Below are 57,671 nucleotides of genomic sequence, written 5' to 3'. Positions count from 1 at the left end.
TCAGGTTCGACGGCGAGCAGCGTGTTTTGCGCCGGTGTGCGCCAGCGCGACACGAACGCATCGAATGCGGCGTGATCACTGTGCTTGCGCAGATAAACCTTATGTACCGCATGGCCGTGCGTATCGAAGAATTGCAGGCTTTTCATCGTCCCGTGCGCGGCCGGCTCGTGAACGGCAAAGCCCGATGCCCAGTGTCGATAGAAAATCCGCAGATCGATCGCGCCGAGTGCGAGGCCCACCGGGCCGTCGTGGCTCATCTGCTCGAATGCGCCGTCTTTCTCGTGGATGGCGGCCGTATTGCGCGTCAGCGCCATGATGCCGCGCAGCCGCGGCATTTCCTCGAACAGCTCGATGAAACTCGGCTCGAGCCGCACGACGCGTTCGCCCGCGAACGCCGCGAGCGCTTCGCCCTCGCTGACGCCGAGCAATTGCGCGGCGTCGCGGTTGCGCAGCTTGCGGGTTTCCTTCAGGCGCAGGAACGCGTCGCGCAGTTCGTCGGGCGCGAGCGTGCGGCCGGCCGCGGGCGCGGCAGCGGATGCGGCAATGTTCATCATGTCGGTATTCCTCGAAGGCCGGATGGCGGAAGGGTGGGCGAAGCGCATCAAAAATCCACTTTCATGCTGACCGCTACGCTGCGGCCCGGCGCGGTATAGGCGTCGAGCACTTTCGAATCGGCGGCGATGCCGCGCACGTCCGACCAGTTCCAGTATTTGCGGTCGAACAGGTTATGAATGCCCAGATAGGCGCTGACATGCTTGTTGAAGCGATAGCCGCCGCGCAGATCGACAACGAACGACGACGGCGGCGTGAAGCAGGTTTTTTGCGCGCAGGTATCCGGCGGCACGTCGCGATGGCGTTTGCCTGCCTGCAGTAGCAGATCGGCCTGCGCGAACCAACGCTCGCTGGGCTCGTAGCGCACGCCGAACACCGCGGAGAACGGATTGATCGTGTCGAGCGGCTGGCCTGCCGCGCCATTGTCCTGCGTCGAGCCTTTCGTGAAGGCCATCGCCGTTTTCAGCGTGAAGCCGTTCGGCATCACCCATTGCGCGCGTCCTTCGAAGCCGTGAATCCGCGCATTCGCGAAATTCACATACTGGAACACGAGCGGATCGCTTGGGCGGCCGGTGCCGCCAATCGTGCGCTGCGCGATGAAGTTGCGATAACGGCCCGCGAATGCCGCGACGCTATAGTGCAGCGGTCCATGACCCGTGCCGAGTGTGCCGCGCAGGCCCGCCTCGATCGTGTCGCTGGTTTCCGGCTTCAGATTAGGATTGCCGATCGACGTGTAGCCGTAGATCGGATTCGAGAAGCTGTTGTTGACCTGATCGGGCGTCGGGGTGCGGAAGCCGTGCGCGTATTGCGCGTATGGAGTCAGCGCGGGCGATACCTGATACAGCACCGCCAAGCGTGGCGACAGCGCGTGATCGCTCGTGTTGACCGCCTGCCCGGGATAGAGCGGATCGCGCGCGGCCGGGCTTAGGCGATAGGCATCCAAGCGCAGCCCCGGCGTGACGAGCAGCCGGGCGTGGCTGATTTGGTCCTGAACGAACGCGCCGACGAGCGTGTAGTCGGTGTCGGGAAACGCTTTGTTCGGGAACGACTCGCCGGGGCTCGCGACGGTGCCGTCGCGCAGGCTCTTGATCCGATCGACGCTGCCGTCCACGCCGTACAGCAGCTTATGCGCGAGCGGCCCGGTCGTGAATGCGCTCTCGGCGAATGCCGAGCCGCCGAGCGCGCGCTCGCTATAGCGGTTCGCGCGCGAGCGCGAGCGGAAGTTTGCGCCGCGCGTTTCGAACGAGTACTGATCCTGCGTGGCTTCCTGATAATAGAGCTGTACGTGCGCGGTCTGGAACCAGCGGGCGGCATCGTCGTGGAAGTCGTAATCGATGCTGAAGCGGTTGCGTTCGAGCTTGTCGTTCGCGGTGAGGCCGAGCGTTGCAGGCGGATTGATCGCCGATAGCACGTTCGTGTCGATGCGGCGCCGCACTGTTTCGGCGGTGAGCTTGAACGTATCGCGAGAGGTGGGCATCAACGTCAGCTTGCCGAGCAGCGATTCTGTGTAGACATCCTGAGGATTCGCACTCGTGCGCGCGGCGCTTGCCGAATTGTCGTGGCCGTGCGTGTCGAGTTCGTGTCCGCGGCGGCCGGATGCGATCAACATCGCCTGTATGCGGTCGTTGCCCGCGGCGGCCGAAACCGTCGCGCCGAAACTGCGATCGACCGAGTCATAGCCGGGGCGCAGCGAGAAGTAAGTTTTCTTTCGGTAGACCGATAGCAGGTCGGACGGGTCTTTCGTGATGAAGTTGACGGCTCCTGTCAGGCCGTCGCTGCCGTACAGCGCCGACGCGGGGCCGCGTAGAATCTCGATGCGCTTGAGCGTGTCGAGATCCGCGTAGTCGCCGCGGCCCGCTTCGAGCGGGCCGAACGAAAACGCGCTCGGCAGGCGAATGCCGTCCTCCATCAGCAGCACGCGATTGCCCTCGAGGCCGCGGATGTTGATGCTCGAATCACCGCCGCGGCCGCCCGCCGATGCCGCGCCCGCCGGGCGATACGGCGGGCGGCGCACGGTGACGCCGGGTTCGTAGCGCAGCGCGTCCTTGATGGACGCCGCCTGTTGCTCTTCGAGATCGGTGTCGGTCAGCGTCGATACGCTCGCCGCGATGCGGCTCGCGGCGGATGCGGTGCGCGTGGCGGTGACGGTAATCGGATCGAGCGTGCGCCCATCGCCGTGCGCGGCGAGTGCGCCGGGTTCGGATGCGCCGGAAATGGGTTTGGCGCGCGCCGGATGCGTTGTCGCGGCCGCGCGGGGTGCGGCGGCATCGCGTGCGGCAGGTTGCGGCGTGGCGTTCGCGGCAAGCGGCGCGGAAGCGGTGCGCGGCACGAAGGTGGATGCGGCGTCGGCGGCGGACGCGGCTGCCGCGCAGAGGCCGAAAGCGCCGGTCAGTGCGGCGCGAAGCGGCCGGCACGCCAACAAAGGTTGATGCACGGTTTGGTCTCCCAGTGTCGAATGAGCCCGAAGGCTGGCTGGGTGACGCATGCACCTGGCTGGCCGCCTGCGCGATCAGGCCGCAGGCGGGGTGAAAGGAAAAATCCGTCAGTTAGAATGCAAAGTGTAATTGAGAATTATTATCATTTCAACCGAAAAGGCGAAATCATGGAGCCCGCAAGGCTGTCTGCCGGACAGGCGGCAGATCGCTCTGGGCCTTCGGCCGGCGCGCATCCCCAATGCTGACCGGGCCACGGACGCGCATCGCGGTGGCTGGCCGGACGGCCGCGCCCCTCACGATGCATAGGACAACGGACGATAGTCATGTTGCCTTTTTCGTCGCCCGCGCCAACACGCACCGACGGATGGAAAACGAAGGAGATTTCTATGCTATGCCGGCGGATGCGACGCGATTGCAAGCACTAACGAAATGCCAGCGCATATCTCGGCGATTGAGCGCTAATTCAGCAATGCATGATTATTAGGAAATTGTCGGCCCGCATCGCACATTATTTTTTCGAAATGACGTGCAATCAGTATTCGTCCAATGAATTTGGGGGTGGCCGTGCCCGGTTGAAGCGTTTTCGGCGCGTTGATTTGACTTTTGAATACCCCATACTGTGCGGCGCTGCTTTGACGCAACGCATTCCAGATACATGAGGCCGAGCCAGCGTAAACCAGCGCTTTCATCGTGCCGGTGCGCTGCCGGCGCGACGTCACTGCCACGATATCGAGCCCGGTATGCGGCCCGTCGAATCGGTTGACGGATGTTGAATCGTCTGCAATGCCGTGTTGCACGTGTTGCAGACCAAAATGACGAGAGTTGCCGCTATATTGTGTTTCAATTTGGCGGCGCAACAATTTCAATAATTCGATATACGAGGAAATCATGGTTCCCCAAGCCGGAACGATCGACGATCCACTATCGACCGCTTACCGGAAGATCAATCTGCGCGTGCTCGCGTTTCTGGCGACGTGCTATTGCATTGCGTATATCGATCGCGTCAACATCGGTTTCGCGAAGCTGCAGATGCAGCACGACATCGGCTTCAGCGAAGCGGCATATGGCCTTGGCGCGGGCATCTTCTTTCTCGGCTACATGTTGTTCGAAGTGCCGAGCAATATGTTGCTCGTCAGGGTCGGCGCTCGCCGGACATTGAGCCGGATCATGGTGCTGTGGGCAGCGGCGTCGATCGCGACCGGCTTCGTCGCCGACATCACGACGTTCTACCTGCTGCGCTTCCTGCTCGGCGTATTCGAAGCGGGCTTCGCGCCGGGCATGATCTACTTTCTGACCCGCTGGTATCCGCCGCAAAGAATGGGGCGTGCGATGGCGCTGCTGCTGTGCGCCGGGCCGATCGGCTCGATCGTCGGCGGGCCCATGTCCGGCTGGATCATCGCGAATCTTTCCGGTGTGGCCGGGCTTGCGGGCTGGCAATGGATGTTTATTCTCGAAGGCATGCCCGCACTGTTGCTCGGCGTCGTCACGTTCGTGGTTCTTTGCGAATCGCCGGCGCAGGCGCGGTGGTTGACGTACGCGGAGCAAACCGCCGTGTCGGAAGACATCGAACGGCATCGGCCGCGGCGCGATAGCGCCGGGTGGCGTCACGTGCTGCCGCGCGTGCTTGGCAATCGCCAGATCTATCGGTTGGCCGCGGTCTACTTTGGCTTGATCAGCGGTTTGTATGCGGTGAGTTTCTGGCTGCCGACCCTTCTCAAAGCAGCGGGCCTGCGCGGCTACGTCGAGATTGGCCTTTATTGTGCGATTCCGTATCTCGTCACCGTCGCGGTGATGTTTGTCGTCGGCCGGCACTCGGACCGCCTTGGCGAGCGACGCACGCACGCGGCGCTGATGGCGGCCGTTGGCGCGCTCGCACTGGCCGTGGCCGCGCACTGCTTCGACCGCTTCGCGATCGCGTTGACGGCGATCACGATCGCGACCGCGGCGATGTATGCGTCGTATACGGTTTTCTGGGCCATCCCGACCGATTATCTCGATGCGTCGCACGCGGCCGTCGGTATCGCATTCATCAACACGCTGGGCTTGTTCGGCGGCTTCGTCAGCCCGACGCTGATCGGCTGGATCAAGTCGGCGAGCGGCAGCGGCGAAGCGGGTTTTCTCGCGATTGCAGCGTTGTTGCTACTCAGTGCGATTCTGTTGATCGCGCGTCCTTTGCCTCGTATCGATGCGGTGAGTCCATGAAAATCTTTGTTGCCGGGTTTGGCCATGAAACCAACACATTCGTCTCATCGCGCGCGCGATATGACGATTTCGACGGCGGCGCGTATGGGCCGATTTTCGTCGGCGACGCGATTTTTTCGCTGCGCACGCAAAACCTGCCGATCGCGGGGTTCATCGACGTGATCGGCAGGACATCGAATCAAGTGATGCCGGGCATCTGGGCGCACGCGACGCCGTCCGGATTCGTGACCGACGACGCATATGAACGCATCGCGAACGAGATCGTCGAGCGTGCGCGGCACGCTCGAGCCGATGCGATCTATCTCGACTTGCACGGCGCGATGGTCACCGAACGGTTCGACGACGGCGAAGGTGAATTGCTCAAACGTTTGCGCGCGGTCGTGGGCCCCCGGGTGATCATCGTCGCATCGCTCGATCTGCATGCGAACGTGACCGAGCAGATGTTCCATCATGCTGACGCGCTCGTGCCGTTCCGGACTTATCCGCATGTCGACATGGCCGAAACCGGCGCGCGCGCGGCGCGCGTGCTGCTGCGGATCGGCTCCGGCGGGCGGCGCGAGCATCGCGTGTTCCGCCGGATGCCGTTCCTGATTCCGATCGAGGCGATGGCGACGTCGCAGGCGCCCGCGTCGCATCTGTATGCGCTCGTTGCGCGCTTGGAGCGCGAATACGAAGTCGATCTATCGGTTACGCTCGGCTTTCCGTCCGCCGATATTTGCGAGTGCGGCCCGGCGATCTGGGGCGACGGGGTGAACCGCGCGGAGCTGGATGACGCGATTGCGCGGCTCGAGCAGGTGTTTTGCGCCGATGAGGAGAATTGGCAAGCGGCTTATCTGTCGGCTGACGAAGCGGTGCTGCGCGCCAAGGAGATTGCACGCTCGGCGGCCGGCCCGGTCGTCATCGCCGATACGCACGACAACCCCGGCGCGGGCGCGGGCTCGGATACCACGGAAATACTCGAGGCGCTGCTGCGCCATCGCGTGCCGCGCGCCGCATTTGGCCTGCTTTACGATCCCGCGGCTGCGGCCGCGGCGCATGCGGCGGGCGTGGGCGCGAGCGTCGATCTGACGCTCGCCGCGCACACGGCCCGGCCGCTGCCCGTGCGGTGTTTCGTCGAAGCGCTGGCGGACGGCCGCTGCAAGCTCGAAGGTCCGATGATGCGCGGCACGGAGTTGCGCCTTGGGCTATGCGCGTGCCTTCGCGTCGAAGACGTGCGCGTGGTCGTGACTAGCATGAAGACGCAGTTGCTGGATCGCAACTTGTATCGGATGGTCGGAATCGAGCCTGAGCGGATGGCGGTTCTCGTCAACAAGAGTTCAGTGCATTTTCGTGCGGCATTCGAGCCAATTGCGGAGGAAATTCTGATCGCGCGCACGCAGGCCGGGATCGTGACCGATCCGGCCCGCCTGTCGTGGAAGAAGCTGGACCCGGCGATGCGGTTATCGCCCGGGGGCAACGCGGGACGCGCGCCTGGAGTTTGAATGGGCGGCAGACGTTGCATGGCGGCGTTCGTTTGGCCTCTTTAACGCAACTAACGGTCTACCCCTGCCGCTCACTGCCAGGCGCGGCGAAGCCGCGCGGTCATTTACTGCGAGCGTTCATTCGGACAGCGGCAGAGAGGCGCATTATTCACACCATTCGTGCTATCTGCGCTATGACAACGATTCGAGCCGGATGAGCAGCCTGCGAACGTGGGCGAGATACGCATGATGCGCGTCATGTTCGGCGGGCACGTCGAGATGCGACGTTTCGGCAAGCTCGATTTGACGAATAAACTCGTCGCCGAGCGCGCGTTTGGTTTCCGGCGCAAGGGTGCGAATCAGCGACACGAGCAGCAATTCCTGTGCGTGAAGCATGCCGGACAGGGTATGGGTGTTCATGCTGGCCTCCGTTGAGGAAACGAGTGGCGTGGTGGGACGGTATGCCTGTTGTTGATCGTAATGCATTGCGGCGGACGCCTGGAGCAGCACATGGGCCGGCGCGTCAGGGCAGCGCTGCTGCTCGGCAACAGTTGGCACAACCTATCGGTCTTCAGGCCCCTGCTACGTCCCAGATCGATTTCATCACGATGCCACGCCCTTCGAGCGCCCATTCGCGCGCAACTGCGCCGCCGTCGGTCGCGTGTGCGCGATGTGCTGGCACGCGAACATTCCCCGTTTTACCGTCCCGCGAGAAGCGCCGTCCGCTTGATGGCTTAGTCGAAATCAACAGGAAGATGAAGTCTAGGTCGGCAAGCGCGTCTGTCTGCGTCGGCTTATCGTGTGCGGCGATGTATGACGGCGAGGCGCACGTCACGCGGTAATTGTCCGTCATCTGCTTTGTAACCGTTGAACTGTCCGGCGGCACGCCAAAGTGGATTGCGAGATCGATGCGGTCATTCAGAAGATGGGAGAGATTGTCGACGACGAGGGACGGATGCGCGCGCCGGCCGATCGCACGAAACGGAGGCCGCGGCAAATCTGAGCAAGTGGCTGAAGTCATGATGCCACCAAGAATTCGATGCGAACCGATTATAGAAGCGGCTATCCGCGTATCGTTTGGGTACGGTATGGCATTTGGGACGCGATCCACGGACAATATTTCACATTTTGAGCCGTTACCCGTTACGTTTGGTATCGCGAAATCGATTGACCCCGGCTGGTGATTCGCGTACCGTGTATAGCTGAAGTATTCAGGAAGTTCGATTGGTGCTCATCTCTTGTCCGCCATTTGCGCGGAGTCCGTTGTCCTCTTGTTCCCTCTTGATGCTTCCCCGTCGCTTGCGCAACGGGAACAGTCAACTTATTTTTTTGAGGGATTCAACATGGATACCGGTATCGTAAAGTGGTTCAACGAAAGCAAAGGCTTTGGCTTCATCACCCCGGACGCAGGTGGCGCAGATCTGTTTGCGCATTTTTCGGAAATCTCGGGTGACGGGTTCAAAACCTTGGCTGAAAATCAAAAAGTCAGCTTCGAGACGAAGCGCGGCCCTAAGGGGCTTCAGGCATCGAATATCAAGCCGTTGTAAATTTTTGGGCGTCCACTGTGTTGGATAGTGGACGCTTCCCACTGCATTGGCGTAGTCTCGGCCCTTCGGGCCTTGTCCATTGATCCAGACAGATCAAATTCTCTGTGGGAGACACCGTTCTACACTGGACCTTATTTCACCAATAACAACAATGAAAATTTCTACTCCTATCCAATATCGCGGATACACGGTATCCCCGTCAGCTCACTGCCTGCCGGATGGTTGTTTCTCGTCAAATGTGACACTCGCCCGCTCCGATGTTCGGTCCGGGCTCATGTGCTACGAGTTTTATTCGCTCGGGTATTTCGTCAATGAGGACGACGCGCGCGGTTATTCCGATCAATGGGCGCGAGACTGGATCGATACGCGAGGTTGACGGTACGTCGCCGGTCTGAAAGCACGACCGCACCTCTTCAGTTTCCGGTTTGCCCGGTTTTTCAGCCGAAGCGTGCATCGAGCCACGCCTGCGCCAAATCCTTGCGTGAGCATCGGCCACGTATTCGCCGTTTGCGCGGCGCGGCGTCAGGTCGATGGCGAAGCGGGCTGAATTGAAGCGAATTCTCTCTTATTGCATGATTGCCGCGCGGCCATGACCGCTGCGGAACGTAGCGTGACGGGTAAATTGCCGTTACGTGTTCAGAAGGGCCATGATTTGGCTCGCCTCATGGTCCGACTCGCAACTCGCCATGCCGTCGTTACGCAAGAGTGCGCGAATGGACACGAACATTAGCCATGCACTCGCATCGATCTCGTGATGACCGTCGCGGAGGACACCGTCTAACTCGGCGCGAGCTCCAAACGGCAAAAATTGGTCGACAATGCCGGAGCCGTCACGTCGGATCCGCTTCAATAGGTCGGTTCTGTCCATATAAAACCTCTATTTTTTGCCTGCGTATCCCGACGCAGGGGCGCGCTGGCGAGCGCTTGGCGTGGGACGCGACGAATCACAATTCAAGGTCGAGGACGCTCGTGTCTTGCGAGCAGGTGTCGATGAGGTGCTCCGCATAGGCAGTTGATGCTCGCCGCGCATCACCTGCATTCAGGAAGGGCTTGGCCACCGGGAGCTGGAATACTCGGCTGCGCGATGGCCCGTCGGGGTTTTCCGGCTCCTGGATGCGCACGGCGGCGTTGAAGCCCTCGTCGTAGTTATGCCCGTATCCGGGCTCGGTGGTATGACGTGGATAAACAAGCGGGTAAATTTCCAACCCGCGGTAGAGACGGAAGCTAGTTGCCATCGGGGTACCTCTGAGGCCGCATCACCATGCGGCGCAAGACAGTAGCAGTGCGAGCGACTGAATTCAGTCTTCACACGATCGGCCGCGTTGTTCGGCTTGCGATGAAAGCGGGCAGCCCTGTTTCATCGAAAAGAAGTCTGCGGATATGCGGGAACGGGCCCGGGCAATCATTCGCTTCATGCTACGCCCATTGCCGGACTTGTACAGCGGAAATTTACTTGCCCGTGCTTCGTTGACAAAGCGTCGGAGGGCCGGGTTTCAGGGCGGCATCATGGTTCCGCCATGATGCCGCCCCAAGGCTTTCGTACTCGTGTCAACGGCGGCGAAAGGCTGTTCTGCGCGTTGAGCCGCCGCTGCGTTCGTCCTTGTGTCGAAAATTGATCCTTCCTTTTGTCAGATCGTACACGGAGAGTTCCAGCGTGACACGATCCCCTGCAAGGATGCGGATGTGATTCTTTCGGATACGGCCAGACGCATACGCACCCACCACGACGCCATTGTCGAGCGTGACGCGGTAGTGACTGTCCGGCAGTACTTCGTCTACGATGCCGTCGAGTTCCAGCAGTTCTTCTTTGGCCATTCAAGGTTCCTGGTTAATTGGTGCGGCACCGATGATGCGGTGCCTGGTCAGGCAAGAGGTTGCGAGCGCCGAATGACATACGCTCGGGCGATGACGAGAAGTGCGGGGATGGGCTGCCCCTCCTGTTGTAGACGTCATAGTTCGCGTTGCCGGGGCGATGCGCGTCGTACAGGCGAGGGGGTGAATCAGGCGCGAGGGGCCGCAATACCGGTCCGATCGGGATTGGAGGCGCCAGAGGATACCGTGTTTGCCAGCTTCGCAGGCGATCGGTCAAACAAGGGCTCGCAACGAGCCAATGCACGTCTTATCGTGCAGTGTACAGTTAGTTTTCCAAAGAAGTTGGTGCTGCATTATAACTGAACGCCGCTGCCGGCAGCGTCACGTTCTACGTTACAAAGAGTCCGGGCGGCTGTCACGCCTGTGCGGCGTCGATGCGGGATGCATCGATGTCGGGCACGCGTGAGGTGATTTGTCGTCGGCGTGTGCGGCGGCAGTCGTTATGCGCTGCTATTCGCAGAAGGAAAAGCCGGACAGCAGCGAAATCAGCACCGATGGCGTTAGATACCCCGCGAAAGACCATGAAACGAGCGCCGCAAGGCCGATCGTCACGAGAATGGCAAGGACTACGAACGCTATGCGACCGGCGAGCTTGGTGGGTGCCATTGCCGTCAGCATTGCGTGCACTGGAGGTCGCACATTGGCATGGCATAGCGGATGCACTTGCCGCATCCGCTATGCGGCCGAGCCGTTTTTCGACAAGAGCGCATCGCTCACCTCACGTCAGCCTGACGCCCGGCGCGGCAAGCCGCGTGACTTGCTGATCGTCGATCGGCAGATGCAGCACTGCGGCGATCACGCCGAGCGCGGCCGAGCCATACCACAGCAGATCGTATGAATGGGTTGCGTCGAACACGACGCCGCCGAGCCATACGCCGAAAAAGCTGCCGAGCTGGTGGCCGAAGAATACGAAGCCGAACAGCGTCGTGATGTAGCGCACGCCGAACACCTGCGACACCAATCCGTTTGTCAGCGGTGCCGTGCCGAGCCAGACGAGTCCCATCACGAACGAAAACGCATAGAGGCTCGCAGGCGTGAGCGGCAGCGTCACGAACAGCAGCATCGCGGCCGCGCGCACGAAGTAGATGCCCGACAGCAGATACTTGCGACGCAGAAAGCCGCCCGCATAACCGCACAGGAACGTGCCGATCGTATTGGCAAGTGCGATGCTCGCAAGCGCGATGCCCGCCTGGCGCGCGCTCATGCCTTTGTCGAGCAGATACGCGGGCAGGTGCGCGGTGATGAATGCAAGCTGGAATCCACAGGCAAGAAAACCGAGATTCAGCAGCCAGAAGCCACGGTGGGATAGCGCTTCGCGAATCGCCGCCCGCATCGTTTGTCCGTCATCGCCGGGCACGCCGGGTTCGGCACGGCGCTCGCGCAGCCAAGCGGCGAGCGGCGCGGTAGCAAACATCACGGCGGCGAGCACGACGATCGCCGACACCCAGCCGAGCCCGGCGATCATCTGTTGCGTAAGCGGCACCATGCAGAACTGGCCGAGGCCGCCGATCGTTCCGGCGACGCCGAGCGCCCAAGCACGCTGCTCGGCCGGAAACAACCGCGACAGCGCGCCATACACCGCGCCGAACGCGGTGCCGGATAGCGCGATTCCAACCAGCACACCGGTTCCCAGCGTATAGACGCCGGCCGACGCCGTGTGCGCCATCACGACGAGGCCGAGTGCGTAGAGCACCGCGCCTGCGGCGATTACGCGGGCAGAACCGAAGCGGTCCGCGATCATGCCGGTGAACGGTTGCGCGACACCCCACAGCAGGTTTTGCAGCGCCAGCGCGAAGCCGAATGTCTCGCGCGGCCAGCCGTGCTCGATGGTGACGGGCAGCAGAAACAGCCCCTGCACATTGCGCACGCCGAGCGCCGCGCCCATCAGAAGTCCGCCTGCCACTACGAGTCGCCAGCGGTGTTGCCACGCGTCTGCGGGTCCGATCACCATATGTCTCCGTCATGTGTTCGATTCGACCAAGTGTCGTCGCGCGGCCGGCAACGCTGCGCGCGCCGTGCGGATTCGACTTCGACGGGCGCGCGTTCGGCGACCGTCGTTTGGCCATTAAAGCGCTGACGGGTGCGGCTGCTCAAGTGACTCTTAGGTTGAATTCGCATGCGTGGCACGCATGCGAGCGGGGCGACGGCGGGGGAGAGCGCCGCTGGCATGGGGTTTCGTGGCGGGTTGGCCGGTGCGCACCGGCGTCGCGGGTCATATGCCGTTTGATTTCAACGTGCATTGCGCGCCTCGGCGGCGCGGCGAAACATGTTGCGTCTTCCGGAGGCGTCAGCGCGATCGTCAAGCCGGATCGGCATCGGCATCCACGTCCGCATCCGCCATCGCGGAGGCTTCGTCCATGATCCATGCGACCACCGCGCGCACATCGTCGCGCGCCACCGCTTCGGTCTGATGAAGCCAATACGCGTGCCCGGATGCACGGCCGGCGCCGGGCTCGCCAATCGCGACAAGCCGGCCTTCCGCGAGCAGCGGCTCGACGAGCGCACGCCGTCCGAGTGCGATTCCGCTGCCCGCCAGCGCTGCCTGGATCACCTGGTCGTACTGGTTGAAGCGCAGAATGCCGCGTGTGGGCGCATCGTCAAGGCCGAGCGCGCTCAAATGATCGGACCACCGCAGCAGCGGCCGGCGCGGACCGTCGAATTCGAGCAGCACGTGGCGGGCGAGCGCGGCGGCGTCGAGTGTGTGGACCCCGAGCGACGGATGGGCGACGGGCATGATCGATTCGTCGAACAGGCGGATCGACGCAGGCGGCGCGCTGCTCGCCGGCGAATAGCGGATGGCCAGATCGATGCCCTCGGCGCGCGCGTCGAGTATCTTGTCGTTTGCGGCGACGCGCAGATCGATGTCGGGATGACGGCGCTGCAAGTTGCCGAGCCTCGGCAGCAGCCACAACGCGGCGACGCCGATGCTCGCGGTGATCGTCACCGGCTGGCGCGTCGTCGGATGCGTAAGCGCGTCGACGGCTTCCTGCAATTGCTGGATCGCGCCGTCTGCCGCGCGAAACAGCCGCTCGCCGTCGGCGGTGAGCGAGATGGACCGGTAACCGCGGTTGAGCAGGCGCACGCCGAGAGTTGTTTCGAGCGCATTGATCTGCCGGCTGACGGCAGACTGTGTGACGCACAGATCCTGCGCGGCGACGGTGATGCTCATGCGCCGCCCGACCGCGACAAAACCGCGGATCAGATCGAGCGGCGGGAGCTTGACGAGAGGGACTGCCATGCGCACTCCTCATGCGAGAGATGCGGGAAGATTGATTGAGCGAATCGCGAAGGTCAAGTGCAATAGGCAATGCGGTGCAATCCGCACGAACCGCGATGCGGCTCGCCGGCAGCGGTGGTGCGCATGACGGGCGTGCATGCTGAGGATGATGGGATGAGCGAAATGACCGGGACGGGCGAAATCAGCGTAGCGAGCGGGACAGACGATAACGACACGGGCTTAACCGAGCCGGAGCCGATCACCGTGACGGCGGCCGACGGCTATCCGATCAAGGGTTTCGTTTGGCGCCACCGCGCGGTGCCCGCTGGCGGCGAGCCGAGGCCCGTGGTCATCGTCAACGCGGCGACATCGGTGCGCTGCCGGTACTATTTCCGCTTCGCCGCGTATTTGCATCGGCACGGTTACGATGCGATCGTCTACGATTATCGCGGCATCGGCGAATCACGGCCCGCGCGGCTTGCACATTTCGACGCCACCTGGCTCGACTGGGGCGAACTCGATTTCGAAGCGGTGCTGCGCCATGTGCTCGATGCGTTTGCGGGGCAGCCGATCGATGTGGTCGCGCACAGCATCGGCGGCTTCGTGGTTGGACTCGCGCCGTCGAACGCACGGATTCGCCGCGTGTTCATGATGGGAGCGCAGTATGCGTATTGGCGCGACTACGCGGCCCGGCACAAGTTTTCAATGCTGTGGAAATGGCATTGGCTGATGCCGCTGCTCGCGGCGCTCTGCGGCTATGTTCCGGCCAAGCGCTTCGGCTGGATGGAGGATACGCCGAAGGGCGTTGCGCTGTCGTGGAGCCGCAGCCGGCCGAATTTCGAGGATACCTATCGCCGCGCGCCGATTTTGCGCGACGACGTGCAACGCCGTGCGCTGGTGCGCCGCTTTGCGGCACTGCGCGCACCGGTGCTCGCGACAAGCGTCACCGACGACGAATTCGGCACGGTTTCGGCGATCGAGCGGCTGCTCCGGTATTTCACGCGCAGCCGCGTCGTGCATCTGCGGATTTCTCCCGATGCGATCGGCGCGGATCGCATCGGGCACTTCGCGTTTTTTCACAGCCGCTTCGAGGCGAGCCTGTGGCCGATTTCGCTCGATTGGCTGAAGAACGGCCGGATGGCGCCGTCCACGCCCGGCCGGATCGTGTCGCAGCGTGATTGCGCCGATGCCGAGTGAATCGGGTCGGCCGCGATGATGGGCCATGCGCACGGCGAAGGTCGTGTCGGGCTGCATCAAGGCGCGGCAGCGTTTGCGGCTTGCGCCGCGCGCACCGCACGCGCCGCTCGCTCGACGAAATCGCGCTCGACGCTGGTGAGCGCTTCGTGCTTGCCGTCGGGCATGACGACGATGAGCTGATGAGTGACATCCTGCGTGGTCCACGCCAGATAACCGACGACGATGAGCATCACGCCCGCGACGAGCAGCACGTTCGTGCCGCTCAGGCCGCCGTAGATCGCGGCGGCGAGCCCGATCAGCGAGATCGACCACGGCACGAGCTTATTTTTGGGGATAGTCAGAACTTCGACATCACGAATTTCGCGCAGCGCGAAGAGTTGCCCGCCGGCGGACAGGCCGTTGCGCGTGATCGTCACGCCGCGTTCGTTGAAGGCGTTTTCCATCGAGGCATTGCAAAACGGAAAACGCGCAGGGTAACAGATTTACCCGCGGGGATAGCGAGACCCGATGCCGCAGCGCGCGGCAATGGAAGGCCGCGAGCGGAAAGAACGGTGACCAGGCCAGCCAAGCCGGCCAGGATGATGATCGTCAGGACAGCTATCGAGACAGCGTCATGCTGCTGCCGCGCCGATGCACACCGCAATGCACGTCAATATAGTGCGGTGCCGCCTTCGTACAGCCGCCCCGGCACGTGAGACGCGACGGCCTCGGCGATTTCGGCTTCGGTGCTTTCGGCCGGCACGATCCGGCGGCGCGCGGGCGCATCGAGATGCATCGTCCATTCGACGAGACGATACGGGCGTCCCCATGGCCGCTGCATGGTGACCGAAACGCGGCAGCTCTGCACCGGGAATGCATGTTCGTGCGTGAGCAACGTATGCAGACCGCTGAAAACGGTATCCTCAATCATCGTTTCCTCCGATCCTGTCTTGCATGGGCGGCGCGTGCCGCCTCGATCCGGATAAAAAAATGCCGCCGATGCTCAGGCGGCCAACAGGGGGGGTGTGAGTATCCTCTCAATTCAGAATTAAGCGAAACTTAAAAGGCGCAAAAAAAACGCCCCGCACGAAGTGCGGGGCGTTTTGCCGCGATATGCCGCGAATTGCCGAGCGCTGGCTCAGAACTTGTGGCGGATACCGACGCGCGCGGCGATCTGGTTCTTCGAACCCGTGCCCGACGTGTTGAAGTAGCTCGTCGACGAGCCGATCTGCGCCTGCACGCCGTTGCCCGAACCTTGCTGGTAGACGACAAGGCCGTACACGTCCGTGCGCTTGCTGAGCGCGTAGTCGAGCGCGGTGTTGACTTGGTTCCAGTGATACGACTGGCCCGCACGGGTCAGGTTCGAATACGTGTAGCCGACCGCAGCCGACAGCGCCGGCGTGAATGCATACTTCGCGCCGCCTTCGTAGGCGTTGTATGCCGCGCCCGCCGCGCCCACAGCGTCGAATTGCGTGCGCGTCCACAGCGCCCAGAGCGACGCCGGACCCCAGATGTAGCGTGCGCCGACGCCGTAGCTGCGCAGATCGCGCACCGTGCCGAGGCCGATGTTCGCGACCGTCGTCGAGAATGCCGGCGTGGCTTGGCTCGGATAGCGGATGTCGGTGTATGCCGCGCCGATGCCGATCGGGCCGTTCGCATAGTTCAGGCCGAAGCTGTACGCGCGCGACGAACCGGGCGTGGTCGTCGTGCCCGCCGTCGTCGCCGGCGCGCCGGCGAAGTTCGTCGAGTTCGAGAAGCCGTACAACGCGCCGAACGTGAAGCCGGCGTAGTTCGCGCTCTGGAACTTCACCGCGTTGTTGATGCGGCTCGACGTAAGCTGGTCGATATCGTTGACGTGGTACGCGTAGTTGCCCGCGACCGTGTTGCCGCCCGTCGAGTAGTTCGAGCCGAGGATGTCGGTCGAGAACGAGTACTGGCGACCAAACGTCAGCGTGCCGTATGCTTGTTGCGACAGGCCCACGTAAGCTTGACGGCCGAAGATCGCGCCGCCCTGGCCGATCGTGCCGTTGCCGCTGTTGAAGCCGTTTTCGAGCACGAAGATCGCGCGCAGACCGCCGCCCAGATCTTCGGTGCCGCGCAGGCCCCAGCGGCTGCCTTGCGCGACGCCGTCGTCATACTTGAAGAGCTTGCTCGAGCCGCCGGTTGCGTTCTTGCTGTGGTTCACATAGCTGATACCGGCATCGATGATGCCGTACAGGGTGACGCTGCTTTGCGCATGCGCCGCGCTCGCCGTTGCTGCGAGGATAGCGGTGGTCAACAGTTTCTTGTTCAAGGAAATCTCCGACGAGTAGAAAAGGTGGGTTCCGCGACGCTCTTTAAGGCGCCTGGAAGGAACGGAAGCGAACTGTATCGATGGCGCACTTAATGAATATGACAACGGCTGTCACAATGTCTGGATGTCGCGCCCGCGCCACACTGGACCGCCAGCATGCGCATGGCGGTTCGGCGCTGCCGTGAACCGGGCGGTGCGCCCGCGCGCTGGAATATCTGTATGAAAATCGCTTGGTTGGCCCCTGCGGCGCGGCATGCGACGATGCGCGCTTTAAATGAATAATCAATCAGGACCGGAAGGGAACACCATGCAGAGATTGACTTCGATCTTCCGCCGGCTGGCGGGCGGCGCGGCGTTGGCGTTGGCGTTGGCGGCAACGCTCGCACATGCGGATGGCACGGCGCTGAAGGTCGGCACGATGAGCGGCCCGGACGCGGACATCTGGTCGGTGGTGACGAAAGTCGCCGCGCGCGACGGGCTCGCGCTCAAGGTGATCGAATTCAACGATTACGTGCAGCCGAACGCGGCGCTTGCCGCAGGCGATCTCGATGCGAACGGTTTTCAGCATCAGCCGTTCCTCGACAGCGAGATCGACAAGCGCGGCTATAAGATCGTCAGCGTCGGGTTGACCTACGTGATGCCGATGGCCTTTTACTCGAAGAAATACAAATCGCTCAAGGATCTGCCGGCCGGTGCGAAGGTCGGGATTCAGAACGATCCGTCGAACGGCAATCGCGCGCTGAGGCTGTTGCAGAAGTACGGGCTGATCAAGTTGAAGGCGGGGACCGGCGCGAATGCGACGCCGCTCGACGTCGCGGAAAATCCGAAAAAGCTCAAGCTCGTCGAACTTGACGCCGCGCAACTGCCGCGCGCGCTGCCGGATCTGGACGCGGCATCGATCAACACCGACTACGCGGTGAAGGCCGGGCTGACGCCGGTGAAGGATGCGATCGCAATCGAGGATCTGAAGGGGCCATACGCGAACCTGATCGCCGTGCGCACGCAGGACAAGGACAAGCCTTGGGTGAAGAAACTCGTCGCCGCGTATGAATCGGACGAAGTGCGCAAGTTCATCGAAACGAAGTTCAACGGCGCGATCGTTCCGGCGTTTTGACGGGCATGGGCGGCGCGTGCTTTTAGGCAAGCGCCGACCATGCCCCGCCGGCTCAAGCCGACAACAGCGAACCGGTCCGGAACGGCGTCGCTCCGGCGATCCGCGCGATTTCCATGCCGGCTGTCGCGAAACGCGCGATCTGGCGTGCGTACAGCACGCCGGACACGCTGCTCTTCAACGTAATGACGCGCTCGGTCAGCGGATCGACGATATCGACGACCGCTTGGCCCGCTTCGATCCACACGCCTACCGGCGTGTGGAACACGATGATGCCCGAGACTGGCGCGACGAGCGGTTCGGTGCCTGCAAGCGGTGTTGCCGCGAATTCGAGCGGCGGCTGCGGCGCGGGCGTGCCTTCGATGGCGCCGCGCAGCGTCAGATAGTCTACGAGCGCCTGCGCATCGTGCTCGGCGAGCGCATACGACACGTCGCGCTCGCTGCGCAGCTCGACCGTCACCGAGATCGAACCATTCGGAATCGGATAGCGCTCGCCGAAGCGGCTGCGCAGCTCCGACCAGCAGAAGCTGTGGATTTCGTCGAACGGATTGCCCACCGAGTTCAGCGCGAGCAGCGATGCCTTTGCGCCCAGGTAGCGCGCAAGCGGCTCGACTTCTTCCCACAGATCCGGATTCGTATACAGGTGCATGACCGCATCGGAATCGCAATGCAGGTCGAGCACGACGTCGGCGTCGTAGGATAGCCGCTGCAGCGCGAGCCGTTGCGATTCAAGCTCGGTGCGCGGCTTCTGCGCATCGAGCGCTTCGCGGATCGCGGCGCGCACGGCGGCGAGGTTCTTTGTTGCATCGTGCGTCAAGCGGCCTTCGACGCGCGGGAGCGCGAGCGCCGCCAGATCGTGGAAATTGCGGTTGAAGTTCTGCATCGAGCCGAGTTCGAAGCGGCCGAGATGGTCGCCGAACACATGCTGCGAGAGGCCGATCGGATTCGCGATCGGCACGACGACGATTTCGTCACGCAATCTGCCAGCGGCTTCGAGCTTCTCGAGCTTGCGGCGCAGCAGGGTCGCGACGAGCATGCCCGGCAATTCGTCCGCGTGCAACGACGCCTGAATATAGACCTTCTTCCCGCTGCGCGGGCCGTAGTGGAAGCTGGTGATCTGGCGAGCCGTGCCGATGGCGGGCGAAATCAACGGATGGGTCTGCGTTTGCATGATTGGAATGCGCGGCGCAGCCGCGGCGTGAGTTCGATGTCAGTGAGATGACGATTGTACGTTGGCTGCCGCGGATGCATCAAACGCACGGCGCGGTTTCGGGGGGCGTTGCTCGGCGATGCGGGGACGTGTGCGAGTGTCGGTCCGGCGCTGTCGAGGGCGCGCGCAGAGCGGCGGCGCGTGCTTAGCGCAACCGGCCGCGGCATGCCGCCGATTTGACGGCACGATGCGTTGCCGTTGCCGGTCATGGTGTCGAGCAGCCCGCCCTTATTTCATCAGAAAGAGCGTAATGAGGAATGGCGCGATCAGGGTCAGGATGAGACCGCTGACGAGCGCGACCGGAATCTCGATCGGCCTGCACGTCTGCTTGATGATCGGGAGCGTCGAGTCCAGGGCCGTTGCGCCGCTCGCGCCGATGCACGGATGAGCGAAACGCGCTCCGGCGCTATACAGCAACACGATGGCGAACAGTTCCCTGAACAGATCGGTGAGCAACGCAACCGTGCCATAGGTGCTGCCCAGGTATTTCGCCACCAGCACGCCGGACAGCGTGAACCATCCGAAGCCGCTCGACAGCGCCAGCGCCACCCCAAACGGCGTGCCGCCGAGCGTCGATGCGATCGCGCCGCCGGCCCACGATCCCAGTATCACGAGAATCGGCACGGCGAGCGTGCGCAGCGATAGCACCTGACGGTTGACGTCGATTGAGATCAAATCGACGCCTACCAGCCAGATCAATGCGTAGAGCAGTTGGTTGGTCGACGGTAGCGGAAGCTTGAGGAGCCACGCGGGCATCGTCACGACGCTGATCGTCACGCCGATCCCCACCATCAGAAGTGCGATCGCGCATTCCTTCAGCGGTTTCAGAATCGCCCGGACCGGCCCGTGCCGCTGGCCCGCGGAGCCGTCGCGCATCGTCTCGGGGCGATGAACCAGCACGATCAAGAGCCACGGGATGAAGGTCGTCAACGCGGCGAACATGAGCGCCAGCGCAACGACATAGCCCACCTCGGAGGCTTGGCTGAGCACATGGCCGAATTCATGCCCGATCGACAGCAGGAGCAGCCAAACGAGCGGCGTGATGAGGCGCACCAGGACGGTTCGGACCGTTTGGCCGATGATCCGTCCGCTTACGTATCCTGCCAGAAGCGCAATGAGTATCGGAAGAATTGCCGTGTCGAGCGTCTGCATTCAATAAGCCTGAGGGGTTGGGGAAAATCGGTTGGGATAATACAGCGTCGGCCAGGGCTGTATTGTCGTTGGTTTTACGCGACGGGCCGACATAACGGCAGAATGCCGGATCGAAAAGCACGAAGCCTTTGACAAAACCGCTCAGCGTGAATGGGCGGCGATGTTGTTTTTATCGATGTTTTCCAATATGGATTGCGAATCGCTGACTGCCCGATAGGGGCGATGCCGACGGTTGGCGCATTGGAGCGATAAATAGAATGATAACGATGTCGTTTTCCATCGCCTCGCAGACGGCAGGCGCAAACGGCGGGCGTCAACCGGCGCGAATGCGCCCGGTTCGGGGCTCGAAAATTCCGGGCCGAGCGTATGTCGATTTCATGTTTCGGATGAAGCCGGCAGTGAATTCCGGGTGAAGCCATTTTGTCCCGGATCAGCGCGAATGGATTTTCGCCGGTATGGTGTTTGTTGATTCGGCGCGAAGTTCAATGGGACGTGGCCGACGAAATCCGGATTCTCGGGGGCCTGTTGGGAAGCGCGTTATCCCTCGGTTGCAGTTGGCCGGGCGCGTTTGTTCGTCCGATATGTCGGTTCGCGGCGCAGCCGCGCTCGCGCGCATGCGGCGAGAATCGAAGCAATCCCGAGCGTGCGGCGGTGCGCGTCCGGCATCGCGGACGCGCCGCCCATGCCGCTAGCGCTTACTTGCCGTAGACGTCAAAGTCGAAATACTTCTTCGAGATCTTCTTGTACGTGCCGTCCTTGACCATCGCCGCAATCGCGCCGTCGATCTTCGCCTTCAGATCGGTGTCTTCCTTGCGCAGACCGATTGCGGCGGAGCCCGTCGGAATTTCCTTGCCGGCGAATTCGAAGCCTGCACCGCGCGGCGTCTTCAAAAAGCCGATGTCGGCTTGCACTTCGTCTTGCAAGGCGGCGTCGAGGCGCCCAGTCTGAAGGTCCGCGTAAACCTGGTCCTGGTTCTGATAAGGCACGACCTTCGCGCCATTCGGCGCCCAATTGGTCTTCGCGTAAGTTTCCTGAATGGTGCCCTGCTCGACGCCGATGGATTTGCCCTTCATCGATTCCGCGGTCGGCTGCAGGTTCGAGCCCTTCTTCGCGACGAGGCGCGTCGGCGTATCGAACAGCTTGGCGGAGAACGCGATTTGCTCTTCACGCTGCGGCGTGATGGTCAGCGACGACAGCACGCCATCGAACTTGCGTGCCTTCAGAGCCGGAATCAGGCCGTCGAAGTCGTTTTCAATCCACACGCACTTTGCATTCAGGCGCTTGCAGATTTCGTTGCCGAGATCGATATCGAACCCGACCACCTTGCCGTCCGGCCCTTTCGACTCGAAAGGCTGGTAGCTCGGATCGACGCCGAAGCGAATCGTCGACCAGTCCTTCGCGTAGGCGCTGCCCGCCGATACCGCCAGCAGGGTCACGGTCAAAGCCGCCAAGATTTTTTTCACTGTTGGTACCTCGTTATACGTAGTTCGATGATTGCGTGCGGTTACGCCGCCAATTTCGCGTTGCCCGGCGCGGTTGCCGGCCGGGCGGTGCCTGCGTCCGTGCCGAACGGAGGGCGCATTAAGAGTATCAAGACAAAATTGTTGACGGATGCTTAGTAAATGCCCGAATGGCGATCGGGCCGCGCACGCAGTGTTTATTGGGTTCGCGACGTAGATGAAAGCTGATGATGGGCTGGCGAAAGGACACGCCGAGGCTTTGCGCCGCGCACCGAAATGCCGATTCGGCCGGCCCCGGCGCGCGATGCGAACGGATTGCCGCATCGCACAATCCGGGCGCCCAGCGAAGCGCCACGCGCCGTTGCCGGCCGTGACCACGCGCGTAGCGCCGCTGCGGCTACTCGTGCGCCGATGCCGCGCCGGGCCTGCGCGCGCCGCATGCGCGCAGGATCAGGCGCACGACTTCGTCAGTCGTGCTGCCGAATGCTTTGGCCGATAGCGTGCGTTTGCCGGCAAGGGCTTCGATCTGCGCATCGAAGTCGGCGTAATGCTGGGTCGTTGCCCAGATCATGAATAGCAGCGTCTTGGGTTCGACGGGCGCGACAAGCCCGAGCGCGATCCAGCGCTCGATCAGCGCGACGCGCGTTTCGAGCCAGGGCTTCACGCGTTCGCGCAAGATGTCCTGCATGTGCGGCGCACCGCTGATAATTTCGTTGGCCCAAACTTTCGAGCCGAGCGGCCTTCGGCGCGACAGCGCCATCTTCGCGCGCACATAGCCGCCGAGCGCGTCGACCGGGTCGTCGCCGACGTCGAACGTCGCAGCGGCTGCGTGCCATTCTTCGAAGATGTCGTCGAGCACGTGGCGGTATAGCGCAAGCTTGGTCGGGAAGTAGTAGTGCAGATTCGCTTTCGGCAGGCCGGCGCGTTCGGCAATCAGCGCGGTGCTCGCGCCTTCGAAGCCGCGCTCGGCGAATACGGCTTCCGCACAGGCGACGAGTTGAGCTTCGTTCGATGCACGAATGCCGGCTTTGCGGCGGCGCTCGACGGGCGGCGCGGCGGCATGCTCGCGCCGCGCATGGCGGCCACGCTGCTGGGGCTCGTCGGCGGGCGTTGGCGGATCGGGGTCTCGCATGGATCGATCGATGAATAAGGCGCGGCCGCACCCGCGGGTGCGGGCGCTTCGCGGCTATTGTAGACGCGGCTGCCCGGCATCTGATTGCATCGGCATCCAAACGTGGCTCCACGGACGCCATGATGGGATGCGTGGCGCGGGCCGCATCGGCCGGCATCGTCGAATCCGCCGACTTGAACCTTCAGTTCGATTCGGAGAATTGAATCTGGTTGGTGGCCGTTGTACAGCTACCCAGGTTCAGGTTGTTGCCTGCGATACTGAACGGCCCGATCGATTGCCGCACGCAAGTGGGATTGGCGGTGCTGCTGTTCTTGATCAATTGCAACTTCACGGACGACCCCGGATTGAACTGCGCGATACCGGATGCGTTTCCGTCAGCCCGGCCAAAAACGTTGAATGCCACCTGTTTCCAGGACGGGATGATATTCAATCGATCGGGCGATGTGATTAAGTAAGCGTAGTTACCGTAGAGGAAGTAAAACGAAAAGCCGTTGCTGGCCGAAGCGATGACGTTCGTTTGCGCGCCTCCAAGCCCAGTGGCGGGAACCGCCGGCGTATCGTAAAAGGTGTCTCGTATATAACAATTACCTTTGCCGTCGTCCGACCAATTACTGGGACATGGTCCGAAATTCCCATAGTTCATCAGCCAGGATTCGCCGTAAAGAAGGGCGGCGGCAGGCAACGAATTGGGAAGCGTCGTCGAATAGACAAACCGCTGGAAGGCCCGGCAATTGGTCGCACCATTATTGCAGGCCGATGTGACGGCCGTATTCGTAAGCAGCTGAATCGAATACTGATTGGCCGCGCTTGGGTGGCTGGGGTCCGTGATCGACGTCACGCCGGAGACGGACGGAAAGATGCCGATTACCGAGCTGATCGGAGTGCTCGATACCAGCGTATAACCGTTCGTGTTGTCCACCGCCGTGGGCGACGCACCCGAGGCGTTCAACGTGGTTTGCAACGGCGACGGCAGCGTGGACTTGAATGATGGACCCTGTCCGCAGGTTACTTTTTCCCACACAAGATTCGGATAAGACGCGCGAAAGCATCCGAAGCCAGACGATGCTGTCTGCGTGATCTGTTTGAACCATTGCCCGCGCGCTTGTGTTTCGACGGAATGGGCGGTTCCCGCCGGCTCGACGCTTTCTGCGGCCGGTGCAGCAAGCACGGACGCGCTGACGAATCCTGCCAGGATGACAAAAGCCGAAAGTTTCGTATTTAAGTGCATAGCGAGTTTTCCTCAACGCGTGACGAAAATTTGTATGTCCGCAACGCAACGGGCGTGAGCGAGGCAACCATCGGAAACCTTCCTTGCCTCCGGTCAAACGGCGGCGCAGAGCACGTAAGCCAATAGGGGACATTTGGCGCACAAAGCTTAACGACGTTCTGTATAACGAACTGCCTCTGAATTCTCGGGGGAAGCGTTGGCGTGAACCGTGGGGCGGTGATAAGGCTGTCGATCAGCCAAAGCATGGCGACATCGCGAATCGCGGCGGTTCCGGTTTCGCATGGCGAATGCTCGACGCGAGCGCACCACAACGGCTGATCGGCGTTGAGCCATTTCGTCGGACATATTCGAGGCGGTATCGGGAGCGCGATTTCGCCGCCGCCCATGCATCTGCCTCATGTTTTTGACACGTTTGAAATTGGCGATATGGTCGGTTATAACCTGACCATACGGACAGGATTGGAAGCGCCCCTCACGATAGATTCCGTTCGCCGGCCACGCTTGCCGCCGCAGCGCATCGCGCGCAATCTCGAACCAGATGGAGAGACACCCATGACTGCAACGACAGAAGTCGCGCTGTCGACCTCGGTGAAAGTCGACGGCGAGCGTTTGTGGAATAGCCTGATGGCACTCGCGAAAATCGGTGCGACGGAAAAAGGGGGCGTTTGCCGGCTCGCGCTGACCGATCTCGATCGGGCGGGCCGTGATCTGATCGTCGGCTGGGCGAAGGAGGCGGGCTGCTCGGTGAGCATCGACCGCATGGGCAACGTGTTCATGCGTCGCAAGGGCCGCAACGATGCGCTGCCGCCTGTCATAACCGGCTCGCATGCCGATTCCCAGCCGACGGGCGGCCGCTTCGACGGCATTTACGGCGTGCTCGGCGGCCTCGAAGTGATTCGGACTCTGAACGATCTGGGCATCGAGACCGAACGGCCGATCGAAACCGTCATCTGGACCAACGAGGAAGGCTCGCGCTTCGCGCCCGCAATGGTGGCCTCAGGCGTGTTTGCCGGCGTGTTTTCGCTCGAATATGGCTTGTCGCGTCAGGATGTCGACGGCAAGACGATCGGCGAGGAATTGGCGCGCATCGGTTATGCGGGCGATCTGCCGTGCGGCGGCAGGCCGATCCACGCGGCTTTCGAGCTGCATATCGAGCAAGGGCCTATTCTAGAGGCAGAGGGCAAGACGATCGGTGTCGTCACGGACGCACAAGGGCAGCGCTGGTATGAAGTCGTGCTGAGCGGCCAGGAGGCGCATGCCGGCCCGACGCCGATGCCGCGTCGCCGCGATGCACTGCTCGGCGCGTCGCGCGTCGTGCAGCTCGTCAACGAGATCGGCCTGCGCCATGCGCCGCTCGCGTGCGCGACGGTCGGGATGATGCAGGTGCACCCTAATTCGCGGAACGTGATTCCGGGGCGCGTGTTTTTCACGGTCGATTTCCGCCATCCGCAAGACGATGTGCTCGCGCAAATGGATGCGCAGTTGCGCGCCGGCATTGCGCGGATCGCGGCCGACGGCAAGCTCGATGCGCAGGTCGATCAGATCTTCTATTACGCACCTGTCGCTTTCGATGCCGGCTGCGTGCGCTCGGTGCGCGCGGCGGCGGAGCGCTTCGGCTATACGCATCGCGACATCGTGTCGGGCGCCGGACATGACGCGTGTTATCTCGCGCAGGTCGCGCCGACGTCGATGGTGTTCGTGCCATGCATCGGCGGGATCAGTCATAACGAAATCGAGGACGCCACGCCCGAATGGATCGCCGCGGGCGCGAACGTGTTGCTGCACGCGATGCTCGAGCGCGCATCCGAGCCGGGCTGATTGCGCGCCGCGCCGCGCGGGCGCCGCGTCTTTTGTCGAAAGGAAACGGATGTACGGCAGCATCCGCTGCATCGGCGGCGGATACCGGGCCGCCGCGCGCCCGGCGTTTCACTTCACCATAAACAGGAGTCCCCATGTCCTGGAAGGAAATAGGCGATGTCGCTGCGGGTCGCGTGCCGGCCGCGCAGCTCGCATGCAATTTCGCGGACGTCGCGCCGCCGCTGGATACGGGTGCCGCGCGGGTCGCCGCGGATCGCTGCCACTATTGCTATGACGCGCCGTGCATTGCCGCGTGCCCGACCGGGATCGACATTCCAGGCTTCATTCGCAAGATCGGCAACGACAACCTACGGGGCGCGGCGCGTGACATCTTGTCGGCGAATCCGCTCGGCGGAATGTGCGCGCGCGTTTGTCCCACGGAGATTCTGTGCGAAGGAGCGTGCGTTCGCCATCATCAGGATGGCGAACCGGTTGAGATCGGCGCGCTGCAACGGTATGCGACGGACTGGCAGCTCGCGCGCGAAGCGGCCGGCGAGAAGCCGCTGTTCGAGCGCGCCTCCTCGAGCGGCAAGCGTGTCGCGGTGATCGGCGCGGGGCCGGCCGGGCTTGCTTGCGCGCACGGCCTCGCGCGCGCGGGCCATGACGTCGTGATCTTCGATACGCACGGCAAGCCGGGCGGGCTCAACGAATACGGAATCGCCGCCTATAAAACGGTTGACGGGTTCGCGCAACGCGAGGTCGCATGGCTGCTGTCGATCGGCGGGATCGAATGGCGCGCGAACCAGACGCTCGGGCGCGAGCTGACGCTCGATGCGCTGCGTGCCGAATTCGACGCGGTATTCGTCGGTGTCGGACTCACCGGCGTGAACGCGCTGCGCATAGAAGGCGAAACGCTCGACGGCGTAATCGATGCGGTCGATTTCATCGCGCGGTTGCGGCAAGCGGACGATCTGTCGCAAGTGCCGGTCGGCCGGCGCGTCGTCGTGATCGGCGGCGGCAATACGGCGGTCGATGCAGCCGTGCAAAGCCGCAAGCTCGGTGCGCTGCAAGTGACGATCGCGTATCGGCGCGGCGCGATGCAGATGAGCGCGACCGGCGCGGAGCGCGAGTTCGCGCAGCGCAACGGCGTGACGCTGATCGAATGGGCACGGCCGGCCCGCATCGTGGGCGATGGCGGCCGTGTGAGCGGGGTCGAATTCGACGCGATGCGTGCGACTCCGGCCGGCGGCGTCGAGCCGACTGGCGACACGTTCCGGATCGACGCGGACGTCGTGCTGAAGGCGATCGGTCAGCGCTTCGAGTCCGACGGCCTGGCGGCGCAACTCGCGCTCGACGGCGGCCGGATCGCCGTGGACGCGCATGGCGCGACATCGCTGCCAGGCGTCTGGGCGGGGGGCGATTGCACGAACCATGCGGGCGAAGACCTGACCGTGCAGGCCGTCGAGGACGGCAAGCGCGCCGCGCGGGCCATCGATCGTTTTCTGCGCGGCTGATTCTGCGTGCGCTCCGGTAGCGCACCCAACGATTTTCCGAAACAAGAAGGAGATGACGATGGCCGATCTTCGTTGCACGCTTGCCGGCATCCGTTCGCCGAACCCGTTTTGGCTCGCGTCGGCGCCGCCGACCGACAAGGCCTACAACGTGAATCGCGCATTCGAAGCCGGCTGGGGCGGCGTCGTATGGAAAACGCTCGGGCTCGATCCGCATGTCGTCAACGTCAGTTCGCGATACGGCGCGGTTCATTACAACGGCCAGCGGCTTGCGGGGCTAAACAACATCGAACTGATCACCGATCGGCCGCTCGACGTGAATCTGAAGGAAATCGCGCAGATCAAGCGCGCTTGGCCGGACCGTGCGTTGATTGTCTCGTTGATGGTGCCATGCAACGAGCGCGACTGGAAATCGATTCTACCGATGGTCGAGGACACGGGCGCGGATGCCGTCGAGCTGAATTTCGGTTGTCCTCACGGAATGAGCGAGCGCGGAATGGGCGCGGCGGTCGGTCAGGTGCCCGAGTACGTTCAGATGGTCACGGCTTGGGTCAAGGAGGGTAGCCGCCTGCCGTGCCTCGTGAAGCTCACGCCGAACATCGCCGACATCCGGCTCGGTTCGCGAGCGGCGCATGCGGGCGGCGCCGACGGCGTGTCGCTGATCAACACGATCAACTCGATCGTCGCCGTCGATCTCGATCTGATGGCACCGCAGCCGAGCGTCGACGGCAAGGGCTCGCACGGCGGCTATTGCGGGCCGGCGGTGAAACCGATCGCGCTGCACATGGTCGCCGAGATCGCGCGCGATCTCAGCACGCCGAACCTGCCGATTTCCGGAATCGGCGGTATCTCGAACTGGCGCGACGCGGCGGAATTCATCGCGCTCGGAGCCGGGTCGGTTCAAGTCTGCACCGCAGCGATGCATTACGGATTCCGGATCGTCGACGATATGATCGACGGGCTGTCGAACTGGATGGACGCGAAGGGCTACGCGACGCTCGACGATTTTCGTGGCCGTGCGGTGCCGAACGTGACCGACTGGCAGTACCTGAACCTGCGCTACGACGTGAAGGCGCGCATCGATCAGGATCGTTGCATTCAATGCGGGCTGTGCCATATCGCATGCGAGGACACGTCCCATCAGGCGATTACCGCGACGAAAGACGGCCGCCGCCACTTCGAAGTCATCGACGAGAACTGCGTCGGGTGCAATTTGTGCTTGCATGTCTGTCCAGCCGACGGCTGCATCACGATGGAGCGCGTCGATTCGGGCACCTACGCGAACTGGACCACGCATCCGAACAATCCGGCGCGCGCCGCGTAGACATCCCATTCGCGGCAGCCGGCTTGCCGGCGGCCGTTTCGACAAGGAGAGCGGTGCAATGAGTCATCCTGCGGTTCCCGGCGACGCGCGGATGCCGGCCGGCGCGCTCATCAACGACGACCTCGCGCCGACGAGCGCCGCGCAGCGCACATGGCGCTGGCAGCATTTTGCGGCGCTATGGGTCGGGATGGTGATGAACATTGCGTCGTACATGCTTGCGGCAGGGCTGACCGATCAGGGGATGTCGCCCGCGCAGGCGGTGTTGACGGTATTGTTAGGCAACCTGATCGTGCTGGTGCCGATGGTGCTGATCGGTCACGCAGGCGCGAAATACGGGATTCCTTACGCCGTGCTCGTGCGCACTTCGTTCGGCACGCAGGGCGCCAAGCTGCCCGCGTTGCTGCGCGCGGTTGTCGCATGCGGCTGGTACGGCATTCAGACCTGGCTCGGCGGCAGTGCAATCTACACGCTGCTCAATATCCTGACCGGCAACGCGCTGCACGGCGATGCGTTGCCGCTCGCCGGCATCTCGGCAGGCCAGCTGGCGTGCTTTCTCGGCTTCTGGGCGTTGCAGCTCTACTTTGTCGTGCATGGCACGGAATCGATCCGGTGGCTTGAAAGCTGGTCCGCGCCGATCAAGCTCGTGATGTGCGTGGCGCTCGTCTGGTGGGCGTGTGCGAAGGCGGGGGGCGTCGGCACCATGCTGTCGCAACCGTCGCAATTTGCCGCGGGCGGCAAGAAAGCGGGCCAGTTCTGGGCGACCTTCTGGCCCGGTTTGACCGCGATGGTTGGTTTCTGGGCGACGCTCGCGCTCAATATTCCGGATTTCACCCGCTTCGCGCGCAGCCAGCGGGATCAGATGGTCGGCCAAGCGATTGGCTTGCCGGTACCGATGGCGCTGCTGTCGGTGATCTCGGTGGTCGTCACGTCGGCGAGCGTCGTGATTTACGGCAAAGCAATTTGGGATCCGATCGATCTTGCGAGCCGGATGGAAGGCGTGGGCGTCGGCCTCGCGCTCGTGATCCTGACGCTCGATACGATGTGCTGCAATCTCGCGGCGAATCTCGTCGGCCCCGCCTATGATTTTTCGAGCCTGTGGCCGCGCGCGATTTCATACCGGACAGGCGGCCTCATGACCGCCGCGCTCGCGATTCTGATGATGCCGTGGAAGATTCTCGCAACCACGGACGGCTACATCTTCACCTGGTTGATCGGCTATTCGGCGCTGCTCGGACCGGTCGCCGGGATCATGATGGTCGATTATTTCTGGATTCGGCGCACGCGGATCGACACCGCGCAACTGTTCGACGAGCATGGCGACTATGCCTACGTTGGCGGCTGGAATGTCGCGGCACTCGCGGCGCTCGTGCTCGGCGTGCTGCCGAACCTGCCGGGCTTTCTGCACGAGGCGTTTCCGGCGGCGCTTGCCGGCGTCGCGCCGTGGTTCAAGCTGCTTTATACGTATGCGTGGTTCGTCGGGCTCGTGGTTGCCGCGTGCGTGTATGGCGTATGGATGGCGCTGTCGCGCCGCGCGAGGCCGGCGCTCGCGTGAACGGGGCTGCCGTTCTCGCGACGCGCGGGCGGCATTCTGCAATGCACAGGACCAGGAGACAAACATCATGACGATATTGATTCGGGGCGGCACCGTCGTCGATGCGGACCGCAGTTATCGCGCGGATGTGCTGTGCGCATCCGCGGCCGAGGGCGGCGTGATCCGCCAGATCGGCCCCGACCTCGATGTGCCGGCGGGGGCGAACGTGGTTGACGCGGGCGGCCAGTTGGTGATGCCGGGCGGCATCGATCCGCATACGCACATGGAGCTGCCGTTCATGGGCACGACCGCGAGCGACGATTTCTACACCGGCACCGCGGCCGGGCTGGCGGGCGGCACGACGACGATCATCGATTTCGTGATCCCCAATCCGAAAGAGCCGCTCATCGATGCATTCAAAAAATGGCGCGGCTGGGCGGAGAAGGCCGCCGCCGATTACGCTTTTCATGTCGCGGTGACGTGGTGGGACGACAGCGTGCATCGGGATATGGGCATGCTCGTGCACGAGCACGGCGTGTCGAGCTTCAAGCACTTCATGGCGTACAAGAACGCGATCATGGCCGACGACGAGATTCTCGTGAACAGCTTCTCGCGCGCGTTCGAGTTAGGTGCATTGCCGACCGTTCATGCGGAGAATGGCGAACTGGTGTTCCGGTTGCAGAAACAACTGCTTGCTCGCGGAATCACCGGGCCGCAAGCGCATCCTTTGTCGCGGCCGCCTGCGGTTGAAGGCGAGGCCACGCATCGCGCCATCCGGATCGCGCAGGTGCTGGGCGTGCCGGTTTATATCGTTCACGTATCGGCCAAGGATGCGCTCGATGCGATCACGCGCGCGCGTGCCGACGGTCTGCGCGTGTTCGGCGAAGTGCTCGCCGGGCATCTCGTGGTCGACGAATCCGTGTATCGCGACTCCGACTGGACGCGCGCGGCCGCGCACGTGATGAGCCCGCCGTTCCGCACGCAAGAGCATCGCGACGCGTTATGGCGCGGCTTGCAGGCGGGCAATCTGCAAACGACGGCGACGGACCATTGCGTGTTCTGCGCATCGCAAAAGGCGATGGGCCGGGACGATTTCAGCAGGATTCCAAACGGTTGCGGCGGCGTGGAGGACAGAATGTCGATTCTGTGGGATCAGGGCGTCAATACGGGACGTCTGACGCCGAATGAGTTCGTTCGCGTGACGTCGACGAACGCCGCGCAAATTTTCAATCTGTACCCGCGCAAGGGTACGGTTACCGTGGGGGCGGACGCCGATCTCGTTGTCTGGGATCCGGATGCGACGCGCACGATCTCGGCGAAAACGCATCATCAGAATGTCGACTTCAATGTATTCGAAGGAATGACCGTGCGCGGGGTGGCAACCCATACGTTGTCGCAGGGCGAGCTTGTGTGGACGGACGGCGATTTGCGCGCGCAGCGTGGAGCGGGACGTTACTTGAAGCGGCCCGCCAACGCGCATTATTTCGATGCGCAGCGCGTGCAAAACCGGCTGCGCGAGCCGCAGCCGGTCGATCAATAAGTGATGCGATGAATGCACGCGTGTCCGTCAACCACGCCGGGCGACGAGGGCGGACACCGTCTGTGCAGCTTCGAGCAGCGGCTCGACGAACGCTTTCACCATCTGCTTGGCGGTATGCCGTTGCGCGTTGCCGCTGATGTTCATCGCGGCGATCGTCTGGCCGCGACGATTGCGAATCGGCGCCGACAGCGAGATCAGGCCGACCTCGAGTTCCTGGTCGACGAGTGCCCAGCCTTGGCTGCGCACTTGCGCGATCGCGCTCTTCAGCGCATCGGGATCGGTGATCGTGCGCGGCGTGTAGGCGCGCAGCGTGCTTTGCGCGAGCGTCTCGTCGAGCTTCGCATCATCGAGCGACGCGAGCAGCACGCGGCCCATCGACGTGCAATACGCAGGCAACCGGCTGCCGATCGATAGATTGATCGTCATGATCTTATGCGTCGGCACGCGCAACACATAGACGATCTCGGTGTGATCGAGCACGGCTGCCGAGCAGCTTTCATGGATGCGCGCCGAGAGCTGCTCCATCACCGGCTCCGCGAGATTCCAGAACGGCATCGAGGTCAGATACGCGAACCCGAGATCGAGGATTTTCGGCGTCAGCCGGAACAGGCGGCCATCTGCCTCGACATAGCCGAGCGTTTGCAGCGTCAACAAGATGCGCCGGGCGCCCGCGCGCGTCAGGCCGGTCGCGGCTGCGACCTCGGTGAGCGTCTGCTCGGGATGCTCCGTGTCGAACGCGCGGATCACCGCGAGACCACGCGCGAACGATTGGACGTAGGAGTCACCAGGTTTGGCCGGAAGATCTGTACTCATGATGGGTGGATACGATGTGCAGCCAAGAAGATTAGCGCATGGGGTCGGGTTGCGCCAACTTGGTGCCGAGTGGGCGCCGATTTTGGTCGGTTATTTGTCTATCGGCAAGCAGCCGCTGGGCGAGGCGACGACGCCATGCATTCCGGGCGAGGGCAACAACGGCAACGAAGATGGAGCGCAGGCGGAAGAGGCAAATGGCGGCGTCCGCTGCGAGATTCGAGCGGGGCAGCGTACACGGTGCGGGTTTTACTGTAATTTCGGGGGCGACTGACGAGTGACTTTCACCGGCCGCACGCGCTGCCGTTCGTCACGGATCTGTCATTTTTTTCGATTGGTCAAATTCGGCGAGCCGCCCCCGAAACCCTGCGGAATGCCTGGCAGGGTTTCGGGGGCGGCTCGCCATTGCCCGGGCGCAGGCCCGGTTAGCCCTTCGTCGCCGAAAGTTGTCCTTTCGGATTGGTCAGCCATTTGTTTGCGTTGACCACCAGCGTATTCGTATTGTTGAGCAGTGTGCCCAACGAATCGCTGTTGATGGAAAACGTCCCGCCGAGCAAGTTGAAAGTTCCGTCGATCAGGTTAGCCCCGCCGTTGATTTGGATGCATTGTTTCATCGACAACGTTTGCATTATCAAGTCCCCTCGTGGATTGCAACGTAAAAGCGCGGCATCCCCGCCGCGATGCTTGTGGCCTTGGCTGCGTGCCGTATATGCAATGCCGCCGTGACCTAATGCGTTTCAAACGCTCAGCGTGTAAAAGTTTCCATGATTGAATACGGAATACGCTGCGCAGTCCTAATATAGCGCCACCGACTATTTCGCAATATCAGTTTTTTCCGCAGTAGTCGAATTTTTCATCTAATCCGGCGTGCGTTACGTCTGCCGATGCAATCGATGTGATCGATACGTTTGTCAAGCATGATGGCCGTGCGCCGCGGGCGCGTTGCTTGACGGAACCCCGAGCGGTCCTTATGATCTTAAAAGACGTTCGATTAACGATCTAAAGTTCGTAGAAAGAACAAATGCCGGCGCGAGCGGCGCCGATGATTGCCGCTGCACTGGCTCGCGCAATCGGATTTCCCCGGAGACGAACATGACCGAAGCATTCCTGTGCGATGCGATTCGCACGCCGATCGGCCGCTATGGCGGCTCGCTGTCCGCCGTCAGGGCCGACGACCTTGGCGCGGTGCCGATCAAGACGCTCATCGAGCGCAACCGCGATGTCGATTGGGCGGCGGTGGACGATGTGATCTACGGCTGCGCGAACCAGGCGGGCGAAGACAACCGCAATGTCGCGCGGATGTCGCTGTTGCTCGCCGGCTTGCCGCAAGACGTGCCGGGCGCGACGATCAACCGCCTCTGCGGCTCGGGCATGGACGCGATCGGTGTTGCCGCGCGCGCGATCAAGGCGGGCGAGGCCGGCCTGATGATCGCGGGCGGCGTCGAAAGCATGAGCCGTGCGCCGTTCGTGATGGGCAAGGCGACGAGCGCGTTTTCGCGTCAGGCCGAAATCTTCGACACGACCATCGGCTGGCGTTTCATCAACCCGTTGATGAAGCAGCAGTACGGTGTCGATTCGATGCCGCAGACGGGCGAAAACGTTGCCGAAGACTATCGCGTGAGCCGCGCCGACCAGGACGCGTTTGCGCTGCGCAGTCATCAGAAGGCGCTGCGCGCGCAGCAGGACGGCACGCTTGCGCAGGAAATCACGCTGGTAACGGTTCCGCAGAAAAAGGGCGACCCGGTCACGGTTTCGCGCGACGAGCATCCGCGCGAGACGTCGCTCGAAGCGCTCGCGAAGCTCAAGGGCGTCGTGCGTGCGGATGGCACGGTGAGCGCGGGCAACGCGTCGGGCGTCAATGACGGCGCATGCGCGCTGCTCGTCGCGAGCGAGGACGCCGCGCGGCGTCACGGGCTCGTGCCGCGCGCGCGGGTGCTTGGGATTGCGACGGCGGGCGTTGCGCCGCGCGTGATGGGTATTGGCCCCGCGCCCGCGACGCAGAAGCTGCTCGCGCGGCTGGGTATGACGCTCGACCAGTTCGACGTGATCGAGTTGAACGAGGCCTTTGCGTCCCAGGCGCTCGCGGTATTGCGGCTGCTCGGCGTCGCGGACGACGATCCTCGCGTGAATCCCAACGGCGGCGCGATTTCGCTCGGGCATCCGCTCGGCGCATCCGGCGCGCGGCTCGTGACGACCGCGACGTACCAGTTGCAGCGCACGAAGGGCCGTTATGCGCTGTGCACGATGTGCATTGGCGTCGGTCAGGGCATTGCGATCGCGATCGAGCGGGTCTGATTCGCACCGGCGATCGCGTTTTTATCGAAGCGGCCCGTGCTCGCAAGAGCGCGGGCCGTTTTCTTTTTGGTTTGCCGCCGGCATTTCGACGTGTTTTCGGCAATCGAGAGAATTACTGTAAGTGCGTGGATATTCTATTTTTAAATTCGCCTTGTAATTCATTGATAATGATTTGATGAAAATCAGAAAAGCCCGGCTGGTTTACATCAAATATTCAACAATTGTCGGCCGACGGCGTCGGCGGAGAGTATGGAGAGCGAGTGATATTCAGCGCATCTTTCTCTCCGTTTGCGACGGCCTTTGTTGAGCGATTGACAAAAAATCCAAAAAGAAGGCCGATCGAAATTCCAGCAACGGAGCGCGCATGCGTCACAACCAATCTGTCACTCAACATGAATTCGATTTTCCGCACGATGCGACGCTGATGTCGACAACTGATTCGCACGGCCGTATCGCGTATGCGAATGCGATGTTCGTCCAAGTCAGCGGTTTTTCGGGTGACGACCTTATCGGTCAGCCACACAACGTCGTCAGGCATCCTGACATGCCGGGCGACGCATTTGCCGATATGTGGTCGACGCTGCAAGGCGGCGAGCCGTGGAGCGCGCTCGTCAAGAATCGTCGCAAGGACGGCGACCATTACTGGGTGCGCGCGAATGCGGTGCCGGTCATACGGCACGGGCAGACGCAAGGCTATATGTCGGTGCGCACTAGGGCGTCGCGCGACGAGGTTGCCGCCGCCGAACAGCTTTATCGCGACTTTCGCGAACAGCGCGCCGGCCGCCGGCGTTTCTACAAGGGTTTGATCGTGCGCGGCGGGTGGCTGCGCGTGACATCGCTGTTGCAGACGATGCCGGTGCGTGCGCGGGTTCTTTTGCCGGTAGCGGCGCTCGTGCCGACGATTGCCGGCGCCGCATGGGCGGCCGGCGTGCCGAGCGCGACGCTTGCGCAGCTTGCCGGCGCGACGCTTGGCGGCGTGGCGCTGGCCGCATGGTGGCTCGATGCGCAGATCGTCCGGCCGTTGCGCGCATTGCGCCGGCAGGCGCTCGACGTCGCGACCGGCGCGAACCGGGACGGCGTGCAGATGAACCGGGTCGACGAAATCGGCATGACGCTGCGCACGGTCAATCAGCTCGGGCTGATGTTTCGCTGGCTCGTCGACGATATCAGCGAGCAGGTGCTCAACGTACAGCGCGCGATCAACGAGATCGCGCAAGGCAACGACGATCTGAGCACACGCACCGAGCAGGCGGCGACGAGCGTTCAGCAGACGGCCGCGTCGATGACGCAAATGACGGCGGCGGTGTCGAGCAACGCGCAAACGGCAACGCATGCGAACCGGCTGTCGGCGTCGGCGAGCGACGCGGCGCAACGCGGCGGGCAGGCCGTGCGCGAAGTGGTCAACACGATGGGGGACATTACGGCGAGCGCGCGGAGGATCTCGGAGATTACCGGTGTGATCGACGGTATCGCGTTTCAGACCAACATTCTGGCATTGAACGCGGCCGTCGAAGCGGCTCGCGCGGGCGAACAGGGACGGGGCTTCGCGGTGGTCGCGGGCGAGGTGCGGGCGCTCGCGCAGCGCAGCGCGAGTGCGGCCAAGGAGATCAAGGCGTTGATCGGCGCGAGCGTCGAGCAGATCGCGTCGGGCGCTCGAACGGTCGACGACGCCGGCAGGACAATGGACGACATCGTCGCGCAGGTGCAGCGCGTGTCGGATCTGATCGCGCAGATCAGCGCGTCGACGATGGAGCAGAGCGCCGGCGTCGCGCAGATCGATCGCGCGGTGGTTCATCTGGACGACATCACGCAGCACAACGCGGCGCTCGTCGAGCAAAGCTCGGCAGCCTCCACGAGTCTCAGGCAGCAGGCGACGCTGCTGGTCGATGCGGTCAGTGTGTTTCGTTGACGGCGCGCAACGGGTGTGAAGCGGCGGCAAACGTTGTTGCGGCTAGGCGGCTCGGGAGCGTGACGGCGTGACGGCGGCTCGCGTGCATCACTTGCCGTTTCGCGATGGTTCGCATCGACGCCGCGGTGCAATTCGCGAGCCGAATGCTTTGTGCTGCCGATCGTCCGGGCAGCATACGGATGCTTTCATCCGAGTCAGCTCGCGGCGCGGCGAATGGACGCTACCTTCTTGTCGAACTCGTTCGTCAGCGATGGGTCGTTCCAGCCGGCGGCGAGCCGTGCCGCCTCATCGATCTGGCGTTGGCCTTCGGTTGCGTCGCCGAGCGAGAGTCGCGCGCGGCCGGCCTCGAGCAGCAGGAATGCGCGGTCGATTTCTTCGTCGCCGTGAGCTTCGATGACTTTCAGTCCGCGCTCGGCGGCGGCCAGCGCCTCTCGAGGCTGCCCGAGGCGGGCATGGGCGAGCGCGCACAGATAGTCCGCGCGCGCTTCGTTGATCCAGGTGCCCGCGCGCTGCCATAAGTCGCGGCACAAACGCGCACCTTGCGCGATGGCATGCCGGATCGTGTCGCTGCGCTCGATGCTTGTATCGTCGACGTCCAGCAGCGCGGAGACGGCATTGTTCAATCCGGCGGCGAGCATCGCATCGGCAGCGCCGCGCTCGTGTTGCGTGTCGAGCCAGCCGAATATCGTCGTCAGCGCGGCCGCGCCTTGCTCCGGTTCGCCGCCGCGAAGCGCGTGGCCGATCGCCGCCAGGCGCACGACCATGGCCGCTTGCACCGCGCAAAGGCCATCGCGCTGCATCCGCAGTTCCAGCGCATACGCTCGAACCGGATCGCCGGCCATCAGCGCGGCGACGGCCGCATTGCGCCACACCGCGACGCTGACGTCGGCGCGCTGCGACGTCAGCTTTTGCTGAAAGCGCGACGCCTGCGGCCACTCGCGCAGCAACTCGCCGATCACGTGATTGCCTAGCCAACTGAGCTGCGGCACGAGTTCGGACGGCATCTCCTGTTCGACGAGTTGCCATAGCTGACGCTTGGCGTCGTCCGGCGCCGCGTCGTGGCTGGCCATCAATGCAGACAGGGTTTCCTTCACGCCCATATCGCCCAGCTCCTTCGAAACAGCGAAACGGCAGAACCCGAAAACAACGCTGCCGCGAGCGCGGCAGCGTTGTCTGCAAGGGCTCCTGTGCGATGGCTCATCGAGCGCGGCCGCACGCCGTCATATCGCAACGCACATGTACTTGATCACGACGTAATCGTCGATTCCATAGTGCGAGCCTTCGCGTCCGAGCCCGGATTGCTTGACGCCGCCGAACGGCGCGACTTCGTTCGAGATCAGTCCGGTATTGATGCCGACCATCCCGTATTCGAGCGCCTCGGAGACGCGCCATACGCGGCCGATGTCGCGGCTGTAGAAGTATGCGGCAAGGCCGAACTCGGTGTCGTTCGCATAACGGATCGCTTCGTCTTCGGTCGAGAACTTGAACAGCGGCGCGAGCGGCCCGAACGTCTCTTCCCTTGCAACCTTCATGTCGGACGTGACGCCTGTCAGCACGGTCGGCTCGAAAAAGCCATGACCGAGCGCGTGGCGCTTGCCGCCCGCCGTGACGCGCGCGCCTTTGGCGAGCGCGTCCGCGATGTGCGATTCGACCTTCTGGACCGCTGCCTCGTTGATGAGCGGCCCCTGCATGACGCCCGCTTCGGTGCCGGGGCCGACCTTGAGTTTCGAGGCGGCCGCGGCGAGTTTTTCTGCGAACGCGTCGTAGATTTTCTCGTGCACGTAAAAGCGGTTCGTGCACACGCAGGTTTGCCCGCTATTGCGATACTTCGACGCGATCGCGCCTTCGACTGCCGCATCGAGATCCGCGTCGTCGAACACGATGAACGGCGCATTGCCGCCGAGTTCGAGCGAAACCTTCTTGACCGTGGAAGCGCATTGCGCCATCAGCAGGCGCCCGACCGGCGTCGAGCCGGTGAACGACAGCTTGCGCACGAGCGGGTTCGACGTCAGTTCGCCGCCGATCTCCTTCGGATCGCCGGTGACGACGCTGAATACGCCCGGCGGCACGCCCGCGCGCTCGGCCAGCACGGCGAGCGCGAGCGCCGTGAACGGCGTCGCCTCGGCCGGCTTCACGACGATCGGGCAGCCGGCCGCAAGCGCCGGTCCGACCTTGCGCGTGATCATCGCCGCCGGGAAATTCCACGGTGTGATCGCCGCGCATACGCCGATCGGCTCCTTCGTCACGACGATCCGGCGGTCGGCGGCCGGCGTCGGGATCGTGTCGCCGTACACGCGTTTGCCTTCCTCCGCGAACCATTCGAGAAACGCCGCCGCATAGACGATTTCGCCTTTCGCTTCCGTGAGCGATTTGCCTTGCTCGGTGGTCAGGATCAGTGCGAGATCGTCGGCGTGCGCGACCATCAGGTCGTGCCAGCGGCGCAGGATCGCCGCGCGCTCTTTCGCGGTGCGCTTGCGCCACGCGGGCCATGCAGCGTTTGCCGCGTCGATCGCGCGGCGCGTCTCGGCCGCGCCCATCGCGGGCACCGTGCCGAGCAGCCCGCCCGTTGCCGGATTGCGTACTTCGAAGCTGCGGCCGCCGTCGGCGGCTTGCCATTCGCCCGCGATGAACGCGCGTTCGCGCAGCAGCGCGGGATCTTTCAGTGCGAGGGTTTCGTGATCTGTGCTCATCGTATGTCGACCCTATTCGAAAAAACGAGCGCCGCCGCACGCGGTGCGCCCGGCGGCGCCGGCCGCGGCACGCAGGCGGCGGTTTCAGGGCAGCGGCTTCGCGAAAGCGCCGCTGCGGCATCGGCAGCCGGATTGCCGCGGCGCGCAGCGCGCCGCCCGTGGTGGCGCGGCGCGGAAAACTCAGGCGGGCACGCCCACCGCTTCCTTCAGCACGCTCTCGAGAATGCCGAGCGCTTCGTCGAACACGGCATCCGGGATGGTGAGCGGGAACAGGAACCGTATCACGTTTGAATCGACGCCGCAGATCAGCAGCAGCAGGCCGCGCTCGAGCGCGAGCGTCTGCACGCGCTTGGCGAACGCGGCGTCCGGGGCCTGCGTATCCGGATTGGCGAATTCCGCTGCTACCATCGCGCCCGGACCGCGCACGTCGGCAATCTGCGGGACTTCGGCCGACAGCGCGGCGAGCTTCGCCTTCAGCTTGTCGCCTAGCACGACCGCGCGCTCGGTGAGCTTTTCGCCGTCGATCACATCGAGCACCGCATGCGCGGCCGCGATCGCGAGCGGATTGCCCGCATAGGTGCCGCCGAGGCCGCCCGGCGCCGCCGCGTCCATCACGTCCGCGCGGCCGACCACGCCCGACAGCGGCATCCCGCCGGCCAGGCTTTTCGCGATCGTCAGCAGATCGGCGCAGACGTCGTAGTGCTCCATCGCGAACAGCTTGCCGGTGCGCGCAAAGCCCGTTTGCACTTCGTCGGCGATCAGCAGGATGCCGTGCGTGTCGCACAGCCTGCGCAGCGCACGCACGAAATCGGCGGGTGCCGGATTGAAGCCGCCTTCGCCCTGCACCGGCTCGAAGATGATGGCAGCGACGCGTTTCGGATCGATGTCTGCCTTGAACAGCGTGTCGAGCGCGGCGAGCGAATCGGCGGTGCTCACGCCGCGCAGCGCGTTCGGGTACGGCGCGTGGAACACGTCGCCCGGGAACGGGCCGAAGCCGAGCTTGTACGGCGCGACCTTGCCCGTCAACGCCATGCCCATCATCGTGCGGCCGTGGAAGCCGCCTGCGAACGCGATCACGCCCGGCCGGCCGGTATGCGCGCGGGCGATCTTCACGGCGTTTTCGACGGCTTCGGCCCCCGTCGTGAAGAACGCCGTTTTTTTCGGCTGCCCAATCGGCGCGCGTGCGTTGATCTTCTCGGCAAGCTCCACATACGACGCGTATGGGACGATCTGGTACGCGGTGTGCGTGAACTGCTCGAGCTGCCCGGCGATCGCCTTCACGATCTTCGGATGGCGGTGGCCGGTGTTCAGCACGGCGATGCCCGCGGCGAAATCGATGAAGCGGCGGCCCTCGACGTCCCACAGCTCGGCGTTTTCGGCGCGCGCGGCATAAAAATCGCACATCACGCCGACGCCGCGCGGCGTCGCGGCGTTCTTGCGGGCATGCAGTTCGGCATTTTTCACGGTTGTCTCTCCTGGTGACTGGAATACGTCGCCGGCGACGGCCGGCGGCTGGCACGTCCTGCCGGCGTGCGCGTTGAAGTGACTATAATCAAATTTGGCTCTGCAAATTAGAGCCATTTTGATAAATTTAAAGGAGCCAATTATGCGGGTGAGCGTGCTGACGGACTGGCTCGCGCAGCGTCTCGTGCGCGGCGCCGCGCAGCCGCCGATTTATCGGCAACTGCACCGGCTGCTGCAGCAGGCGATCCTGACCCGCGAACTGCCGCCGGGCGCGCGCATGCCGTCTTCGCGGCTGCTCGCGGCCGAACTCGGGATTGCGCGCAACACCGTCACGCAAGTCTACGAGCAGCTGGTGCTCGAAGGCTATGTGACGTCGGCGACGGGGCGCGGTACGTTCGTCGCGGACAGCGCGCCCGACGAGATCGTCGGCGAGCCGCTGTCCGGCGTTGCCGGCATGGCCGCCGGGGCCACCGCGGCCACCGGGGCCGAAACCGGCGGCGCGGCATTCGCCCGTTCGCTGTCCGCGCGCGGTGCGCGCCTCGTTGGCGGCGCGGGCGTGTCGAAGCGGCAGGGCGGCGCGTTCATGCCGGGCGTGCCGGACGTCTCGCGCTTTCCGGCACGCGTTTGGACCCGGCTGCACAACAAGTATTGGCGGCGCCTGCATCCCGAGTTGCTGACCTACGCGCCGGGCGGCGGCCTGCCGGCGCTGCGCGAGGCGCTGGCCGACTATCTGCGCACGTCGCGCTCGGTGCGCTGCACGCCTGCGCAGATCATCGTGACGACCGGCATCCATCAGTCAATCGACCTCGCCGCGCGCTTGTTGACCGATCCGGGCGACGCGGTTTGGACCGAGGACCCGTGCTACTGGGGCGTGCGCAGCGTGCTGCACGTATCGGGACTGACCACGCGGCCGATTCCTGTCGACGACGAAGGCATCGCGCCCGCAGCCGACGATTTCGCCGCGCCGCCGAAGTTGATGCTCGTCACGCCGTCGCATCAGTATCCGCTCGGGATGGTGATGAGTCTCGCGCGGCGGCGGATGCTGCTCGAGTACGCGCGCCAACATCGCGCATGGATCATCGAGGACGATTACGACAGCGAATTCCGGTATGGCAGCCGCCCGCTCGCGTCGCTGCAAGGGCTCGATACGGCCGGGCAGGTGATTTACGTCGGCAGCTTCAGCAAGACCCTGTTTCCGGGGCTGCGGGTGGGCTATCTGGTGGTGCCGGAGCCGCTCGCGGAAAGCTTCGCCACCGCGAGCGCCGAGCTGTATCGCGAAGGGCAGCTTTTGCAACAGGCGGTGCTCGCCGAATTTATCGCCGAAGGCCATTTTGTCTCGCATATCCGCAAGATGCGCACGCTGTACGGGCAACGCAGGCAGACGTTGCTCGACGCGCTCGCGCGCCGCTACGGCGACGAGCTGCCCGCGGTGGGCGGCGACGCCGGATTGCATCTCGTGATGCGTCTGCCCGAGCGCGCCGACGATCGCGCGCTCGCGCGCGCGGCGCTTGAGCGCGACATCGTCGTGCGCGCGCTGTCAGGCTATTACGCGAATGCGCGGCACGCCGCTGCCGGACTGTTGCTCGGTTATGCGTGCGTGCCGGAGGACGAGATCGCGCGGGCGTTCGATACGCTGTCGTATGCGATCGACGAGACGGTGCTCGGGCGTGGGCGCACGGCGGCGGCTTGAGCGGCGCGGGCCGCGCGGCCTGCCGTTGTGTGCGGCCGTGGCGCCGCGATCGGCCCGGCGCGATCGCGCGCAGATGCGTGCCGAGACGGCCGACGCCAAATTGCCGATAATAGAGCGCTTCGCCCGTCTCACAATCCCGCGATGACCGATTCCAACCGATCCGATGCGGCCGCCGCGCCGCGCCTCACGAGCCTTTCTCACGGCGGCGGCTGCGGCTGCAAGATCGCGCCCGGCGTGCTGTCCGAATTGCTCAAGCGCAATACCGCGCCCGCGTTGTTTCCCGATCTGCTCGTCGGCATCGAGACGTCCGACGACGCGGCCGTCTATCGCTTGAACGACGAGCAGGCAATTGTTGCGACGACCGATTTTTTTATGCCAATCGTTGACGATCCATTCGATTTTGGCCGGATCGCTGCCACCAATGCGTTGTCCGACGTTTATGCGATGGGCGGCAAGCCGATTCTCGCACTCGCGCTCGTCGGCATGCCGATCAACGTGCTGCCGCACGAGACGATCGCCGAAGTGTTGAAGGGCGGCGAGGCGGTGTGCGCGCAAGCGGGTATTCCGATCGCGGGTGGGCACTCGATCGATTCGGTCGAGCCGATCTACGGGCTCGCGGCGCTCGGCATCGTGCATCCGCAGCGCGTGAAGCGCAACGCGGCCGCGCGCGCGGGCGACGTGCTGGTGCTCGGCAAACCGCTGGGCGTCGGCGTGCTGTCGGCTGCGCTGAAAAAAGATCAGCTCGACGCCGACGGCTACGCGCAGATGATCGCGACGACGACGAAACTCAACCGCCCCGGCACGGCGCTCGCCGCTCTGCCGGGCGTGCATGCGTTGACCGACGTGACGGGCTTCGGCCTGCTCGGCCATGCGCTCGAACTCGCACGCGGCGCGGGATTGACCGCGCGCGTGCGTTACGGCGCGCTGCCGTGGCTGGCGGGCGTCGAACGGTTTGCGGCGGCCGGCGTGTTCACGGGCGCGTCCGGACGCAATTGGGCCGCCTATGGCCACGACGTCAGGCTCGACGCCGGCTTGCCCGCCGTCGCGCAGGCGCTGCTCACCGATCCGCAGACCTCGGGCGGCTTGCTCGTTGCGTGCGCACTGGAATCGGTCGACGACGTGCTCGCATGCTTTTGTGACGACGGCTTCGATCGCGCCGCGGTGATCGGCGAGATGATCGACGGGCCGGCGCGCGTCGACGTGCAGTGATGCCGTTTGCCTAACCGGCGCGGGCGCCGGCACTGGCGCGGGCGGGCCGGCACGTGCGCGTGAGCCGCGCTCGCGGGCGCCCGGATTCCATCGAGCGCGGGCCTTTCGTGGCCAAACCGGCCACCCTGCGTTGCCCTGCGCCGTTCACGCATCGATATTGAAGCCCTATACTGCGCACGCAGTTGCCGAACTCCGTTCTTATCCAACTTACTCAAATCAAGGAACGTTCATGTTGACTCGCTCGATACTTTCCGCGGCTGTCTTCTCGCTCGCCGCGTGCGCGACGGCGCCGTCCATCGCGCACGATAGCGACGACGCGTCAGCCGATGCCCGCTCGCACGGCTATCCGGTGAAGGTGATGATCGTCACGATGTTCGGCCCTGAAGGGCAGGCTTGGCTCGACAAGCTTGGGCCGTGGAAGGACATCAAGGTGGCCGGTTTGTCGCCGGATTATCCGGCTGTCCATTGCAACAAGGACGACGTATGCGTCGTCACGACCGGCATGGGCTATGCGAACGCCGCGTCGACGATCATGGCGCTGACGTTCTCGAATCGCTTCGATTTGCGCAAGACCTACTTCCTGATCTCGGGCATCGCGGGCGTGAACCCGAAGCAAGGCACGCTCGGCACGGCTGCGTGGTCGAGATATCTGGTCGATTTCAGCTTGCAGTGGGAAATCGATGCGCGCGATGTTCCGTCGACCTGGAGCGGCGGCTATCTCGGTATCAACACGAAGAGCCCGAATGACAAGCCGCCGCTCGACTACCGCACCGAAGTGTTCCAACTGAACGGCAAGCTGACGGATGCCGCTTATGCATTGTCGCGCAACGCGGTGCTCGCGGACAGCGCGCAAGCGCAAGCGGCGCGCGCGAAGTTCAACTACGCGCCTGCGAATCGGGTACCCACGGTGACGCGTTGCGATACGCTATCCGGCAATACGTGGTTCTCCGGCACGAGGCTCGGCGAGCGTGCTGAACAGTGGGCGAAGATCCTCACCGACAACAAAGGCGCGTACTGCATGACGGCGCAGGAAGATAACGCGTCGTTCGAGGCGCTCAAGCGCGCGGAGAGCGTGGGCCGCGTCGACACGTCGCGCGTCGCGGTGTTGCGCACAGGCTCGGATTTCGACCGGCCTTATCCGGGGCAGACAGACGTCGACAATCTATTGAACTACGCGGATCAGGGCGGCTTCACGCTCGCCACGCAAAACCTGTATCTCGCGGGCAATCCGCTCGTGCAGGATATCGTCAAGCACTGGGGCGACTGGAAGAACGGCGTGCCGGCCCGTTGAAGCTTGCCGCGCGCATCGTGCGCGCCGATCAGCGGCGGGTGCGCTTGAGCGGAACGGTTTCCAGATGGGCGCATTGTCGTCCCAATGATCGAGTTGCGACGGAATCGGTTCGTTCATGATCGTGATCTGACGCTGGCCAATGCAGTGAACGGCATCTGACGAACATGGCGCCGCGCATGGGTTTCGATGCGCGGCGCCATGCGTTTACCGGCCTGCGCCGGCAAGCTGATTGGCGTTCGGATCAGGCCGGTATGCGCGTTGCGCGAGTTCGACGCCGGGCGCGCCGGGAGGCGCGTATGACATCGATTTGCGCAGCGCGGCCAGCGTGCCGTCGCGTTGCGCGCGCTCGAGTTCGGCTTGCACGTCGGCGCGCGTGCGCGGGCCGGATTCGTAGCGCGACGCATTGACGTAATCGCCTGCGTGGCCGGTGGCGTTATCGGTGGCGAAGGCCGGCGCGGTGGCGGCAAGTGCGACGGCGGCGATGGCAAGCAGACTGCTGCGTTTCATGTGCAACTCCTGTCGATTCGATGCGCACGTTCGAGATGGTGCGGTGCGCGACAGGTTGTAATTTAGGACTAGTTGCGTTGGCGATAAATGGCATTGTCGCGAATTGATTTGTCGCGAGAATTGAACAATCGATGCCCTGGGTAGTGGTAGGGATATCGCCGCGGCATGCTGCGCGCCGCAACGCCATACATGGGCCGAGCTGCATGCGCAGACGGCGCACGGCGAACGGAGTGCGGCGCGATGTCGCAGGCTGGCGGCGGCATCGGCCGAGTCTGGGCGGCAGCGACGCGAAGTCGACGCACTCATCGCTTATCGCTCAGCGGCGATATGCGCGAGGCTTATCGGCAATTCGTGCCGGCGAGTACGCTCATTGTGCGCTTTCCTGAAGCAGCGCAATCATCCGCTGCGCGAGCGGCGACAGATAGGCGCCCTTGCGATGGACCACACCGATGCGCCGATGCAATTCAAGCTCGCCGCGCGCGAGATCGAGAGCGGCCGCGTCGATCGGCAGGCTCAGCGCCTCGGTGCCGCCGATGCCGACGATGCGCGTGCCCTGCAGCAAGCGAAACAGCGACGTGCTGCCGAAGTCGGTCTCGATGCGCAGCTTGGGCAGCGGTAATCCGCGCTGCCGAAAGGCGTCGTCGATACGTTGCCGGACTGGAATCGTCGGCCCCGGCAGCAGCCAATCCTGCTCGGCAAGATCATCGAGCGTCACTCCGCGCTTGCGATGCAAGGGGTGCGCGACATCCGCGAGCACGAACAATCGATCGTGAAAAAGCGGTGCGACGTCGAATTCCGCCATGTCGTCCGCCGGTTCCGGCGCGATCGCAAGATCGAGTTCGCCCATTGTAAGCAGATCGAGCAGGTCGCGCGCCAGGCGCCTGCGCAGACGGAGCTTCGCGGCCGGCCGCTCGCCGATCAAGCGGCGGCACGCGCCGAGTACGAGTGCGTTCGGAACAGTCGGCGAATAGCCAATCCGAACGATGCCGAGCTCGCCGCTGCGAATCGCCTGCGCCTCCTTCAGCGCATCGTCGTATTCGAGGGCGATGCGTCGCGCCCGCGCAATGAACTGCACGCCTGCTGGCGTCGCGATGACGCCGCTCGCAGTGCGCTCGAACAGCGTCAGGCCGAGTTGCGTCTCGATCCGTTGAATGGCCTTCGTCAACGCTGGCTGGCTGAGCCCGAGCGCGTCGGCCGCTTTGCCGATGCTGCCGTGACGTTCGACGGCGAGCAGGTAGTCGATGTCCCGTGTTTCCATCTGCCATTCCTGATGGTTATGACTGTATAGCCAATTCTGCATTGTAGTGATGATCTCCATCATACAGACTGGCGCAACGGATCGAACCACGGAGAATCGATTGAGCTTTCCCTATTTTCTGCGACGGGCCGCGCGCTATTGGGGCGACTTGCCGGCCGTCGTTCATCGTGATCGCACGCTCAGCTATCGTCAGTTAGACGAACGATCGACGCGGCTCGCGAATGCGCTGCTCGGACTGGGTTTCAAGAAGGGCGACGCGATCGTGGTTCAGGCGCGCAACTGCACGGAACTCGTCGAGATCGAGTGCGCGCTGTACAAGGCGGGTCTGGTGAAGGCCGCGTTGAACCCGCGCTTCACGATGGCGGAGGCGTCGGACGTCATCGCGAGCTGCACGCCTGTCGCGCTGATCGCGGGCCCAGGCTATACGCGCTATGCGCCGGATACGAGCGGCTGTGCGTCGGTCGAGCGCTTCATCGCGATTGGCGAGCCGACGATCGGTTATCTCGACTACGAAACGCTGATCGAACAGGCAAGCGCGCAGGTGCCGAACGTCGTTTGTGGGCCGGACGATCTCGCGGTGCTGCATTTCTCGTCGGGCTCGACGGGCAAGATCAAGGCGGCGATGCAAAGCCACGGCAACCGACTTGCGTCGCTGCGCAAGCTGCTGCTCGGCATGGATCGTCCCGCGCGGCCGGGTGATCGCGTCGCGCTGATCGGCCCCGTCACGCATGCGTCGGGGATGCTGATGCAGCCTTATCTGTACTGCGGCGCGACGCTCGTGTTGTTCGATACGTTTGAGCCCGAACATTTTCTGGCCGAAATCGAGCGGCTGCGGATCACGCACACGTTCATGGTACCTGCGATGATCAACATGCTGCTCAACGAGCCGAGCCTCGCACGCGCGGACCTGCGCAGTCTGGTGACGCTCGCTTACGGCGCGGCGCCGATGGCGCCGGCGCGAATCGAGGAAGCCTGGGCACGGATCGGCCCGATTTTGTCGCAAGGCTATGGCGCGAGCGAATCGACGTCGGGCGTTACGCGCCTGAGCATTGCCGATCACGCGCACGCGATCCTGCATCGCCCTGAACGGCTCGCGTCGTGCGGCCGGCCGCATGGTGAGAGCGAGGTGCGCGTCGTCGACGCGCATGGCCGCGAAGTCGAAGGCGATGCGATCGGGGAGATCGTGATTCGCGGCGACGACGTGTTCCGCGGTTACTGGGGCGAGCCGGAGCTGACGCGCGAGGTGCTCGTCGACGGCTGGCTGCATACCGGCGATCTCGCGCGCGTCGACGAGGAGGGTTTTCTGTACCTCGTCGACCGCAAGAAAGACATGATTATCTCGGGCGGCTTCAATGTCTATCCGACCGAGGTCGAGGCGACGCTGTACCGGCATTCGGCGGTGCTCGAAGCGTGCGTTATCGGCGTGCCGGACGACAAGTGGGGCGAGTCGGTGAAGGCGGTGGTCGTGCTGAAGTCGGGTTCGACCGTGGACGCCGATGCATTGATCGCCCATTGCCGAGCGAGCCTTGCCGATTACAAGCTGCCGCGCTCGGTGAATTTCGTCGCGGACCTGCCGAAGAATCCGAGCGGCAAAGTCGCACGCAAGCTGGTGCGGGAGCACTTCTGGCAAGGCGTTGCGCGCCGCGTCAATTGATGAGGAAGCCTGATGTTCGATGATCTGACGCATCCCGAATTCGTCGCGGTTCGCGATGGCATTCGTCGTTACGTTTCGAATGAATTGATTCCGCTTGAGCGCGAGCTTGGGCTCGATGCCGAAACGCCGTGGCCGAACGAGACGCTGCGGCGCGTATGGCGGCGTTCCGCCGAGCTGGGTTTCTATTCCGCTTGCCTGCCCGCCGCGCTTGGCGGCAAAGGTTTGTCGATCCTTGAACAATGTGCGTTGAAGGCCGATCTTGCCGCGAGCGGCACTGTGCTCGCGCCGCACGTACTCGGCGATCTCGGCGGGCCTCCGCGTGTCGGCAACATGCTGAAGTACGCGACGCCGGATCAGCTTGAGCGTTATTTCATGCCGGTGATTCGCGGCGAGAAATCGACCTGTTTCGCATTGACCGAGCCACACTCCGGTTCCGATGCGCTAAGCATCAAGACGACCGCCGCCGTCGATGGCGACGAGTTGGTGATCGACGGCGCGAAGCATTACATCAGCGGTGCGCCGTTCGCGGATTTCGCGATCGTGATGTGTGTGACCGACGCAAACCAGACGCCGCCGCAGATCAGCGCGGTGCTCATCGATCTGGATCTGCCCGGCGTGACGGTTTCGCACGAATACGTGCCGATGTCGGGCCAGCACATCGACGCGGACATCCGTTTCGAGCGCGTGCGCGTGCCGCGTGCGAACCTTTTCGGCGGCATCGGCAACGGCTTCAAGCTCGGGATGTCGCGGATCAATGTCAATCGCCTGCTGCATTGTCCGACGATGCTCGGCCTTGCCACATTCACCTATCGTGCGGCACTCGACTATGCGCGCACGCGGCAGCAGTTCGGTGGCCCGATTGCGCGCTTTCAGGCGATCCAGCACATGTTGGCCGATATGGCGTCGGCGTTGTGGGCGTGCGAAAGCATGATCGCGCAGACGGCGGCGCTCGCCGACGCAGGTGCCGATCTGAAGATGAAGGCGGCCGCGTGCAAGCTGTTCGTGTCAGAGCGTTGCTTCGAGGTCGCGGACAAGGCGGTGCAGATCCACGGCAATGTCGGCGTGACGCGCGGCCATCCGGTCGAGCGCGCGTTCCGCACGCTGCGGATGTTCCGGATCGTCACCGGCACCAGCGAGATTCAGCGCAACACGATTGCGCGTGCGATTCTCGATCCGGCGGGTCAGTAGGGGTGAGCGTCCCCAGAGTGGATCATTGGCGCACGACGTGCGCATCGGAGTCATCAGCATGAAGCAAAACAAACCGGAATGGTCGTGTCTGACCGGCGTCACGATCGTCGACCTTAGCCAACTCTTGCCGGGGCCGCACGCGACCGCGCTGCTCGCGCAGCTTGGCGCGAACGTCGTGAAAGTCGAGCCGCCTGGCTCGGGCGATGCGTCGCGGCTACTCGGCGATGCGGTGTTCGCGCAATTCAATCGCGGCAAGCGCTCAGTTGTACTGGATATCAAGACGCCTGAAGGAAAAGCGGCGCTCATGAAGCTCGTACGCGATGCGGATGCGCTTGTCGAAGGGTTTCGTCCCGGGGTGATGGCGAAGCTCGGTCTGGATTATGCCGCGTTGGCACAGGAAAATCCGCGCATCGTGATGTGCTCGATTTCGGGGTTTGGGCAGACGGGGCCTTACGCGAACCGTCCGGGCCACGACCTCAATTATCTTGCGCAAGCCGGTTATTGGTCGGCGCCCGCACAGATCGAAGACAAGGTTGCGCGGCCCCGCGTGCGGCTTGCTGACTATGCGGCGGCGAGTCACGCGGCGCTCGCGCTGGCTGTCGCCGTGATGAGCGCGCGGCAGAACGGGCGCGGGCAGCATCTCGACGTATCGATTCATGATACGACGATGGCTTGGGTTGCGCCTGCCGCTTGGGCCGCCCGCAAGCGCGGCGCGGATGCGCCGCCGCCTTCATCGCTCGTGATGCCTGACAACGATCTGTTCGAGACTGCGGACGGCCGACATCTCGCGCTCGGCATTCTTGAGAACAAATTCTGGATCGTGCTGCGCGACACGCTCGGCGGCGAGTTTCCCGCGTTGACGGACGTGCGGTTCGAGACACGTATCGGCAGGCTGCGGCACAAGAACGAAGTGCATGCGGCATTGAAGACCGTTTTTGCGACGCGCACGCTTGCCGAATGGATAGGCGCGCTTGCCAGCGTCGATTTGCCGATTTCGCCCGTGCTCGACGCCGACGAATTGTTCGACGATCCGCACGTTCGGGCACGCGGGATGGTGCGCAAGCTCGACGACGGCGATGCGATCGCGTTGCGCTTTCCCGTGAAATTCTCGCTTGGATTGCCCGACGGCGATGATCGCGTGCCGGAGTTGAACGAGATGTGGCTTGACGTATCGGCACGGAACGGCGCGGCCTGATGGGCTGAGGCAACAGGGCCGCCGGGGTCTGCGACCGAACAACAAATACGGAGACACGGATGACAACGGATAACGCGCACTATCGTCCGGCACGGGCATGGTCGATCGCGATCATGCTTGCGTTGATGATGCTTGTGAATTTTCTCGATAAGGTCGTGCTCGGCCTTGTATCAGTACCGATGATGCGGGAACTGCATTTGTTGCCGACGCAGTTCGGGCTGATCGCCGGCAGTCTCAACTGGCTGTTTTCGGTGTCGGCCGTGATCGGCGGAATCGCGGCGAACCGGTGGCCGACGAAATGGCTGCTGCTCGGCATGGGGATGGCATGGTCCGTGTTGCAGTTACCGATGCTCGTCGTGGGGTCAGTGTGGGTGATTGTCGTGTGCCGGGTACTGCTCGGCATTGGCGAGGGCCCGGCGTCGCCCGTTGCCGTTCACGCGCTGTACAAGTGGTTTCCCGATGCGAAGCGCAATTTGCCTGTCGCCGTGTTGCATCAGGGCAGCGCGCTCGGTCTGCTGATCGCCGGGCTGACGATTCCTGTTGTCTCGTCGCATTGGGGGTGGCGTGCGAATTTCGCATTGCTCGCCGCGCTCGGCTTGCTCTGGTGCGTCGTCTGGCTCGCGTATGGCGAGGAAGGAACACTGGAGCGCGCCGCATCGCTTGCGGGCCCCGCAGCCGCCGATCGCGTGCCCTACGCACTGCTGCTTACCGATCGTACGGTGCTGGGCAATTTTTTCGGCCATTTCGCAGCGAATTGGATTCTTGCGATGACGTTGACCTGGCTGCCAACTTATTTGCAGCTCGGCTTGGGTTTCGGTGCGCATTCGGCGGGCCGCTTGTTTGCGCTGTTTGTCGCGGTGACGTCGCCGTTGAGCCTTGCGCTCGCATGGTGTTCGCAATGGCTGCTCGTGCGCGGCGTGGAGTCGAGGGTGGGGCGCGGATTGTTCGTATCGGCGGCACTCGCGCTCGCGGGCGCGTTGCTCGCCTTGCTTGCCTTACCCGGTCTGCCCCCCATCGGTAAGATCGTGCTGCTCACGTTCGGCAGCGGTCTGACGCTCGTCATGTATTCAATCGGCCCCGCGATGCTCGGTGAAGTGACGCCCGACGCGCAGCGCGGCGGGGTTCTTGCGCTTAGTAACGGGTTTGCGTCACTCGCGGGACTCGGCGCGCCCGTGATCGTCGGCGTGCTGATCGAAGCGAAGGGCGGATCGATCGCGCAGGGCTTCGAAGCCGCGTGTCTCGTCTGCGGTGCCGTGCTGATCGGATGCGGCGTGCTTGGTGCGATATGTCTCGATCCGTCGCATTCGCGACGACGTCTCGCGCGCGGTGGAGCATCGGCTGGTGAGATGACGCGGGTTTGATGGTGGCTGGAACGATGAAAAGAGTGGTGATTTGAGGGTAATGATTCGTAATGCGAATGAATAATAAGAGACGCTTGAAAGCGATGTGAGCAGGATTGGAGGAGACAAATGAGAAAAATGATTTGGCTCGCGCTGGCGGGCGCGTTACCCGGGCTGGTTCATGCGCAGTCGAGCGTGACGCTGTTCGGGCGAATCGGTGGCGGAGTGCGTTGGGTCAATGGCGTGCAGGGCGGCGGTGTCGTCGGTTTCAACAATAACCTGATCGCCGGCAACGAATTCGGAATACGCGGCAAGGAAGACCTGGGCGGTGGCACGAAGGCGATATTCATGCTCGACGGCGCGTTCAATAGCGGGACCGGTACGTTGAAGACGAACGGTATGCTGTTCTCACAAGCAGCGTATGTCGGCTTGTCCGGTGGCTTCGGACGCGTGACGTTTGGTCGGCAGTTCAATGCAGCCGAAGACTTCGGCATCGTCATCGATCCGTCGGGCGGGCGCGGTCAATCGCTTGCGATCGAGCCTGGCGTTCTGTGGGGCGGTAATTACTTCACGCTCGATTCGCGCTTCAACAATACGATCAAATATCTCGGCGAAATCGGTGGCTTGCGCTATGGCCTAAGCTATTCGCCCGGCGGCGTCGCCGGTAACTCGCATGCGGGTACGAACTTCTCGGCGGCTGTGATGTATCAGTATCAATCCGTGCTCGGCGGCGTGTCGTATTCGAAAACCTATAGCCCCGACGGCTCGCAATTCGCGCAGACGCTGCAAACGGGCGGCACCGTGCAGCTCGGAGCCGCGCGCCTCTACCTAAGCTACGCGACGCTCGACGTTTCGGCCGCGAAGGCGGGCCGGCCGAACCGGCGTGACAAGATTCCATCGGCGGGCATCGTCTACCAGCCTGTGCCGTCATGGCAGCTCACCGCGGCCGTTTATGACGATATCGCGAGCAATCTCGGCAACATGCGCGGTGCAGGCGGGCACAAGCTGTCGTCGTATGCGGTCATCGAGTATTTCCTGTCGAAACGCACCGAACTCTATGCGGAGATCGATCGCAACGGCTTCACAGGCGCCTACAAGCGCGACCCGGCGAACTTGGCGGCGCTCGGACTGAGGCCAGGCGCGGGCGGCATGACAGGCGTGTCGCTCGGCTTGATGACACATTTCTGAAGTCGGTCTTGATACCGACGGTCTTTCGTTCTCCTTTTCAGGACATGTATGTGATGAAGGCGATTTCTTGTTTCTTCGTTATTTTGGCCGCGGCGACATGCGCGCAGCCGGTGCCGGGGTTCGCGCAAACGGGAGCGGGTGGTGTGGTGGAGGAGGCGTGGGGCACAGCGGCGGCATCCGGTTCTGCTCAGACATCGACATTTGAGGGCCGGCCCGCATCGACATCGATGCCCACAGCCGACGCCGCGATGCGCAAGCAGCGCAAAGCTGAGGACCGGCGCTTGAGACGCCATGTCAGTGCGGCGCTTGCGCATACCCGCGGTCTCAATTCAACGCGTCTGATCGTGCGCACGCACGACGGCGACGTCACGTTGCTCGGCACGCTCACCGATGCGAACCAAGTTGAATTGGCGGTCCAGGCCGCGCAGCGCGTTGATGGCGTTAAGCGCGTGCGGAATGCGATTCGTGTCGGTGAGCCGGGATTGTAATCGTCATGTCGTTGCAGCGATCGACTGATGGCGGGAATCGGTCGATTCACGGCGTGGCCGTATTTCACTATCTTTCATTACCTGTTACGGAGTCCACATGCTCAACATGCACGCTTCATCGAAAAGCCGCGCGATACGATACACAGCCGCCGTTTGCCTGCTGACGGCGGCTTTATGGTGCCAAGCCGCTGAGCCGGATGAGGCGGCCGCCAGCGCCGACCCTGTCAAGCTCGGCATCATGCAAGGCTTTCCGCCTCCGCAGGACAAGCTCGTGACGAAGGAGAATGCGTTCCGGTTCCCGAATCTGCGCTGGTCGTTGCGCAACACGCGGCTCATCGCGCCGACCGCGAACGTCGGCCATTCGAGCGAACCGTGGCCATTGCCGTCCGGTAATGCGGCAGCGCTCGACAACGTTCGTTTCGCCATCGGCGGCAGGACGCTGACACTCGCCGATTATCTGCGCGACACCTATACCGATGGCTTCATCGTGGTGAGCCGAGGCAAGATCGTCTACGAGCGCTACTTCGATTCGTTCAGGTCGAGCGATGTTCATGCATGGGCGTCGATGGCAAAGTCCATGACGGGGCTCGTCGCCGCGCGGTTGATTGCCGAGGGCCGGCTCGATCCGCAGGCTCCGCTCGCACGCTATGTGCCTGAGCTTGCGGATACGCCACTCGGCGCGGCGACGATTCAGCAGAATCTCGATATGGAAGTGCCTGTCACCTATCCGCCCGGATTGCCGCCCGATCTTGGGCTGTTCGGTGCGGTGGGCATCGCGCCGCGTCGTGACGGCGCGCCGAATACGATCTACGATTTCTTGAAAGTGACGCGTGCGACACCGGGCATGACGGCGGGCCAGGTGTGGTTCTATCAGAACGGCTCGCCGGAGGCGGTTGCATGGGCGTTGTGCCGGATCGCGGGCCGCTCGTGGAGCGAGTTGGTTGCGGACGATGTGTGGCGCCGGATTGCCGGCGACGATGCGTATGTCGTTGTTGATCGCGTCGGCATCGAGATGGCGAGCGGTGGTTTGCATACCACGCTGCGCGATGCGGCCCGCTTTGCCGAATTCGTGCGCTCGGGCGTGGGTGCGAAACCGCAGATCGGTTCGGATGTCGAAGCAAAGACGAACACAGGTTCGACGAATGATGCCGTGGAGCCGATGCGAGCGGCGATTCACGTCGCGCTGAAACCGGCTGACAACGCGGCGTTGTTTGCGCAGGGCAATTTCGCCGCTGGTCGCGCAGGCTATTCATACCACGATTACTGGTATCAGACGAACGACGGCGACGGTTCGTTTGTCGCGAGCGGCCGTTTTGGGCAAGCGATCCTGATCGATCCGAAAGCGGCGCTATCGATTGTGAAGTTCTCATCGTCGCCGGATTTCGCGCCGCGCGCGCAAAGTGCGGGTGCTCAGTCAACTGCGCGTCCGTTGCTGGAGCGTGCCGATGCGCTTCAGACTGCGGCGCGCGCGATCGCCGCTGCGTTGGCGCGTTGAACGTGTCGGATGGATGCATGGAGAGGATGGGACGCGGCGGATGTGCCGTGTAGGTACAAGCGTCGCGGGATGCGTTCCGGTTGTTTCGAGCGCGTCATACGCCGGAAGCCGCGCCGCCGTCATGGCAAGCGGCTTCCCGAGCGTAACGGGCCGCACTGCCCGAACGCATGCCCATCTGTCAGCGTGCTCGAGCAATGCGAATCATGCTCGCGAGACTCACGCCACCCACTCGTTCAGCACCGGCGTATCGAGCGACGGCGCGCGCTCGGCTTCCTCGAACGTGCGTTTGCTGCAAGCCGCATCGAGCCCCTTGCGTCCGCTCAACAGCGGGCAGCGATCGAAGATCTCGGCGACCCAGTCGACGAATACGCGCACCTTCGGCGACAGATGACGGCTGTGAGGATAAACGACCGAGATCGGCATCGGCAGCGGCCGGTAGCCGGTCAGCACTTCCTTCAGCGTGCCGTCGCGCAGTTGCGGCAGCACCATGAAGAGCGGCGGCTGAATCAGCCCGAAGCCTTCGACGCCACAGGTCACGTAAGCGTCCGCGTCGTTGACCGACACGAGCCCGTTCATCTTCACCTCGACTTCCTTGCCGTCGATCAGGAACGCCCAATCGATGTTGCGTCCGGTGCGGCTCGAAAAATAGTTGACGGCTTTGTGTCCGGCAAGTTCGTCGATGGTGCGCGGCTCGCCGTACTTCTCGAGATACTCGGGCGACGCGACCGTCGTTCCCTCGAACAGCCCGACGCGCCGCGCGACGAGCGACGAATCCTGCAACGCGCCGACGCGGATCACGCAATCGACTCCCTCCTGCAGAAGATCGACGGGCCTGTCGGTAAGCCCCAGTTGCAGGTCGATATCCGGGTAGCGCGTGTGGAATTCGCACAGCGCGGGGATCACGATCAGGCGTCCGATCGAGCCGGGCATATCGACTCGCAGCTTGCCGTGCGGCTTGCGGTTGTTGACCTGAAAACTTGCTTCGGTCTCCTCGACATCCGCGAGAATGCGCACGCAGCGCTCGTAATAGGCGGCGCCGTCGGGCGTGAGCGACAAGCGGCGCGTCGTGCGGTGCATCAGCCGCACGCCGAGGAAGGATTCCAGATTCTGGATGATCGTCGTCACCGACGCGCGCGGCAGCCCAAGCGTCTCGGCTGCCTTGGTGAAGCTGTTTGTATCGACGACGCGCGTAAATACCTGCATGGCTTGCAGCCGATCCATCACTACCTCCGCGATTGACCCCCTAACGACCAAAGGCCGCGACACCATGCGAGTGACGCAGCCAACAATTGTTCAAGGGAAGTGAATTGTGTTGCCGGATTATAGGCATTTATCCGGATGTTTGCCGGACCGAGAATTCGATCCATCTTGAAATGGATGCGCGATGCCGCGCACGCTCACTATGGACGCATTCGACTTTCGCCGCCTGAGCACCGCCCGCGCGAGCGCTGACAAGACGCTCGCGCGCCCGGCGCTTGCGGTATCGGAGGTTGTGATCGCAGGCTATGCGCAGGACATCAGCTTGCGTTTATATCGGCGTCCCGATAAATCCTCAATGCCAGTAGTGCTTTATTTTCATGGCGGCGGTTTCGTGCGGGGCTCGCTCGACGACGCCGACCGTGCCGCGCGCTATCTCGCCGAGCAGGTGCCGGCGCTCGTCGTATCGGTCGATTATTCGCTCGCGCCGCGCCATCCGTTTCCGGCCGCGCCGGAGGATGCGTACTGCGCGGCACGCTGGGCCGACGCCCGTGCCCGCGCATTTGGCGGCAATCCGCGCAAGATCGCCGTCGCCGGGCACGACGCGGGCGGCCATTTGGCGAACTGTCTGTCATTCATTGCGCGCGACCGCGGCGAAATTCGCATCGCCGCGCAGGCGCTGTTCGGGCCGATGCTGGACCCGAGCATGACGCGGCTCGCCGATGCAGCGCGCTTATCGTCTGACATTACTGAGCGTGAATGTGCGGCGTGCTATCGCGCGTATTTGCCGCAGCCCGCGCAGCGGATGCATCCGTATGCGGCGCCGCTCGAGTCGGCGCGCCTTGCCGGGCTGCCGCCCACGCTCGTTGCAACCGCGCAGAACGACGTATTGCACGGCGAGGCGGAGAAGTACGCGAGTTGTCTGATCGAGGCCGGTGTACTGACGCAGGTAATCCGCTATCGCGACGTGTCGCATGCGGCGCTTGCCGATCACGCGCCTGCGTTGCAGGAGGCGGCACGGTTCCTTCAGTGCCGTTTCGGCGCAGGCGTGCC

49 protein-coding genes (2 of these 49 cut by a window edge) are annotated in these 57,671 nt (G+C 63.4%); 24 read left to right on the top strand and 25 right to left on the bottom strand.

Annotated elements, in window-relative coordinates; all coding sequences use genetic code 11:
* The 3 genes from AQ611_RS23745 to AQ611_RS23735 all read right to left on the bottom strand — a co-directional run.
* Positions 1-554, bottom strand: partial view of a hemin-degrading factor gene (locus AQ611_RS23745; RefSeq protein ID WP_069236276.1) — the start only. Its footprint begins 583 nt before the window's first position; the window shows 554 of its 1,137 coding nt (coding positions 1-554); it begins with the start codon at positions 552-554; the stop codon falls past the left edge of the window.
* A 47-nt stretch (positions 555-601) separates the two neighbouring features.
* Positions 602-2,971 carry a TonB-dependent hemoglobin/transferrin/lactoferrin family receptor gene (locus AQ611_RS23740; protein WP_069236494.1) on the bottom strand — a complete coding sequence of 790 codons (2,370 nt, stop codon included), beginning with the start codon at positions 2,969-2,971 and terminating at the stop codon, positions 602-604.
* A gap of 474 nt (positions 2,972-3,445) precedes the next feature.
* Positions 3,446-3,877, bottom strand: coding sequence for a hypothetical protein (locus AQ611_RS23735; RefSeq protein ID WP_069236275.1), 432 nt, complete (start codon positions 3,875-3,877; stop codon positions 3,446-3,448).
* Here AQ611_RS23735 and AQ611_RS23730 point away from each other — a divergent pair.
* Positions 3,876-5,189, top strand: coding sequence for an MFS transporter (locus AQ611_RS23730; RefSeq protein ID WP_069236274.1), 1,314 nt, complete (start codon positions 3,876-3,878; stop codon positions 5,187-5,189). The genes AQ611_RS23735 and AQ611_RS23730 overlap by 2 nt on opposite strands.
* Positions 5,186-6,670: a M81 family metallopeptidase gene (locus AQ611_RS23725; RefSeq protein ID WP_069236273.1), complete on the top strand. Its 1,485-nt coding sequence runs from the start codon at positions 5,186-5,188 to the stop codon at positions 6,668-6,670. Before AQ611_RS23730 ends, AQ611_RS23725 begins: the two co-directional genes overlap by 4 nt.
* A gap of 171 nt (positions 6,671-6,841) precedes the next feature.
* On the opposite strand, the gene AQ611_RS23720 is transcribed toward AQ611_RS23725, so the two are convergent.
* Positions 6,842-7,069, bottom strand: coding sequence for a hypothetical protein (locus AQ611_RS23720; protein WP_059512740.1), 228 nt, complete (start codon positions 7,067-7,069; stop codon positions 6,842-6,844).
* Positions 7,070-7,220: 151 nt separating this feature from the next.
* Complete coding sequence (locus AQ611_RS23715; RefSeq protein ID WP_146011751.1) at positions 7,221-7,760, bottom strand: LysR substrate-binding domain-containing protein; 540 nt, start codon at positions 7,758-7,760, stop codon at positions 7,221-7,223.
* A gap of 232 nt (positions 7,761-7,992) precedes the next feature.
* Between AQ611_RS23715 and AQ611_RS23710 the strand changes: the two genes are divergently transcribed.
* Together AQ611_RS23710 and AQ611_RS26535 are read left to right on the top strand one after the other, a co-directional pair.
* On the top strand, positions 7,993-8,196 hold the full coding sequence (locus AQ611_RS23710) for a cold-shock protein (protein WP_059512873.1): 204 nt from the start codon (positions 7,993-7,995) through the stop codon (positions 8,194-8,196).
* Positions 8,197-8,347: 151 nt separating this feature from the next.
* Positions 8,348-8,572, top strand: coding sequence for a hypothetical protein (locus AQ611_RS26535; protein WP_059512744.1), 225 nt, complete (start codon positions 8,348-8,350; stop codon positions 8,570-8,572).
* Positions 8,573-9,140: 568 nt separating this feature from the next.
* On the opposite strand, the gene AQ611_RS23695 is transcribed toward AQ611_RS26535, so the two are convergent.
* The 4 genes from AQ611_RS23695 to AQ611_RS23680 form a co-directional block, all read right to left on the bottom strand.
* Positions 9,141-9,431 (bottom strand): hypothetical protein, encoded by a 291-nt coding sequence (locus tag AQ611_RS23695; protein WP_059512748.1) that lies wholly within the window; start codon positions 9,429-9,431, stop codon positions 9,141-9,143.
* Between the two features lie 313 nt (positions 9,432-9,744).
* Positions 9,745-10,011 (bottom strand): translation initiation factor IF-1, encoded by a 267-nt coding sequence (gene infA, locus AQ611_RS23690; protein ID WP_059512751.1) that lies wholly within the window; start codon positions 10,009-10,011, stop codon positions 9,745-9,747.
* Between the two features lie 775 nt (positions 10,012-10,786).
* On the bottom strand, positions 10,787-12,019 hold the full coding sequence (locus tag AQ611_RS23685) for an MFS transporter (protein ID WP_069236271.1): 1,233 nt from the start codon (positions 12,017-12,019) through the stop codon (positions 10,787-10,789).
* A gap of 348 nt (positions 12,020-12,367) precedes the next feature.
* Positions 12,368-13,306 (bottom strand): LysR substrate-binding domain-containing protein, encoded by a 939-nt coding sequence (locus AQ611_RS23680; protein WP_069236270.1) that lies wholly within the window; start codon positions 13,304-13,306, stop codon positions 12,368-12,370.
* Positions 13,307-13,468: 162 nt separating this feature from the next.
* Here AQ611_RS23680 and AQ611_RS23675 point away from each other — a divergent pair, with 162 nt between their 5' ends.
* Positions 13,469-14,482 carry an alpha/beta hydrolase family protein gene (locus AQ611_RS23675; protein ID WP_374755060.1) on the top strand — a complete coding sequence of 338 codons (1,014 nt, stop codon included), beginning with the start codon at positions 13,469-13,471 and terminating at the stop codon, positions 14,480-14,482.
* 56 nt (positions 14,483-14,538) lie between these two features.
* Here the strand turns inward: AQ611_RS23675 and AQ611_RS23670 are convergent, their stop codons facing one another.
* The 3 genes from AQ611_RS23670 to AQ611_RS23660 all read right to left on the bottom strand — a co-directional run bounded on the left by AQ611_RS23670 (position 14,539) and on the right by AQ611_RS23660 (position 16,754).
* Positions 14,539-14,925 carry a DUF6232 family protein gene (locus AQ611_RS23670; RefSeq protein WP_069236269.1) on the bottom strand — a complete coding sequence of 129 codons (387 nt, stop codon included), beginning with the start codon at positions 14,923-14,925 and terminating at the stop codon, positions 14,539-14,541.
* Between the two features lie 206 nt (positions 14,926-15,131).
* Positions 15,132-15,392, bottom strand: coding sequence for a DUF2866 domain-containing protein (locus AQ611_RS23665; protein WP_059512766.1), 261 nt, complete (start codon positions 15,390-15,392; stop codon positions 15,132-15,134).
* A 207-nt stretch (positions 15,393-15,599) separates the two neighbouring features.
* A complete protein-coding gene (locus AQ611_RS23660) occupies positions 15,600-16,754 on the bottom strand; it encodes a porin (protein ID WP_059512768.1) in 1,155 nt (384 codons plus the stop codon).
* A gap of 307 nt (positions 16,755-17,061) precedes the next feature.
* Between AQ611_RS23660 and AQ611_RS23655 the strand changes: the two genes are divergently transcribed.
* Positions 17,062-17,868, top strand: a complete 807-nt coding sequence (locus AQ611_RS23655; RefSeq protein ID WP_069236268.1) for a MetQ/NlpA family ABC transporter substrate-binding protein — start codon at positions 17,062-17,064, stop codon at positions 17,866-17,868.
* A 52-nt stretch (positions 17,869-17,920) separates the two neighbouring features.
* Here the strand turns inward: AQ611_RS23655 and AQ611_RS23650 are convergent, their stop codons facing one another.
* The 5 genes from AQ611_RS23650 to AQ611_RS23625 all read right to left on the bottom strand — a co-directional run bounded on the left by AQ611_RS23650 (position 17,921) and on the right by AQ611_RS23625 (position 24,047).
* A complete protein-coding gene (locus tag AQ611_RS23650; RefSeq protein ID WP_069236267.1) occupies positions 17,921-19,036 on the bottom strand; it encodes a succinylglutamate desuccinylase/aspartoacylase family protein in 1,116 nt (371 codons plus the stop codon).
* A gap of 267 nt (positions 19,037-19,303) precedes the next feature.
* Entirely contained in the window at positions 19,304-20,227 is a 924-nt protein-coding gene (locus AQ611_RS23640; protein ID WP_059512776.1) for a LysO family transporter, read from the bottom strand.
* Positions 20,228-20,922: 695 nt separating this feature from the next.
* Complete coding sequence (locus AQ611_RS23635) at positions 20,923-21,690, bottom strand: ABC transporter substrate-binding protein (protein ID WP_059512778.1); 768 nt, start codon at positions 21,688-21,690, stop codon at positions 20,923-20,925.
* Between the two features lie 394 nt (positions 21,691-22,084).
* Positions 22,085-22,819: a TetR/AcrR family transcriptional regulator gene (locus AQ611_RS23630; RefSeq protein ID WP_069236265.1), complete on the bottom strand. Its 735-nt coding sequence runs from the start codon at positions 22,817-22,819 to the stop codon at positions 22,085-22,087.
* A 181-nt stretch (positions 22,820-23,000) separates the two neighbouring features.
* Positions 23,001-24,047: a hypothetical protein gene (locus AQ611_RS23625; protein ID WP_069236264.1), complete on the bottom strand. Its 1,047-nt coding sequence runs from the start codon at positions 24,045-24,047 to the stop codon at positions 23,001-23,003.
* A gap of 552 nt (positions 24,048-24,599) precedes the next feature.
* On the opposite strand from AQ611_RS23625, the gene AQ611_RS23620 reads away from it, so the two are divergent.
* From AQ611_RS23620 to hydA, 5 genes are all read left to right on the top strand, one after another.
* Entirely contained in the window at positions 24,600-25,865 is a 1,266-nt protein-coding gene (locus tag AQ611_RS23620; protein ID WP_069236263.1) for a Zn-dependent hydrolase, read from the top strand.
* Between the two features lie 134 nt (positions 25,866-25,999).
* On the top strand, positions 26,000-27,358 hold the full coding sequence (locus AQ611_RS23615) for an NAD(P)-dependent oxidoreductase (RefSeq protein ID WP_069236262.1): 1,359 nt from the start codon (positions 26,000-26,002) through the stop codon (positions 27,356-27,358).
* Between the two features lie 58 nt (positions 27,359-27,416).
* Complete coding sequence (gene preA / locus AQ611_RS23610; protein ID WP_069236492.1) at positions 27,417-28,679, top strand: NAD-dependent dihydropyrimidine dehydrogenase subunit PreA; 1,263 nt, start codon at positions 27,417-27,419, stop codon at positions 28,677-28,679.
* A gap of 58 nt (positions 28,680-28,737) precedes the next feature.
* Positions 28,738-30,231, top strand: a complete 1,494-nt coding sequence (locus AQ611_RS23605) for an NCS1 family nucleobase:cation symporter-1 (RefSeq protein WP_069236261.1) — start codon at positions 28,738-28,740, stop codon at positions 30,229-30,231.
* Positions 30,232-30,298: 67 nt separating this feature from the next.
* Positions 30,299-31,750, top strand: coding sequence for a dihydropyrimidinase (gene hydA, locus AQ611_RS23600; RefSeq protein WP_069236491.1), 1,452 nt, complete (start codon positions 30,299-30,301; stop codon positions 31,748-31,750).
* 27 nt (positions 31,751-31,777) lie between these two features.
* Here hydA and AQ611_RS23595 read toward each other — a convergent pair whose 3' ends face one another.
* Together AQ611_RS23595 and AQ611_RS23590 are read right to left on the bottom strand one after the other, a co-directional pair.
* The gene (locus AQ611_RS23595; RefSeq protein ID WP_059512791.1) at positions 31,778-32,563 is read right to left on the bottom strand and encodes an IclR family transcriptional regulator; all 786 of its coding nucleotides are present in this window, start codon (positions 32,561-32,563) and stop codon (positions 31,778-31,780) included.
* A gap of 422 nt (positions 32,564-32,985) precedes the next feature.
* Entirely contained in the window at positions 32,986-33,189 is a 204-nt protein-coding gene (locus tag AQ611_RS23590) for a hypothetical protein (RefSeq protein ID WP_059512793.1), read from the bottom strand.
* 463 nt (positions 33,190-33,652) lie between these two features.
* On the opposite strand from AQ611_RS23590, the gene pcaF reads away from it, so the two are divergent.
* Complete coding sequence (gene pcaF / locus AQ611_RS23585; protein ID WP_069236260.1) at positions 33,653-34,855, top strand: 3-oxoadipyl-CoA thiolase; 1,203 nt, start codon at positions 33,653-33,655, stop codon at positions 34,853-34,855.
* Between the two features lie 364 nt (positions 34,856-35,219).
* Positions 35,220-36,764, top strand: a complete 1,545-nt coding sequence (locus AQ611_RS23580) for a methyl-accepting chemotaxis protein (RefSeq protein ID WP_069236259.1) — start codon at positions 35,220-35,222, stop codon at positions 36,762-36,764.
* A gap of 194 nt (positions 36,765-36,958) precedes the next feature.
* Here the strand turns inward: AQ611_RS23580 and AQ611_RS23575 are convergent, their stop codons facing one another.
* The 3 genes from AQ611_RS23575 to AQ611_RS23565 form a co-directional block, all read right to left on the bottom strand.
* A complete protein-coding gene (locus tag AQ611_RS23575; RefSeq protein ID WP_069236258.1) occupies positions 36,959-37,864 on the bottom strand; it encodes a hypothetical protein in 906 nt (301 codons plus the stop codon).
* A 120-nt stretch (positions 37,865-37,984) separates the two neighbouring features.
* Positions 37,985-39,454: an NAD-dependent succinate-semialdehyde dehydrogenase gene (locus AQ611_RS23570; RefSeq protein ID WP_069236257.1), complete on the bottom strand. Its 1,470-nt coding sequence runs from the start codon at positions 39,452-39,454 to the stop codon at positions 37,985-37,987.
* Between the two features lie 180 nt (positions 39,455-39,634).
* Positions 39,635-40,918: a 4-aminobutyrate--2-oxoglutarate transaminase gene (locus tag AQ611_RS23565; RefSeq protein WP_069236256.1), complete on the bottom strand. Its 1,284-nt coding sequence runs from the start codon at positions 40,916-40,918 to the stop codon at positions 39,635-39,637.
* A gap of 142 nt (positions 40,919-41,060) precedes the next feature.
* Between AQ611_RS23565 and pdxR the strand changes: the two genes are divergently transcribed.
* The 3 genes from pdxR to AQ611_RS23550 all read left to right on the top strand — a co-directional run bounded on the left by pdxR (position 41,061) and on the right by AQ611_RS23550 (position 45,108).
* Complete coding sequence (gene pdxR / locus AQ611_RS23560; RefSeq protein ID WP_069236255.1) at positions 41,061-42,608, top strand: MocR-like pyridoxine biosynthesis transcription factor PdxR; 1,548 nt, start codon at positions 41,061-41,063, stop codon at positions 42,606-42,608.
* Between the two features lie 141 nt (positions 42,609-42,749).
* Positions 42,750-43,817, top strand: coding sequence for a selenide, water dikinase SelD (selD, locus tag AQ611_RS23555; RefSeq protein ID WP_069236254.1), 1,068 nt, complete (start codon positions 42,750-42,752; stop codon positions 43,815-43,817).
* 229 nt (positions 43,818-44,046) lie between these two features.
* Entirely contained in the window at positions 44,047-45,108 is a 1,062-nt protein-coding gene (locus tag AQ611_RS23550; RefSeq protein ID WP_069236253.1) for a purine-nucleoside phosphorylase, read from the top strand.
* A 204-nt stretch (positions 45,109-45,312) separates the two neighbouring features.
* On the opposite strand, the gene AQ611_RS23545 is transcribed toward AQ611_RS23550, so the two are convergent.
* Both AQ611_RS23545 and AQ611_RS23540 read right to left on the bottom strand, forming a co-directional pair.
* Complete coding sequence (locus AQ611_RS23545; RefSeq protein WP_059512808.1) at positions 45,313-45,615, bottom strand: DUF4148 domain-containing protein; 303 nt, start codon at positions 45,613-45,615, stop codon at positions 45,313-45,315.
* A gap of 367 nt (positions 45,616-45,982) precedes the next feature.
* The gene (locus AQ611_RS23540; protein ID WP_059512810.1) at positions 45,983-46,873 is read right to left on the bottom strand and encodes a LysR family transcriptional regulator; all 891 of its coding nucleotides are present in this window, start codon (positions 46,871-46,873) and stop codon (positions 45,983-45,985) included.
* A gap of 100 nt (positions 46,874-46,973) precedes the next feature.
* On the opposite strand from AQ611_RS23540, the gene AQ611_RS23535 reads away from it, so the two are divergent.
* The 7 genes from AQ611_RS23535 (at position 46,974) to AQ611_RS23505 (ending at position 55,421) form a co-directional block, all read left to right on the top strand.
* On the top strand, positions 46,974-48,527 hold the full coding sequence (locus AQ611_RS23535; RefSeq protein WP_069236252.1) for an acyl-CoA synthetase: 1,554 nt from the start codon (positions 46,974-46,976) through the stop codon (positions 48,525-48,527).
* A gap of 12 nt (positions 48,528-48,539) precedes the next feature.
* Positions 48,540-49,715 carry an acyl-CoA dehydrogenase family protein gene (locus tag AQ611_RS23530; RefSeq protein ID WP_069236251.1) on the top strand — a complete coding sequence of 392 codons (1,176 nt, stop codon included), beginning with the start codon at positions 48,540-48,542 and terminating at the stop codon, positions 49,713-49,715.
* 58 nt (positions 49,716-49,773) lie between these two features.
* Entirely contained in the window at positions 49,774-50,910 is a 1,137-nt protein-coding gene (locus AQ611_RS23525; protein WP_069236490.1) for a CaiB/BaiF CoA transferase family protein, read from the top strand.
* 59 nt (positions 50,911-50,969) lie between these two features.
* Positions 50,970-52,271, top strand: a complete 1,302-nt coding sequence (locus tag AQ611_RS23520; RefSeq protein ID WP_069236250.1) for an MFS transporter — start codon at positions 50,970-50,972, stop codon at positions 52,269-52,271.
* 108 nt (positions 52,272-52,379) lie between these two features.
* Positions 52,380-53,438: a porin gene (locus tag AQ611_RS23515; RefSeq protein ID WP_069236249.1), complete on the top strand. Its 1,059-nt coding sequence runs from the start codon at positions 52,380-52,382 to the stop codon at positions 53,436-53,438.
* 53 nt (positions 53,439-53,491) lie between these two features.
* Positions 53,492-53,926, top strand: a complete 435-nt coding sequence (locus AQ611_RS23510; RefSeq protein ID WP_180978115.1) for a BON domain-containing protein — start codon at positions 53,492-53,494, stop codon at positions 53,924-53,926.
* A 106-nt stretch (positions 53,927-54,032) separates the two neighbouring features.
* Positions 54,033-55,421 (top strand): serine hydrolase domain-containing protein, encoded by a 1,389-nt coding sequence (locus AQ611_RS23505; protein WP_083237565.1) that lies wholly within the window; start codon positions 54,033-54,035, stop codon positions 55,419-55,421.
* Between the two features lie 216 nt (positions 55,422-55,637).
* On the opposite strand, the gene AQ611_RS23500 is transcribed toward AQ611_RS23505, so the two are convergent.
* The gene (locus AQ611_RS23500) at positions 55,638-56,642 is read right to left on the bottom strand and encodes a LysR family transcriptional regulator (RefSeq protein WP_059512826.1); all 1,005 of its coding nucleotides are present in this window, start codon (positions 56,640-56,642) and stop codon (positions 55,638-55,640) included.
* A 181-nt stretch (positions 56,643-56,823) separates the two neighbouring features.
* Here AQ611_RS23500 and AQ611_RS23495 point away from each other — a divergent pair, with 181 nt between their 5' ends.
* Positions 56,824-57,671: the 5' portion of an alpha/beta hydrolase gene (locus AQ611_RS23495; RefSeq protein ID WP_069236489.1), read on the top strand. Its footprint extends 7 nt past the window's final position; only the first 848 of its 855 coding nucleotides appear in the window; its start codon is at positions 56,824-56,826; its stop codon lies beyond the right edge, outside the window.

It is taken from the genome of Burkholderia singularis (genome assembly GCF_001718875.1).
Lineage (GTDB): Bacteria > Pseudomonadota > Gammaproteobacteria > Burkholderiales > Burkholderiaceae > Burkholderia > Burkholderia singularis.
The sequence above is the reverse complement of the archived record's forward strand: the minus strand, read 5'-3'. Positions and strand labels throughout refer to the sequence as shown.

Excerpts from the sequence above, each read along its gene's own strand:
- AQ611_RS23620 (WP_069236263.1), top strand. The coding sequence starts at position 24,600 with ATGACTGCAACGACAGAAGTCGCGCTGTCGACCTCGGTGAAAGTCGAC.
- AQ611_RS23685 (WP_069236271.1), bottom strand. The coding sequence starts at position 12,019 with ATGGTGATCGGACCCGCAGACGCGTGGCAACACCGCTGGCGACTCGTA.
- AQ611_RS23710 (WP_059512873.1), top strand. The coding sequence starts at position 7,993 with ATGGATACCGGTATCGTAAAGTGGTTCAACGAAAGCAAAGGCTTTGGC.
- preA (WP_069236492.1), top strand. The coding sequence starts at position 27,417 with ATGGCCGATCTTCGTTGCACGCTTGCCGGCATCCGTTCGCCGAACCCG.
- AQ611_RS23575 (WP_069236258.1), bottom strand. The coding sequence starts at position 37,864 with ATGGGCGTGAAGGAAACCCTGTCTGCATTGATGGCCAGCCACGACGCG.
- AQ611_RS23545 (WP_059512808.1), bottom strand. The coding sequence starts at position 45,615 with ATGAAACGCAGCAGTCTGCTTGCCATCGCCGCCGTCGCACTTGCCGCC.
- AQ611_RS23720 (WP_059512740.1), bottom strand. The coding sequence starts at position 7,069 with ATGAACACCCATACCCTGTCCGGCATGCTTCACGCACAGGAATTGCTG.
- AQ611_RS23630 (WP_069236265.1), bottom strand. The coding sequence starts at position 22,819 with ATGCGAGACCCCGATCCGCCAACGCCCGCCGACGAGCCCCAGCAGCGT.
- AQ611_RS23525 (WP_069236490.1), top strand. The coding sequence starts at position 49,774 with ATGAAGCAAAACAAACCGGAATGGTCGTGTCTGACCGGCGTCACGATC.
- AQ611_RS23595 (WP_059512791.1), bottom strand. The coding sequence starts at position 32,563 with ATGAGTACAGATCTTCCGGCCAAACCTGGTGACTCCTACGTCCAATCG.
- AQ611_RS23570 (WP_069236257.1), bottom strand. The coding sequence starts at position 39,454 with ATGAGCACAGATCACGAAACCCTCGCACTGAAAGATCCCGCGCTGCTG.
- pcaF (WP_069236260.1), top strand. The coding sequence starts at position 33,653 with ATGACCGAAGCATTCCTGTGCGATGCGATTCGCACGCCGATCGGCCGC.
- AQ611_RS23640 (WP_059512776.1), bottom strand. The coding sequence starts at position 20,227 with ATGCAGACGCTCGACACGGCAATTCTTCCGATACTCATTGCGCTTCTG.
- AQ611_RS23505 (WP_083237565.1), top strand. The coding sequence starts at position 54,033 with ATGCACGCTTCATCGAAAAGCCGCGCGATACGATACACAGCCGCCGTT.
- AQ611_RS23665 (WP_059512766.1), bottom strand. The coding sequence starts at position 15,392 with ATGATTGAGGATACCGTTTTCAGCGGTCTGCATACGTTGCTCACGCAC.
- AQ611_RS23510 (WP_180978115.1), top strand. The coding sequence starts at position 53,492 with ATGAAGGCGATTTCTTGTTTCTTCGTTATTTTGGCCGCGGCGACATGC.
- AQ611_RS23730 (WP_069236274.1), top strand. The coding sequence starts at position 3,876 with ATGGTTCCCCAAGCCGGAACGATCGACGATCCACTATCGACCGCTTAC.
- AQ611_RS23615 (WP_069236262.1), top strand. The coding sequence starts at position 26,000 with ATGTCCTGGAAGGAAATAGGCGATGTCGCTGCGGGTCGCGTGCCGGCC.
- AQ611_RS23520 (WP_069236250.1), top strand. The coding sequence starts at position 50,970 with ATGACAACGGATAACGCGCACTATCGTCCGGCACGGGCATGGTCGATC.
- selD (WP_069236254.1), top strand. The coding sequence starts at position 42,750 with ATGACCGATTCCAACCGATCCGATGCGGCCGCCGCGCCGCGCCTCACG.
- hydA (WP_069236491.1), top strand. The coding sequence starts at position 30,299 with ATGACGATATTGATTCGGGGCGGCACCGTCGTCGATGCGGACCGCAGT.
- AQ611_RS23670 (WP_069236269.1), bottom strand. The coding sequence starts at position 14,925 with ATGGAAAACGCCTTCAACGAACGCGGCGTGACGATCACGCGCAACGGC.
- infA (WP_059512751.1), bottom strand. The coding sequence starts at position 10,011 with ATGGCCAAAGAAGAACTGCTGGAACTCGACGGCATCGTAGACGAAGTA.
- AQ611_RS23625 (WP_069236264.1), bottom strand. The coding sequence starts at position 24,047 with ATGCACTTAAATACGAAACTTTCGGCTTTTGTCATCCTGGCAGGATTC.
- AQ611_RS23725 (WP_069236273.1), top strand. The coding sequence starts at position 5,186 with ATGAAAATCTTTGTTGCCGGGTTTGGCCATGAAACCAACACATTCGTC.
- AQ611_RS23590 (WP_059512793.1), bottom strand. The coding sequence starts at position 33,189 with ATGCAAACGTTGTCGATGAAACAATGCATCCAAATCAACGGCGGGGCT.
- AQ611_RS23735 (WP_069236275.1), bottom strand. The coding sequence starts at position 3,877 with ATGATTTCCTCGTATATCGAATTATTGAAATTGTTGCGCCGCCAAATT.
- AQ611_RS23530 (WP_069236251.1), top strand. The coding sequence starts at position 48,540 with ATGTTCGATGATCTGACGCATCCCGAATTCGTCGCGGTTCGCGATGGC.
- AQ611_RS23500 (WP_059512826.1), bottom strand. The coding sequence starts at position 56,642 with ATGGATCGGCTGCAAGCCATGCAGGTATTTACGCGCGTCGTCGATACA.
- AQ611_RS23655 (WP_069236268.1), top strand. The coding sequence starts at position 17,062 with ATGCAGAGATTGACTTCGATCTTCCGCCGGCTGGCGGGCGGCGCGGCG.
- AQ611_RS23540 (WP_059512810.1), bottom strand. The coding sequence starts at position 46,873 with ATGGAAACACGGGACATCGACTACCTGCTCGCCGTCGAACGTCACGGC.
- AQ611_RS23605 (WP_069236261.1), top strand. The coding sequence starts at position 28,738 with ATGAGTCATCCTGCGGTTCCCGGCGACGCGCGGATGCCGGCCGGCGCG.
- AQ611_RS26535 (WP_059512744.1), top strand. The coding sequence starts at position 8,348 with ATGAAAATTTCTACTCCTATCCAATATCGCGGATACACGGTATCCCCG.
- pdxR (WP_069236255.1), top strand. The coding sequence starts at position 41,061 with ATGCGGGTGAGCGTGCTGACGGACTGGCTCGCGCAGCGTCTCGTGCGC.
- AQ611_RS23515 (WP_069236249.1), top strand. The coding sequence starts at position 52,380 with ATGAGAAAAATGATTTGGCTCGCGCTGGCGGGCGCGTTACCCGGGCTG.
- AQ611_RS23675 (WP_374755060.1), top strand. The coding sequence starts at position 13,469 with ATGACCGGGACGGGCGAAATCAGCGTAGCGAGCGGGACAGACGATAAC.
- AQ611_RS23550 (WP_069236253.1), top strand. The coding sequence starts at position 44,047 with ATGTTGACTCGCTCGATACTTTCCGCGGCTGTCTTCTCGCTCGCCGCG.
- AQ611_RS23580 (WP_069236259.1), top strand. The coding sequence starts at position 35,220 with ATGCGTCACAACCAATCTGTCACTCAACATGAATTCGATTTTCCGCAC.
- AQ611_RS23650 (WP_069236267.1), bottom strand. The coding sequence starts at position 19,036 with ATGCAAACGCAGACCCATCCGTTGATTTCGCCCGCCATCGGCACGGCT.
- AQ611_RS23680 (WP_069236270.1), bottom strand. The coding sequence starts at position 13,306 with ATGGCAGTCCCTCTCGTCAAGCTCCCGCCGCTCGATCTGATCCGCGGT.
- AQ611_RS23695 (WP_059512748.1), bottom strand. The coding sequence starts at position 9,431 with ATGGCAACTAGCTTCCGTCTCTACCGCGGGTTGGAAATTTACCCGCTT.